Origin of the sequence: Enterovibrio baiacu, assembly GCF_004120195.1 — a bacterium.
GTDB classification, from domain to species: domain Bacteria; phylum Pseudomonadota; class Gammaproteobacteria; order Enterobacterales; family Vibrionaceae; genus Enterovibrio; species Enterovibrio baiacui.
In genome coordinates, this window is the sequence record NZ_SCHN01000016.1 from 57,672 (window position 1) to 115,342 (window position 57,671).

51 protein-coding genes (2 of these 51 cut by a window edge) are annotated in these 57,671 nt (G+C 48.7%); 35 read left to right on the plus strand and 16 right to left on the minus strand.

All coding sequences use genetic code 11. The features are described 5' to 3' along the window. The 8 genes from EQP46_RS17555 to EQP46_RS17590 form a co-directional block, all read left to right on the plus strand. Positions 1–1,567, plus strand: the 3' portion of a protein-coding gene (locus EQP46_RS17555; RefSeq protein ID WP_129494886.1) for a (Fe-S)-binding protein. It extends 329 nt beyond the left edge of the window; only the last 1,567 of its 1,896 coding nucleotides appear in the window; its start codon lies off the left edge, out of view; its stop codon occupies positions 1,565–1,567. A 5-nt stretch (positions 1,568–1,572) separates the two neighbouring features. After that, positions 1,573–2,835, plus strand: coding sequence for an electron transfer flavoprotein subunit alpha/FixB family protein (locus EQP46_RS17560; protein WP_129494887.1), 1,263 nt, complete (start codon positions 1,573–1,575; stop codon positions 2,833–2,835). Continuing rightward, positions 2,825–3,598: an adenine nucleotide alpha hydrolase family protein gene (locus EQP46_RS17565; RefSeq protein WP_129494888.1), complete on the plus strand. Its 774-nt coding sequence runs from the start codon at positions 2,825–2,827 to the stop codon at positions 3,596–3,598. The genes EQP46_RS17560 and EQP46_RS17565 overlap by 11 nt, the downstream gene beginning before the upstream one ends. 108 nt (positions 3,599–3,706) lie before the next feature. Further along, complete coding sequence (locus tag EQP46_RS17570) at positions 3,707–3,934, plus strand: glutaredoxin family protein (RefSeq protein ID WP_420841384.1); 228 nt, start codon at positions 3,707–3,709, stop codon at positions 3,932–3,934. A gap of 103 nt (positions 3,935–4,037) precedes the next feature. Continuing rightward, complete coding sequence (locus EQP46_RS17575; protein ID WP_129494889.1) at positions 4,038–4,382, plus strand: metalloregulator ArsR/SmtB family transcription factor; 345 nt, start codon at positions 4,038–4,040, stop codon at positions 4,380–4,382. 70 nt (positions 4,383–4,452) lie between these two features. Next, positions 4,453–5,466 (plus strand): ACR3 family arsenite efflux transporter, encoded by a 1,014-nt coding sequence (arsB, locus tag EQP46_RS17580; RefSeq protein ID WP_129494890.1) that lies wholly within the window; start codon positions 4,453–4,455, stop codon positions 5,464–5,466. Positions 5,467–5,779: 313 nt separating this feature from the next. Then, positions 5,780–6,700 (plus strand): arginase family protein, encoded by a 921-nt coding sequence (locus EQP46_RS17585; RefSeq protein ID WP_129494891.1) that lies wholly within the window; start codon positions 5,780–5,782, stop codon positions 6,698–6,700. Between the two features lie 169 nt (positions 6,701–6,869). Next, complete coding sequence (locus EQP46_RS17590; RefSeq protein WP_129494892.1) at positions 6,870–8,486, plus strand: diguanylate cyclase domain-containing protein; 1,617 nt, start codon at positions 6,870–6,872, stop codon at positions 8,484–8,486. Positions 8,487–8,592: 106 nt separating this feature from the next. Here the strand turns inward: EQP46_RS17590 and EQP46_RS17595 are convergent, their stop codons facing one another. The 5 genes from EQP46_RS17595 to EQP46_RS17615 all read right to left on the minus strand — a co-directional run bounded on the left by EQP46_RS17595 (position 8,593) and on the right by EQP46_RS17615 (position 14,009). Further along, positions 8,593–9,459 carry a Sir2 family NAD-dependent protein deacetylase gene (locus tag EQP46_RS17595; protein ID WP_129494893.1) on the minus strand — a complete coding sequence of 289 codons (867 nt, stop codon included), beginning with the start codon at positions 9,457–9,459 and terminating at the stop codon, positions 8,593–8,595. Beyond that, positions 9,447–10,370: a protein-ADP-ribose hydrolase gene (locus EQP46_RS17600; protein WP_129494894.1), complete on the minus strand. Its 924-nt coding sequence runs from the start codon at positions 10,368–10,370 to the stop codon at positions 9,447–9,449. The genes EQP46_RS17595 and EQP46_RS17600 overlap by 13 nt, the downstream gene beginning before the upstream one ends. 133 nt (positions 10,371–10,503) lie before the next feature. Further along, on the minus strand, positions 10,504–11,367 hold the full coding sequence (locus tag EQP46_RS17605; RefSeq protein WP_129494895.1) for a nuclear transport factor 2 family protein: 864 nt from the start codon (positions 11,365–11,367) through the stop codon (positions 10,504–10,506). 297 nt (positions 11,368–11,664) lie between these two features. After that, complete coding sequence (locus tag EQP46_RS17610; RefSeq protein WP_129494896.1) at positions 11,665–12,543, minus strand: AraC family transcriptional regulator; 879 nt, start codon at positions 12,541–12,543, stop codon at positions 11,665–11,667. A gap of 233 nt (positions 12,544–12,776) precedes the next feature. Then, complete coding sequence (locus EQP46_RS17615) at positions 12,777–14,009, minus strand: DEAD/DEAH box helicase (protein ID WP_129494897.1); 1,233 nt, start codon at positions 14,007–14,009, stop codon at positions 12,777–12,779. A gap of 219 nt (positions 14,010–14,228) precedes the next feature. Here EQP46_RS17615 and EQP46_RS17620 point away from each other — a divergent pair, with 219 nt between their 5' ends. From EQP46_RS17620 to EQP46_RS17645, 6 genes are all read left to right on the plus strand, one after another. Continuing rightward, positions 14,229–15,698, plus strand: a complete 1,470-nt coding sequence (locus EQP46_RS17620) for a glutamate-cysteine ligase family protein (RefSeq protein ID WP_129494898.1) — start codon at positions 14,229–14,231, stop codon at positions 15,696–15,698. A gap of 51 nt (positions 15,699–15,749) precedes the next feature. After that, positions 15,750–16,760, plus strand: a complete 1,011-nt coding sequence (locus tag EQP46_RS17625) for a M14 family metallopeptidase (RefSeq protein ID WP_129494899.1) — start codon at positions 15,750–15,752, stop codon at positions 16,758–16,760. A gap of 38 nt (positions 16,761–16,798) precedes the next feature. Then, positions 16,799–17,119, plus strand: coding sequence for a hypothetical protein (locus EQP46_RS17630; RefSeq protein WP_129494900.1), 321 nt, complete (start codon positions 16,799–16,801; stop codon positions 17,117–17,119). A gap of 205 nt (positions 17,120–17,324) precedes the next feature. After that, positions 17,325–17,936: a sugar O-acetyltransferase gene (locus tag EQP46_RS17635; RefSeq protein WP_129494901.1), complete on the plus strand. Its 612-nt coding sequence runs from the start codon at positions 17,325–17,327 to the stop codon at positions 17,934–17,936. Positions 17,937–18,122: 186 nt separating this feature from the next. Continuing rightward, complete coding sequence (locus EQP46_RS17640) at positions 18,123–18,677, plus strand: TFIIB-type zinc ribbon-containing protein (protein WP_129494902.1); 555 nt, start codon at positions 18,123–18,125, stop codon at positions 18,675–18,677. Between the two features lie 691 nt (positions 18,678–19,368). Further along, positions 19,369–20,310, plus strand: a complete 942-nt coding sequence (locus EQP46_RS17645) for a class I SAM-dependent methyltransferase (protein ID WP_129494903.1) — start codon at positions 19,369–19,371, stop codon at positions 20,308–20,310. Between the two features lie 267 nt (positions 20,311–20,577). On the opposite strand, the gene EQP46_RS17650 is transcribed toward EQP46_RS17645, so the two are convergent. Together EQP46_RS17650 and EQP46_RS17655 are read right to left on the minus strand one after the other, a co-directional pair. Beyond that, positions 20,578–21,195, minus strand: a complete 618-nt coding sequence (locus EQP46_RS17650; RefSeq protein ID WP_129494904.1) for a histidine phosphatase family protein — start codon at positions 21,193–21,195, stop codon at positions 20,578–20,580. Positions 21,196–21,245: 50 nt separating this feature from the next. Next, entirely contained in the window at positions 21,246–22,946 is a 1,701-nt protein-coding gene (locus EQP46_RS17655; protein ID WP_129494905.1) for a Na/Pi cotransporter family protein, read from the minus strand. 275 nt (positions 22,947–23,221) lie between these two features. Between EQP46_RS17655 and EQP46_RS17660 the strand changes: the two genes are divergently transcribed. The 6 genes from EQP46_RS17660 to EQP46_RS17685 all read left to right on the plus strand — a co-directional run bounded on the left by EQP46_RS17660 (position 23,222) and on the right by EQP46_RS17685 (position 29,018). Further along, positions 23,222–24,001: a DeoR/GlpR family DNA-binding transcription regulator gene (locus tag EQP46_RS17660; protein WP_240671762.1), complete on the plus strand. Its 780-nt coding sequence runs from the start codon at positions 23,222–23,224 to the stop codon at positions 23,999–24,001. Then, positions 23,998–25,017, plus strand: coding sequence for an ABC transporter ATP-binding protein (locus EQP46_RS17665; protein ID WP_129494907.1), 1,020 nt, complete (start codon positions 23,998–24,000; stop codon positions 25,015–25,017). The genes EQP46_RS17660 and EQP46_RS17665 overlap by 4 nt, the downstream gene beginning before the upstream one ends. Positions 25,018–25,113: 96 nt before the next feature. Then, entirely contained in the window at positions 25,114–26,379 is a 1,266-nt protein-coding gene (locus EQP46_RS17670) for an ABC transporter substrate-binding protein (RefSeq protein WP_129494908.1), read from the plus strand. A 126-nt stretch (positions 26,380–26,505) separates the two neighbouring features. Then, a complete protein-coding gene (locus EQP46_RS17675) occupies positions 26,506–27,399 on the plus strand; it encodes a carbohydrate ABC transporter permease (RefSeq protein WP_129494909.1) in 894 nt (297 codons plus the stop codon). Further along, positions 27,396–28,205 (plus strand): carbohydrate ABC transporter permease, encoded by an 810-nt coding sequence (locus tag EQP46_RS17680; RefSeq protein ID WP_017010368.1) that lies wholly within the window; start codon positions 27,396–27,398, stop codon positions 28,203–28,205. The genes EQP46_RS17675 and EQP46_RS17680 overlap by 4 nt, the downstream gene beginning before the upstream one ends. A gap of 12 nt (positions 28,206–28,217) precedes the next feature. Next, entirely contained in the window at positions 28,218–29,018 is an 801-nt protein-coding gene (locus tag EQP46_RS17685; protein ID WP_129494910.1) for a phosphodiesterase, read from the plus strand. Between the two features lie 94 nt (positions 29,019–29,112). Here EQP46_RS17685 and EQP46_RS17690 read toward each other — a convergent pair whose 3' ends face one another. Beyond that, a complete protein-coding gene (locus EQP46_RS17690) occupies positions 29,113–29,835 on the minus strand; it encodes a GntR family transcriptional regulator (protein WP_192545526.1) in 723 nt (240 codons plus the stop codon). Positions 29,836–30,084: 249 nt separating this feature from the next. Here EQP46_RS17690 and mngA point away from each other — a divergent pair, with 249 nt between their 5' ends. The 6 genes from mngA (at position 30,085) to EQP46_RS17720 (ending at position 39,515) form a co-directional block, all read left to right on the plus strand. Then, positions 30,085–32,019, plus strand: a complete 1,935-nt coding sequence (gene mngA / locus EQP46_RS17695) for a PTS 2-O-a-mannosyl-D-glycerate transporter subunit IIABC (protein WP_129494911.1) — start codon at positions 30,085–30,087, stop codon at positions 32,017–32,019. Between the two features lie 214 nt (positions 32,020–32,233). Then, positions 32,234–34,873 carry a mannosylglycerate hydrolase gene (gene mngB / locus EQP46_RS17700; protein WP_129494912.1) on the plus strand — a complete coding sequence of 880 codons (2,640 nt, stop codon included), beginning with the start codon at positions 32,234–32,236 and terminating at the stop codon, positions 34,871–34,873. A 202-nt stretch (positions 34,874–35,075) separates the two neighbouring features. Then, positions 35,076–35,501, plus strand: a complete 426-nt coding sequence (locus tag EQP46_RS17705; protein WP_129494913.1) for a GFA family protein — start codon at positions 35,076–35,078, stop codon at positions 35,499–35,501. Between the two features lie 355 nt (positions 35,502–35,856). Beyond that, positions 35,857–36,987, plus strand: a complete 1,131-nt coding sequence (locus EQP46_RS17710) for an S-(hydroxymethyl)glutathione dehydrogenase/class III alcohol dehydrogenase (protein WP_017017002.1) — start codon at positions 35,857–35,859, stop codon at positions 36,985–36,987. 138 nt (positions 36,988–37,125) lie between these two features. Then, positions 37,126–38,382, plus strand: coding sequence for a dicarboxylate/amino acid:cation symporter (locus EQP46_RS17715; protein ID WP_129494914.1), 1,257 nt, complete (start codon positions 37,126–37,128; stop codon positions 38,380–38,382). A 602-nt stretch (positions 38,383–38,984) separates the two neighbouring features. Continuing rightward, positions 38,985–39,515, plus strand: coding sequence for a hypothetical protein (locus tag EQP46_RS17720; RefSeq protein WP_129494915.1), 531 nt, complete (start codon positions 38,985–38,987; stop codon positions 39,513–39,515). A gap of 50 nt (positions 39,516–39,565) precedes the next feature. On the opposite strand, the gene EQP46_RS17725 is transcribed toward EQP46_RS17720, so the two are convergent. Both EQP46_RS17725 and malI read right to left on the minus strand, forming a co-directional pair. Then, a complete protein-coding gene (locus EQP46_RS17725; RefSeq protein WP_129494916.1) occupies positions 39,566–40,648 on the minus strand; it encodes a site-2 protease family protein in 1,083 nt (360 codons plus the stop codon). Positions 40,649–40,718: 70 nt separating this feature from the next. Beyond that, complete coding sequence (gene malI, locus EQP46_RS17730) at positions 40,719–41,765, minus strand: Mal regulon transcriptional regulator MalI (RefSeq protein ID WP_129494917.1); 1,047 nt, start codon at positions 41,763–41,765, stop codon at positions 40,719–40,721. Positions 41,766–41,964: 199 nt separating this feature from the next. Here malI and malX point away from each other — a divergent pair, with 199 nt between their 5' ends. The 4 genes from malX (at position 41,965) to EQP46_RS17750 (ending at position 47,099) form a co-directional block, all read left to right on the plus strand. Continuing rightward, complete coding sequence (gene malX / locus EQP46_RS17735) at positions 41,965–43,548, plus strand: maltose/glucose-specific PTS transporter subunit IIBC (RefSeq protein WP_129494918.1); 1,584 nt, start codon at positions 41,965–41,967, stop codon at positions 43,546–43,548. Between the two features lie 121 nt (positions 43,549–43,669). After that, positions 43,670–44,851: a MalY/PatB family protein gene (locus EQP46_RS17740; protein WP_129494919.1), complete on the plus strand. Its 1,182-nt coding sequence runs from the start codon at positions 43,670–43,672 to the stop codon at positions 44,849–44,851. Positions 44,852–45,030: 179 nt separating this feature from the next. After that, positions 45,031–45,762: a glycosyltransferase family 2 protein gene (locus EQP46_RS17745; RefSeq protein ID WP_129494920.1), complete on the plus strand. Its 732-nt coding sequence runs from the start codon at positions 45,031–45,033 to the stop codon at positions 45,760–45,762. A gap of 59 nt (positions 45,763–45,821) precedes the next feature. After that, positions 45,822–47,099 (plus strand): LssY C-terminal domain-containing protein, encoded by a 1,278-nt coding sequence (locus EQP46_RS17750; RefSeq protein ID WP_129494921.1) that lies wholly within the window; start codon positions 45,822–45,824, stop codon positions 47,097–47,099. 102 nt (positions 47,100–47,201) lie between these two features. On the opposite strand, the gene EQP46_RS17755 is transcribed toward EQP46_RS17750, so the two are convergent. Together EQP46_RS17755 and EQP46_RS17760 are read right to left on the minus strand one after the other, a co-directional pair. Next, on the minus strand, positions 47,202–48,545 hold the full coding sequence (locus tag EQP46_RS17755) for an ATP-binding protein (RefSeq protein WP_129494922.1): 1,344 nt from the start codon (positions 48,543–48,545) through the stop codon (positions 47,202–47,204). Further along, positions 48,535–49,194 (minus strand): response regulator transcription factor, encoded by a 660-nt coding sequence (locus tag EQP46_RS17760; RefSeq protein WP_129494923.1) that lies wholly within the window; start codon positions 49,192–49,194, stop codon positions 48,535–48,537. The genes EQP46_RS17755 and EQP46_RS17760 overlap by 11 nt, the downstream gene beginning before the upstream one ends. A gap of 294 nt (positions 49,195–49,488) precedes the next feature. Here EQP46_RS17760 and EQP46_RS17765 point away from each other — a divergent pair, with 294 nt between their 5' ends. Continuing rightward, entirely contained in the window at positions 49,489–49,956 is a 468-nt protein-coding gene (locus EQP46_RS17765) for an Sbal_3080 family lipoprotein (protein ID WP_129494924.1), read from the plus strand. A 58-nt stretch (positions 49,957–50,014) separates the two neighbouring features. Here EQP46_RS17765 and EQP46_RS17770 read toward each other — a convergent pair whose 3' ends face one another. The 3 genes from EQP46_RS17770 to EQP46_RS24560 all read right to left on the minus strand — a co-directional run bounded on the left by EQP46_RS17770 (position 50,015) and on the right by EQP46_RS24560 (position 52,541). Further along, positions 50,015–50,482, minus strand: coding sequence for a DUF2846 domain-containing protein (locus tag EQP46_RS17770; protein ID WP_129494925.1), 468 nt, complete (start codon positions 50,480–50,482; stop codon positions 50,015–50,017). 242 nt (positions 50,483–50,724) lie between these two features. Next, positions 50,725–52,125, minus strand: coding sequence for a tryptophanase (locus tag EQP46_RS17775; RefSeq protein WP_129494926.1), 1,401 nt, complete (start codon positions 52,123–52,125; stop codon positions 50,725–50,727). A 293-nt stretch (positions 52,126–52,418) separates the two neighbouring features. Continuing rightward, positions 52,419–52,541, minus strand: a complete 123-nt coding sequence (locus tag EQP46_RS24560) for a hypothetical protein (RefSeq protein ID WP_276320906.1) — start codon at positions 52,539–52,541, stop codon at positions 52,419–52,421. A 179-nt stretch (positions 52,542–52,720) separates the two neighbouring features. On the opposite strand from EQP46_RS24560, the gene EQP46_RS17780 reads away from it, so the two are divergent. Beyond that, complete coding sequence (locus tag EQP46_RS17780) at positions 52,721–53,779, plus strand: hypothetical protein (protein ID WP_129494927.1); 1,059 nt, start codon at positions 52,721–52,723, stop codon at positions 53,777–53,779. Between the two features lie 62 nt (positions 53,780–53,841). Next, the gene (locus EQP46_RS17785) at positions 53,842–54,801 is read left to right on the plus strand and encodes a GTPase (protein ID WP_129494928.1); all 960 of its coding nucleotides are present in this window, start codon (positions 53,842–53,844) and stop codon (positions 54,799–54,801) included. Positions 54,802–55,020: 219 nt separating this feature from the next. On the opposite strand, the gene EQP46_RS17790 is transcribed toward EQP46_RS17785, so the two are convergent. Next, on the minus strand, positions 55,021–56,046 hold the full coding sequence (locus EQP46_RS17790) for an ion channel (protein WP_129494929.1): 1,026 nt from the start codon (positions 56,044–56,046) through the stop codon (positions 55,021–55,023). 257 nt (positions 56,047–56,303) lie between these two features. Here EQP46_RS17790 and EQP46_RS17795 point away from each other — a divergent pair, with 257 nt between their 5' ends. Both EQP46_RS17795 and rlmF read left to right on the plus strand, forming a co-directional pair. Then, positions 56,304–56,672, plus strand: coding sequence for a YkvA family protein (locus EQP46_RS17795; RefSeq protein WP_129494930.1), 369 nt, complete (start codon positions 56,304–56,306; stop codon positions 56,670–56,672). 189 nt (positions 56,673–56,861) lie between these two features. Continuing rightward, positions 56,862–57,671, plus strand: the 5' portion of a protein-coding gene (rlmF, locus tag EQP46_RS17800) for a 23S rRNA (adenine(1618)-N(6))-methyltransferase RlmF (RefSeq protein WP_129494931.1). The gene runs 225 nt beyond the window's last position; the window shows 810 of its 1,035 coding nt (coding positions 1–810); it begins with the start codon at positions 56,862–56,864; the stop codon falls past the right edge of the window.

Sequence of the window (57,671 nt, forward strand, 5' to 3'; positions counted from 1 at the left end):
TCAGGTGAAAAGGCGCCGCGATAATCCGCCCGCGAATTTATCGAAAGGCCCTTGGCAGCGCCTACCCTATAGCCTGCTGGTGTTTTCGATCTCAGGCCTTTGTATTTCCCTCATTCAGCTTCTTGGCATCGTCAATATTTCTATCGTCGTTACCTTCTTTTTAATCGGCGGGGTGTTGCTTGGGTTAACCGAACTGATCGTGGGCATGGGATGGGGTGGCCCAATGAAGCATGCCTTCGCAGGTGCATTGCACCTTGGTTTTCATCGCCGACAAGATCGTTTTTCAGGTGGACGCTCTACGGGGCTGAAACCCATCGATTTGAATGAAAGCAAACTCGGTGTCGAAATGGCGACGGATTTTCACTGGAATCAGTTGCTCGGGTTTGATGCTTGTGTCCAATGTGGGCGCTGTGAAAAAGTCTGCCCTGCGTTTGCAGCAGGTCAGCCGCTTAATCCGAAAAAGCTGATCCAAGATCTCGTGGTGGGCATGGCGGGTGGCGATACTTCTCACTATGCCGGTAGCCCTTATCCAGGAAAGGAGGCGAGCAAAGAAAGCGCGAAATGTGGCGCACCGGATACGCCGTTGTTTGAAAGCTTGTTGGACACAGACACCGTGTGGTCTTGCACCACATGTCGCGCCTGCGTAGAAGAGTGCCCAATGATGATTGAGCATGTGGATGCCATCGTGGACATGCGCCGTCATTTGACGTTGGCGAAAGGTGAAACCGCAGGGAAAGGGTCGGACTCGCTTGATAACTTGATCGCGACGGACAACCCCAATGGTTTTTCTCCTGCGAATCGCGCTAACTGGTCGATTGATTTGAAACTCGATGCAATGTCGGATGTTGGTCGCGCTGATGTGCTTCTGTGGGCGGGTGACGGCGCGTTTGATTTGGCTTATCAACGCACACTTCGCGCCGTGGTGGCACTGCTTCGCCAAGCCAAAGTGAACTTTGCCATTTTAGGCAATGAAGAACTCGACAGCGGCGATCTTGCGCGTCGATTAGGTGACGAAGCAACGTTCCAACGTCTCGCCAGTGCCAATGTGAAAACCCTCAACAAATACAACTTCGATACCATAGTGACGCCTGACCCTCATGCCTTTCATGTGCTGAAAAATGAATATGGCGACTTCGGCGGTGACTATCAGGTGATGCACCACACGGAGTTCCTTGCTGAGTTGGTAAAAACCAACAAACTCACCGTATCCGAAACCAAAACACAAGACGTGACCTATCACGACCCGTGTTATCTCGGGCGGTACAACGGCGGCTATGATGCACCGAGATATTTGCTGCAAGCCATGGGCTTTACGCTCAATGAAATGGAACGTTCAGGCTTTCGTTCGCGCTGTTGTGGCGGCGGTGGCGGCGCGCCCATCACGGATATTCCCGGTGAGCACCGCATTGCCGACATGCGTATGGATGATGCGCGAGAAACGGGCGCGGATTTGGTAGCGGTCGCGTGTCCGCAGTGTGCGGTGATGTTGGAAGGTGTGGTGATGCCGCGCCCAGATGTCAAAGATGTGGCCGTGATGCTGTTAGATCGCATTGAGAAAGCGGGGTAGCTGTGATGAGCGATGATACCAAACAAAGCGTACCGCTGAGGCGGAATCGACGGCTCGAATACATAGCGCGTAATCGCCTGCACCCTGAACACGCGGCGTTAGTGGCATCTCAAAACATCATGCTGGGCGGTACAAACCGAAAAGACCCTCACCGTGTTGGTTTCTTCACTCCCGATGGCATTAAGCGGGTCGATCGATCCGGAGAAACCTCTGCGGCAGCAGGGATCGCGGCAAAAGCCGTTGAACAAAGCTTGCCAAGAAAACACATCGCATCGCCATCGGATTATGTGGTGGTAGTCTCGGATGGCGACAGCGAAAAACTATCAACGCTCGATAAAGACATGCTTGGCTTGGCACAGCAATTGTCTGCGAGAGCGGGTGAAAGCACCGCCGTGCTTTTGGTCACTGTGTTCACGCGCCAAGATGATTTTGCGGCAGCAGGCGCTGATCGTGTGCTGGCGCTCAATGCGTCAATGTCTTATGCCCCTGAGCAATGGCTCTCTGCATTACTTTCACTTGAATCATCCCTTTCGCCCGTTCATTGGGTGTTCCCCGATTCGGGCTTGGTGGGCGGTGATTTGGCACGCAAACTCAGTGTGGAACTCAATGAGAGACCCGCAACGCGAGTAAGAGGCGTGATCGATGCACCAGCAGAAGATGTGCGGATCGAATGCGCGAGCGGTGATGCGGGGAAAACCGTGACGCGGCAACTCGCGCGCGTTTTGCTGGTGGAAGAACAAGTGGCAGACCCGATTTCGGGCTATCTCACTGACGCGTCGCCTTTGGAAGAATCACCCCTTGATGTTACCCACGCTTTCAGCGACGTGTGTGCCATTCAAGATGCTGGCAGCGTGGCAGTTGACCCGAAAAACATCCCATTGCCGGAAACGGGCTTTATTTTGTCTGGCGGAAACGGCGTGCGAAATTGGGCGTTGTTCCATCAATGTGCAGACGCATTGGGCGCGACAGAAGGGGCAAGCCGTGTGGCGGTGGATAATGGGCACATGCCCAGAACGACACAAGTGGGAGCATCAGGCACTTATGTTAACGCCAAAGTGTATATCGCCGTGGGGATTTCAGGGGCGATCCAGCATCTGCAAGGAATGACGCACTGTGACACAGTGATCGCGATAAACGCAGACCCTGCTTGCGACATGGTGAAACGTGCTGACCTCAGCATCATCGCCGACAGTTCAGAAGTGATGCAAGCCCTCGTGGATGCAGCACAGGGTGCGACAACCAACAAGGAGATCAGTGATGCAAGTTAATGACGACATCATGGTGCTGGCCTCTTGCGGGCATCATCCACTTTCAGGCCGAGAGCGTCGCGCTGATCGTGATGCGCAAGCACTCGAAATTGCGCTGCAACATACGGCTTCGCCCCACGTGGTGTTTGCCGGTGATCCTGAATGCTCGGCATTGCGTGAATATTTGGGAATGGGCGTGCCTGAAGTCAACGTACTCATCCAAACCGCCGAATCCGATGTCAGCGCGGCGCTTGCCAGTTACGCCCATCAAAAATCGCCCCGTGTCGTCTTGTGCGGCCACCGCGCAGAACAAGGCGAATCGTCAGGCATGGTGCCGTATTTGGTGGGAAAACGCTTGAACGCGGCTGTGGTGCCAGACGTGGTGGATATTCTTGCGCAAGATGCAGAGTCCGTTGAAGTGCTTCAAGCGCTCGCGGGCGGGCAACGTCGTCGGTTACACGTTCGACTTCCCGCAGTGTTAATCGCCAGCGCATCTGCCCCTGTTGCTCGGCAAAGTGCCTTTACCAAAGCGAGAGACGGAGTGATTCATTCACTGAGCGTGGCAGACGTTGAAGATACCGAGTTGATCACATGGCACTGGCAGGCAGCGAAAAAGCGCGCGAAACGCGTTAAAACCGTCGCAGCATCGTCCTCAAGCCGAGATCGTTTCCGTGCGGCAACCGCAGCGTCCGCCTCAACAGGGGGTAAAGTTCTACAAAATCCCAGCCCTGAAGAGGCGGCTGACGCTATTATGCAGTTGCTCAAAGAGAAGGGCGTCTATTAAAGAAACGGTCGAGTTCTCCGCGGTAATTCATTAGACTTCCGTTTATCCCAATCAGCTTTTGTGAAAGCCATTGGGGGCAATCTGAATACGATGAACTCTGGAGGCCGCGTGAAGCGCATTACCATCTATACCAGCCGACAATGTGCGCACTGCAACGCGGCAAAGCAATTTTTTGATAGCAAGAAAATCACCTACAGAGAGTGCGATGTAGGCACGCCGCGCGGGAAAAAAGAACACGCTGCCTTGGGCGCACGCGGCGTTCCCGTGATCAAAATCGGCGATAAAGTGCTGCATGGATTTTCCCCGAAAGCGGTCGAACAAGCCCTCAAATCGTAACCCTCTTCTGAACGCAATCACCTGCTGCCATGCAATCGTCACTTTACATATGGAAAAACATATATAAAGTGGCGGTATTCAATGTAAAAATACCGAAGGCCTCATGTCACCTGTCAATTTCTATAAATGCCTCGCTGATGAAACGCGCTTGAAAACCCTGTTGTTGTTGGAGCGAGAAGAAGAGTTGTGTGTCTGTGAATTGATGGCGGCGTTAAATGAAAGTCAGCCAAAAGTGTCTCGTCACCTAGCCCAACTGCGAAAGTGTGGCCTTCTGACAGACCGACGCCAAGGCCAATGGGTGTTTTATCGCATCAATGCAGATTTGCCGGCGTGGGCGAAAGACGTGTTAACCACCACGATGAAAGCGAATGCTGTGTTTTTAGAAGAAGACATGGCGCGTTTATGCCGTATGGGCGATCGCCCAGCGCGCGCTTCTGCATGCTGCTAAAAAAATTTAAATTGATATATATGGAAAACCATATGTATCGGGTTGGTTTGATAAAAAAGAGGGCGACTTAATGGGAATGTTTGAACGCTACTTGTCCGTTTGGGTAGCGACATGTATTACTGCTGGGGTGATATTGGGAAACCTTGTTCCATCTGTGTTTGCATCCATTGCAGGCTGGGAGTTTGCACACGTTAATCTTGTTGTCGCTGTGCTGATTTGGGTCATGATTTTCCCCATGATGGTTCAGGTGGATTTCAGTGCGGTAAAAGATGTCGGCAAAAAGCCAAAGGGGATTGCGCTGACGTTAATCATTAACTGGTTAGTGAAACCTTTTACCATGGCTGCGCTGGGTTGGCTGTTCTTTAAAGGGATATTTGCTGACTGGGTTGACCCGCAAACGGCCAGCGAATACATCGCTGGGATGATCTTGCTTGGCGTCGCGCCGTGTACCGCCATGGTCTTCGTATGGAGTCAGCTGACCAAAGGTGATGCGAACTACACCTTGGTGCAAGTGTCGGTGAATGACATCATTATGGTGTTTGCGTTCGCACCCATCACGGCATTGCTACTCGGTGTCAGCGATATCTCTGTGCCTTGGCAAACCCTGGCCAGTTCCGTGCTTCTCTATGTTGTGCTGCCGCTTGTGGCAGGCGCGGTTGTTCGCAAAAAATTGCTTGATAAGGGCGAGGACAAACTCAATACTTTCCTCGCCGCGACAAAGCCATGGTCGATTGTCGGTTTGCTCGGCACGGTTGTACTGCTCTTCGGCTTTCAGGCGGAAACCATCGTTAGCCAACCGCAATCTATCCTCTTGATTGCCATTCCACTGCTGATTCAAACCTACGGCATATTTGCCATTACCTATGGTGTCGCAAAGTGGATGAAATTACCGCATAACGTGGCGGCGCCAGCAGGCATGATTGGCACATCAAACTTCTTTGAATTGGCCGTCGCTGTTGCGATTTCACTCTTTGGCTTACATTCCGGTGCTGCGCTTGCAACTGTTGTGGGTGTGCTGGTGGAAGTACCTGTGATGCTGTCATTGGTGTGGTTTGCGAATCGCACGCGTCATTGGTTTGCTTAACACCTGCTTAAAACCTTGATGAAGCCCTGAATTTTCAGGGCTTTTTTGTCTCTATGAATACGTCCATGGCGAGGTACTCAGGGGGTATTTGCGTTTCACTTCACGATTGTTGGATGTCATTACTAATAACGCTATCAATGTGTTTTCAATCGGCGATAATTCTGACGATTCGGCCTCATATCAGTAAGTTACGCTTTGCGTTGTCTTGCAAAACCACAATGTAACGCCGTTGGGTTTGCGAACTGATTTTCATACTGTCGAACACGCCAGACCCTCGACCCCAACTTCAAAAAGACATGTAAAGGAATTCACCATGAAACGATCCTTCGATCTCATCGGCGCACCGTTCAATCAGTTTGGCTCTGTAAAAACAGAGAAAAACACATTGGAAGAGCTGCGACGACTGGATGAGGAGCGTTGGTTGGGCTTGACTGAGTGGTTGGAAATGCGCAATTTGCGCTGGAACACGGATATTCAAGATAAAGGCGATGTGTTGCCCGACAACGAAGCCAAATTTCTCGTCAACCATGGGGAAGATATCGCGGCGTTGACGCGTTATGCCGAGCAGTTAAAACAGACGGTGATGCAGAGCTACCGAGAAGGACGCGTACCTGTTGTGGTAGGTGGCGATCATGCGATCACGGTCGGCACGGTGCAAGCGACATTGGAATACTTTCAAAAAGAGAAAGGCGAAAAGGTGGCCGTTGTGTGGGTGGATGCCCATGCCGATTGCAATACGGGACGCGGAAATTTACATGGCAAACCCCTTGCGTTACTGATGGACAAATACCCTCACGACAATTGGACCGTGCCTGCTGATATTCGTTTATCACCGCAAGACATTTACTACGTGGCGGTGCGTGACTTGATGTTGCCAGAAGCCGAGTTGATCAAAGAAGAAGGCATCGACTTATATAGCCCTGAGGTGATCGATGCGATTGGTTTTCGAACAATGCTGGATAGGCTGATTGCTGAGCTCGAAGGCAGCTATGATCGCTTTTTCGTTTCGTTTGATTATGACGCGCTTGATGGTGCAATTTTCCGTGCCTGTGCTACGCCTAATGTGGGTGGCTTATCGGCGCGCGAAGCGCTCACGCTCGTTCATGAACTCGCGGCGCACCCTAAATTCGTCGGCATTGATTTTCTTGAGTATTTGCCTGAGAAAGACCCTGAAGGCATATCGAAAGAAATGATGATCAAATTGATAGATGCTGCATGGGGGTATCGTACTTAAACGCATGATCGCCTTTGCTCGCCCACCTTCTTTGCCTTGCGCCTCGGTCGTCGACCGGGGCGTTTTTGTCTTCGTAGCTAATAATCCTGTAGTTGCACATGGTTACGCATTTGTCTCATAAATGAACTAAACATAAATGTATTGAATTCTTTATGTTTAGGGAGGGAGCATGGCTAGGCTAAAGCGACGTTATATTCGAACGTTCGCCGTCATCATCGGAATCGTATTTTCCACCAGTCTCTCAGCCCTTTTTAGCGCCTCTGAACATGAAAATATTGTGTCTGACTTTGAATTTGAGGTAGAGCGAAAAGCGGCTGCACTTTCTCAAACTCTCGACATGAATTTCGAGGCACTTCAATCGATTAGCACTCTGTTCAGAAGTTATCCCGACACGGGATTTTTGATGTTTCAGCAAGAAGCACAACGCATCTTGCAACGGCACTCAGGCATTCAGGGCCTTGAGTGGGCACCGCGTATTAAACAAGATGAGCGCACAGATGCTGAACGCGTGATGCAGCTGTATTTTCCTGAGTTTTCCTTCACCCATATTTCGCCTCATGGCAACATGGCCATTGCCAAAGAGAGCCCTGAATATTATCCCGTGTATTACATAGAACCGTATTTCGGGAATGAACGGGTACTGGGTTTTGATATTGCCTCCAACCCTCGTCGCATGGCGACCTTGATAGAGGCTCGAGATTCGGGCCAGGCGAAAGCGACGGCCAGTATTCGTTTGATTCAAGAAACCGAAAACCAGCGGGGGTTTCTTACCATGGTACCTATCTACCAAGGAGCTGTATCCACCCTCGCAAACAGGCAAAAGAATATCATCGGCATCGTGCTCGCCTCGTATCGTATTGGCGATATTTTTGTGATGTCCCAACACGGGGAGTTGCCGACGGATTTATCTATCCGACTGATCGATATCACTAACCCCAAGCAGACAGAAGTGCTGTTTGATAAAACCCCAAGAGACAGTGTCTTGTCTAACGACCTGCGTTACACCACGTTATTGCCGCCCGTTCTTGGCCGTCAGTGGCAGATGGAAGTGACCGCTACGGACGCCTACCTCTTAGGGAAAAAGAGCATGACGCCGGCCATTGTATTTATCTCGGGCATCTTGTTGACCGCCTTTTTCACCGCCTATTTAAGCCTGTTGTTTCGCCATTCTGGTTTGGTTGAAAAAGAGGTGATTGAACGAACAAAAGATCTCGATTTTGCCAACAACGAACTGAAGAAGCTTTCTCAGAACGATGCACTCACGGGGCTATACAATCGGCGCTATTTTGACGAGTACGCGAGCCGCGAATGGTTAAGGGCTCAGCGTACTCAATCCCCGTTGTCGTTACTCTTAATTGATGTCGACCATTTTAAGAAATACAACGACAGTTACGGGCACCTTGCTGGAGACGGTTGTTTAAAGAAAATTGCCTCAGCACTTCAACATGCGTTAATGCGCTCGCAGGACATTGTGTGTCGATATGGCGGTGAAGAGTTTGTGATGGTGCTGCCAGACACAACAACCCCCGGTAATGTGGCAGAACGCTGTCGCGCAAAGATAAAAGCACTCGGCATTGAACACAGCAACAATGAAGACAAAGGCAAAGTCACCATCAGTATTGGGGCGGCAACGGCCACACCGAGTGGGAAGAATCAGTTTCAAGATCTCTTTAACGCCGCTGATGAAGCCTTGTATGAGGCAAAATCTAGCGGTCGAGATTGTATTGTGATTCGAACCGACGATACGAAAAGTGATCCTTTGCCCAATGAAGATTTACGTGCGTAGAATGAAAATGCCCCTAAGTAGGGGCATTTTTAGGTGAACAAGGCTGAGGCTAACTCGCGCTATCAAATCAAATAATCAAGGCAACCACTCAATGCATGTCACGCACTCAAGCGGTGCTCACTGGCTGTGAAATACCTTCAACAAAGGCACGAATATCGCCTTGAACAGCAATCGCCTTGTCACCCAAGCTTGGCGGCACGTTTGCATGATCTAAGTTCACGCGCACCAAGGTTGTATCAGGGAAAGACGCGGTGATTTGCTCCATCGGCTTTCTGATCACTGTGGGTGTGTTAAAACCCGAACCGAGATCTAACACCACGACCTTTTTATCCATGTTTGCGTTGAGCCATTCGATCAAGCGCTGGCGTTCTTCTTCGTGCACGGTATCGATGAAAGAACCATCAATACGTGCATGAATGAACATATCCTCGCCGCAGTTCGGACACTTAGGTACGGCCTCGTCAGAGGTCAGCACCTGCGCCATTGAATCAAAACTCTCATCCATCTTGTCGAGGAAGGGTTTGATGTCCCACACTTCTTGGCTGCAAGGCACAGTGCATTGGATCTTGCCATAGTCACCTTGTGGGGTGTAAACCTGATGCCTATCAAAACCACTTTTGTAGAACAGGCCATCGACGTTGGAGGTCATCACAAAGTGGGTTTTGTCTTTCACACGTTCATAAAGCGCACGGTACAACGGGTTTTCTTTCTGTGAAAAATACACATATTCCAAATGTACTTTGTAGTAGCCCCATTGCTCACGCTGTGTCCAAGCGGAATAGCCCATGAGGTCATACTGTGTACGGAATCCTTTCTTTACCCATCCCGGATACACTTGCGCGAATTTTTCGCGATCCAAGTAGTTAATGCCAGCGGCAGCAGAAAGCCCCGCACCAGCGCCGATGAGGATTGCATCTGCGTCATCCAATAACCTTGCGACTTGCTGCAATGTTTGGTGGTTTAGTGTTGACATACAAACTCCTCCATAACGGATTGATAGATGTGGTGGTCATGATCGCTAAAGACATTAAATATCACGATGTCGAGCGCGTTCGAATTGTCCTTTAACCATTGCGTAACGGTGTAGAGTGCAATGGGTGTTGCCTGTTCGACGGGGTAACCAAACACGCCCGTTGAAATGGCACAAAATGCCACGCTACGAATGTCTGATAGCTGTGTACAGGCATCCAGTGTGCGCCGGTAACACGAGGCCAATTGTTGTTTGTGTTGCTCGGTAACACGCCCTTGTGCAATAGGGCCAACGGTATGAATGACGTAACGTGATGGCAAATTGTATGCCCGCGTTACCTTCGCCTCTCCCGTGGGTTCAGCGCTGCCTTGCTGTTGCATGATGGCATCGCAATCTGCCCGCAATTGAACGCCTGCGCGGCTATGGATCACGTTGTCGATGCACTTGTGCTGTGGTTGGAAGCAGCCAAGTAAGCGGTTGTTCGCCGCGTTCACGATGGCATCGATTTCAAGTGTCGTGATGTCCCCTTGCCAAAGCAGCACCTTAGTGTTGCCGACATTAAAAAACGGCATTTTCGCAAGCTCTGTGGCTTGAACGGTTTCTCGTTGCGATTCTTCAATGTGAAGTAAGGTGTTGAGCTTTACTTCCGCCTCTTTCGACAAACTGTTGGGTGGCAGCACTGTGATGAGTGAGTCCAGCAAGGTGCGCTGCATTTTCTCGTCATACTGATTGGGATCATCAATGCCAAACTGTGCCAGTGAATCCCCCAACATCTGCAGTAAATCCTTCACCAATTCAGAAGGTTTTCCTGCTTTTTCCAGCGTTGCGATATAGCGTTCGTGTAAGTGAACGCGTTCTGCATAGGCTGAAAGCGGTAACGCTTTATTGTGAGGTGTGAGCGTTTTCAGCGTCATGTCGCCTCCTGATAAGTGGTGAAGTTCGGTGTGTTGAACGCGATGTAAAAACGCGAAACGTCTTTCGGTGACGCTAAAAAGAGAGGCACTGTTTATTCAGTGCCTCGGTGCTTCATTGGAACAACGTGAGGGCTTATTGGAAGCCAAATTTACCGTTGTCGTTTTTCCATGTATCACGGGCTGGGATGGTTTCAATGGCGTCCCAGTGCTCAACAATTTTGTCGTTTTCAACGCGGAACAAGTCATAAAACGACACGTGATTGTTTAAAAATTCACCTTCGCTGATCGCCAGTACGAAGTTACCCTGACCCAAAATCTTGTGTGTTTTGGAGTAAGACATGCTCATGCCTTGTTCTGCCATGGCTTTCAGTGCGGCACCTAACCCACTCAGACCGTCAGCAACATCTGGGTTATGTTGTAGGTATGCGCTGTCCTCGTTATCAATAAAGTCGTTGATGCGCGCCATGTTGCCGTCATGCAAAATGGTTTGAACAAAGTCCGCCACCAAGGCTTTGTTTTGTTCGGTTTTCGCAATGTCTTTAATCTCGGTTGCTCCATCTAGCTGAGTGCGGCCACTGGCATTTGCAGGCGCGAGGTCTTGCAAGTTATCCCAGTGTTCTACAATCAGGCCGTTTTCAAAACGGAACACATCAAACCCTACTTTTGGACCAAAGAAGTCATATTCTGTGTGGGTGACAACATAGTCTCCATCGGTAAAGGCGCGCTTCACATCGGCTTTCGCGCTGCCTTCTGGCAACATTTGCATGATCTCACCGAACCCAGCAAGCCCATCACCGACTGCGAGATTGTGTTGTGTGTATTCATTCGGATTTATGTAAGCAACGGGTGCTGCATCGCCTGTTTCAATGCTTTCAAGTAACGCAACGGCTTTTTCTTGATTCGTCGGCACATCGTGCGTTGGCAGAGTACACGCAGTAACACCTAACACGCTGGCAGCGACAAGTGTTTTGGTAAGCACGTTAGTAAGCGTTTTCATTCAATCTTCCTTATTCGATGTTGAGAGCGACTTATGATTGTTGTTCCCAGTGAGGCGTTTTTTTTGTCTTGGGTTCAGCCAGGAACGTTTTGCTTGGGAATCATAATAGGGAGGAAAGGGCAGGCTGTGCAGAGTGGATATGTGCTTAAAACTGGTGAATCTCGAACCTTATTAGCGAAAGCTTATGAGATTTGTTTATCAATCAGTTAGAGATGAAAAGAGCAATGTATGGGCGAAAATGGCGGCCTGAAACCGCTGTTTTTAGATGGGTTGTTAAAAGAAAAAGATGCCTAAAAACTAAAGTGCAGGAGTGATATATAACTTCTGAAATTGGCTCGGTGTGAGCTGCGTTTCTTTCTTAAAATACTTCACAAAATTGCTCGCATCTTCAAAGCCAAAATCAAAGGCGATTTGTTGTGAGGTGATGTTGCTGACCACTAAGCGGCGTTTGATTTCCAAGATGGTGAAGTTGTCGATCACTTGCTTTGCGGTTAGCCCCGCGGCCAATTTGCACACGTGATTGAGGGTTTTGTAGGTGGTGCCAATTTGGCTGGCGTACCAGTTTGCATCTCTCACACGCTGGAAGTTGGATTGCAGCAAAGTAAAGAAACGCGAAAAGGTGGCGCTTTGCGATTGGGACAGCGACTCGCAGTGTTCATCAGGCTGTTGGCGTTTAAGTATGAGCGCCAGTGCAGAAAAGAGGTACATCACGATCAATGGGTCACGATCGTTGAGGTCGAGTTCTTGCGTTATTTGGATAATCAGGTTGTGGGTGCGTTCGCGGCTTTCGCCTTCTAACTGCAAGAACGGGGAATGCTGCTGATTGAGATGCGTAGGGGTGTAGTTAGGCAAACGCATGTTGGTGTGCAGGTTATCGAGAAAGGCTTGCGTGAAGATCAGAATCTTCCCTTTTGGTTGGGAAGTGTTATCAAAGGCATGGACTTGGTCGCGTTGAACGAACAGCATGGTGCCGGGTTTAAACGGGTATTCTTTGAAATCCACCATGTGAACGCCTTCGCCTTCCTCAATGAATATCATCATGAAAAAGGAAACACGGTGAGGGGCGGCCGGATCGTGATCATAGCCTTTACTGCGGTAGATTTTAGCCATGTCGATGATTTCGAACTCGGCTTGCTCTGTGCTCTCGTAACTAAAGCCAACGTTCGGTATTTGCATGACGGTATCCATTCTTAATCTGTGTTAAGTGTATACCTTCATACGCGCTATCTCGTGGTTAAGTAACGAGAAATCGGCAAATGCCACGTGTTATTTTCAGACTTGGCGCAGATTTTCAGCACTGCTAATGACGTTGCCGCTGTTACAACCAAGTCCGATATCCATGCTTTCATTGCCGATCAATAGCCATGCTTCACACGATGCGTAGCTGTAGCTGTAGCTGTAGCTGTAGCTTAGCGGCTGGCTTTCCCTGATTTTTTGAGTAGCTGACGCTTCAGGCGTCGCTTCTCACCACCACGACCACCGCGCTTTTCGTGATGTTCTTTGTCTGCATTCAAATCAGGCTCGTAACCTTGAAGCCACTCCTGCGGCAGACGTTGATCGATCAAGGTCTCGATCGCCACGAGCATGCCTTCTTCTTCACGGCTGACCAAAGAAATGGCTTTGCCGCTTTTACCCGCGCGGCCCGTGCGGCCAATACGGTGAATGTAATCTTCGGGTTGATGCGGTAATTCGTAATTGAACACGTAATCCAAAGAAGGAATGTCCAGCCCACGGGCTGCCACGTCGGTTGCAACCAAGACGCGGATTGTGCCTTCTTTAAAGCCTTCTAACGCACGGTTTCGCGCGCCTTGCGTTTTTTCGCCATGAATCGCTTCTGCGGCTAACCCATCAAGCTTGAGTTCGTTCGCTAAGGCTTCAGTACTTTGGCGGGTTTTCGCAAACACCAAGACTTGTTGTAGGTTCTTGCTGCCAATCAGGTAAGAAAGCAATTCACGCTTACGTTTCTTATCAACAGGGTGAACCAGCTGCTCTACGGTGTCTGCGGTGCTGTTGCTGGTGGAGATTTCAATGCGTACTGGGTTGTTCAACAAGCGATAGGCTAAATCCATCACTTGTTTTGGGTAGGTGGCAGAGAAGAACAAGGTTTGGCGTTCTTTCGGCATCTTCTTCATCAGGCGTTTAATGTCTGAAATGAAGCCCATGTCCAACATGCGATCGGCTTCGTCGAGGACCAGGGTATCTAACGCACTGAGGTTCAAGGTGCCGATGTGCAAGTGATCAAGCAAACGCCCCGGTGTGCCCACCACAATTTCCGCGCCTTTTGCCAAGGCACTTTTTTGTGGGTTGATGTTCGCACCGCCATAAAGCGCCACGCATTTCAACGTGGTGTTTTGACTGTATTCCACCACCTTATCCAACACTTGCTGTGCAAGCTCGCGCGTTGGAGTAACAACCAGCACGCGGGTTGAGCCTTTCACGCCTTTATCGAGCAGTTGATGCAGCAATGGCAAGGTGAAGGCGGCGGTTTTACCTGTTCCCGTTTGGGCTGCGCCCATCACATCATTTCCCGCCAATACTTTCGGGATCGCCTGTTGCTGAATGTCAGTCGGTTGGGTGTAACCAAGTGCACTTAGCGTCGATTGAAGCGTCGCATTGAGAAGAGTGAAAGCGTTGTCAGACATGATGTTTCCGGAACAGACCAAATTAAAGGAGCGCGAGTTTACCAGATTCCGCCCAAATGTGCAGAGCAGTCACGAAACCAGATGCGTAAAAAGCGAAGAAGAAAAACTCATTGTTAAGACGATGAAATCATCGCTTGCCACGCCGTTTATTCCCCCGCTGAAATCGCTGCAAAATTGATCTATGTTAAAAATTCAATCACGCGAGGAGAGGGCTGAGCAGTGGGCCAAAATATAATTAAAACCTCGTTTAGTGCAAGTGACCACACGCGGTTTGCTTTGCAGCTAAAATCGGAACTTGAACAACTGGAAGCGTTACTTGAAACACCGGGATGGGGTGTCGGGGAATGTACGTTAGGAGCGGAGCTTGAACTGTACCTCACAGACAAAAACCATCGACCCGCCCATTACAACTTGGACTTACTTGAAAAAGCTGCGGACCCTTTGATGACCGCAGAAATTAATCGCTTTAACCTTGAATACAATTGTCCCTACACCACGTTTAAAGGTGCGCCGTTTTCCTTCTTGAAACAACACATGGATGACAGGTTACTGTCTCTCCAATCCCTTGCGAACGAAACAGGCGTGAATGTCACCCCCATCGGTATTCTTCCCACTCTGCAACACGGTGACTTTGGCTTAGCCTCCATGACTGACTCTCCGCGGTATCACGCGCTAACAGAAATTCTGTGCGAGTCTCGGGGCGGCCCATTCCACATACGCATTCATGGAGCGGAAAGCTTAGAAATTGATGCGGACGATCTGACGCTAGAAGGGGCGAATACCTCATTCCAAGTGCACTATCGCGTCAAACCCGACGAGTTTGCGACGTGGTATAACGGCATTCAACTTGCCACCATCTTTACGCTGGCAATGGGCGCGAATTCCCCCGTCTTCCTAGAAAGAAAGCTGTGGCATGAAACGCGCATTCCCCTGTTTAAGCAATCCATTGATAGCCGAAACTTGTGTGGTATGAACTGGCACACCCCCGCACGTGTATCGTTTGGTAAAGGCTACGTGCGCAAGAGTGCGCTTGAGCTGTTCCGCCAAGGGGTGAGCTTGCAACCCGTGCTATTGCCAGACATGTGCGACACCCAAGCCAAAGAAGGCTGTGGGCCGCCGCTTGAAGCGTTACGTCTACACCAAAGCACCATCTGGAGTTGGAACCGAGCAGTGTATGACGACGCTGATAATGGGCATCTGCGCGTTGAGTTGCGAAGCCTTCCTGCAGGACCCACCACGATCGACATGGTGGCCAATGCGGCTTTGTGCATTGGTTTGGCGCATGCGCTAAGAAACGACCTTGATCGATTGATGGATCTGCTGCCGTTTGAGTTTGCCAAATACAATTTTTATCGCGCGGCGCAATTTGGTGTTGATGCCAACATTTTGTGGGAATCGGAAAACGGCGCGTTAGCTGAGTTTGCACTGACAGATGTGTTGGCGAAATTGTTGCCGAGGGTTGCGGATTCACTCATTCAACTCGGTGTTTCTCGACAAGAGGCAGACATGTTGATGATGGTGATCGAACATCGTCTCGCCAAGCGTCAAAACGGGGCGAGTTGGCAGCTTGCGACCTTAACGGCGTTGGAGAAAAAATACTCTGCATCAGAAGCGCTTGGCAGGATGTTCGGTTTGTATCAAAAGCAATTTTTATCAGGAGAGCCGGTTTCGCATTGGCCCGTTTTGTGATGGAGTATACGAATACACATTGCAACAAAACGGATTGAAGAGAGGAAATGGATGAAGTTACACGATGTCAGTTGGCCAAGCGAAGCAGAGTTTCAAGGTGGTCTGCTTCCATGGCTAGAAATGCTCCCGGGCGCAAGCTGGCTAACATTGCCGGGGCGCGATCCGAACAGACATCGTGTGATTGTCACTCTGCTGCATGGCAACGAGCCTTCAGGCACGAATGCGTTCTGGCACTTTGTTGAAAACACACCTGAGTGCGCGGTCACGACGCATTTTTGCTTGGCTAACGTCAATGCAGCCAAGGCAAATACGCCCTTTACGACGCGGCATGTAGACGGCAAGCCGGACATGAACCGTTGCTTTGGACGACAAGGTGAGGACGACAGCTACGAGATCGCCGATGAGATCTTGGCGCGGATCTCCTCCCTCGCACCGGAAGCAGTCGTGGATTTACACAACACGTCGGGCACCAGCCCAGCGTTTGCAGTGTCGATTCACGATGATGATGTGCACAAGCAAATTGCGTCTCTGTTCACAGAGCACATGCTTTGTTCGAATGTGCGTCTTGGTGCGTTAATGGAGATGACGAGCAGCACGTCTCCCATTGTTACCATCGAATGTGGTGGTGCAAGTGATCGTGCCGCGCATGAAGTGGCAAAGAACGGTTTGCATCACTTCATGACGGCTGAAAACATCTTCCAAGACAACCTCGGATTTTGGCCGATAGAAATGCTGTATCGCCCTGTGCGAATTCAAATGCAGCCAGATTCTGAACTGTGTTATCACGACCGAAAGGTCGAACAAGCAGATTTAACACTCGCGCCAGATATCGACCGACATAACTTTGGTTGGATGGCGGCAGATTCTCACATTGGCTGGCTCGGCGATCGAGGGTTGGATGCGTTAAAAACGGATGATGGTAAAGGCGGACATCCGATTGCCTCGCTTTTTTACGAAAAAGACGGTGAACTCAAACTCAAAGCCGCAAGTAAGCTGTTTATGATCACAACGCGACATGATATCGCTTTGTCCGATTGTTTGTTTTACATGGTGGTGGACTAGGGAAAGTCTTCCACAAACTGTGTCTATGGAGTACAGAAATGCATGATTTCACTGGCAAATGGCGTATAAAGTGGATGTCTAACTGGTCGCAAGAATATGTCGATATTCTTGAACCGGGTTACATGGAGTTTTCGCGAGACACGCTAGGAAATTTTGCATTCGGTGCTGTGAAAGGACAACTTGATGTTCGCATTTCATCGAAAGAGCCTAGCCTTGAGTTTTCATGGCGGGGTATCTGTGAAGGCAAGGAAATGTCTGGTCGAGGAAAAGTGGATTTCTTGAATGCGCGATTGGGAGAAGGCGAGCTATTTATCCATAACAGCGATGAAACCGATTTTATCATTGAGCGTCTTCATTAACAGCGCTGAGTTCGTGGCCTGGCACAAGATTGACACCGTGATTCCGTGCACTGCCCCCGTATTTTGACAAGCGAATTCATGTGCGAATTTGCGTCTGATCTCCATCCGTTAATTGATTGATAAGGCAAGTTTGAAAAGGCTTGCCTTTGTCTTTTCTGTGCCTTAAATATTATCGCATTCATGTATTTGTCTATAAGGTGATGGTATGAATTCGACGGAAAAAATGCGCAGTCAAAAAGTGTATTTTAGTAATGATGAAACGCTGCTCGCTGAGCAAATGCAGTGTCTTGAAACACTCTACGATTTTAATCATTCACGTCCCTCGGAGGTAGAGAAACGCCAGGCGCTCATGAAGCAGATTTTCGCATCTGTCGGCGAAGGGTGTTACATCGAGCCTCCACTGCATGCCAATTGGGGAAGACATACCCATTTGGGCAAACATGTCTATGCCAACTTCAATCTTACCTTGGTCGATGATACGGATATCACGATTGGCGACGCTGTCATGATTGGTCCTAACGTTACCATCGCGACGGCAGGACACCCGATAGAGCCGGAATTACGTCGCAGGGTTGGGCAGTTTAATATTCCCGTCACGATTGGAAACAACGTCTGGATAGGGGCGAACTCTGTCGTACTTCCCGGCGTCACCATTGGAGAGAACACCGTGATTGGTGCAGGTAGCGTGGTGACCAAAGATATTCCTGCCAATGTGGTCGCGGTGGGTTCGCCCTGCAAGGTGCTAAGAGCGATAGGTGAGCACGACAGAACCTATTATTTTCAAGATCGACCTTTAGCGGGCAATGTCCTTGAGTGACATCATTCGCGAGGCAGGCAGCGATGTCGTCCGACAAAAGGTTTGGCCTGAATCATCGCTAATCTCATGGTTTTTATCGGATCTCTCAGATTAATTCAGGCGTGACCTCAATGTTTTGCATCCAGCTTGAGCCGTGATTTGTGAGCGTGTAGAGTGAGAAAACACGGACAATACAAGAGAGTTCACATGGAATGTACAAGCTGCAAACGCGGCGTACTGAAGCCGAGTTATATAGAAGGCCAGTTTCGCGCGCACACCTGTTCGCACTGCAAAGGCGATTGGATTCTGATTGAAGATTTTATCGCTTGGCGCGAACGAAACCCGGGCTATGAATTCGCAGAAAATGCGACGTTAACCCTGGATGCGTCAGAAACAAAAAAAGCTATGCTGTGTCCGCAATCGGGCGTCATTATGCGTAAATTCAGAATTTCAGCTGCGCATGATCATAGGGTTGATTACAGTGCGGCGGTTGGCGGCATCTGGCTCGATCATGGTGAATGGGAATTGCTGAAAGCCGAAGGTTTGGCAACATCTGTCGGTGGCGTAGTGACAGAGCAGTGGCAGCACAAAGTGCGTGAACAGAGCGCCAAGCAAAGCTTCACTGATTTATATGTGTCTAAGTTCGGCGAAGAAGACTACCAAAAAGTGAAAGCGCTGAGAGAATGGATGCTTTCACACCCACAAAAAGCCGATCTACGTGCATTTTTATTGGCTGAAGATCCCTATTCTGCAGAAAAATAATCATACAGCGCGGCAGTTCGCTGTCGCGCTCGTACTTCTACCGAGGCTACCTTTTTAGTATTAATACGCGACTGCGCTTAAATTCCCCCTGTAAACATAATGTTAACGTGCTGTTCAAACGCATTTCTCTGAATCTGTAAATTTCCCCGCTGTTCATCTGCTACTTAGTTCATACTTCGGCTTAGATAAAATCACTATTTGTTCGTGAAATATCATTAGGTAAGTGTTGGTCATGTAAGGCACTTATATATAGATTTACATACAAAAATAACTAGAAAAAGCTCAATAAAAGTCTACGGGGTGACTTAACAGAATGACGATTAGTAATGACTGATTAGTAAATGAGAATAAAAAGTGTCAATATGTGCAGCGCTGTAAAATGACTTGAATAATAGACATAAAGAATGTGGTTTATTTGCATATTGTGCATATCTTGGGCGTTATCTGGAAACTTTCTATTTTGGAAAATTTGAATCACCTGATTTAGAAGATGCTTATATATCTTTGTTATTAGTGAAAATATAGAAAACTCAGACACTCTCAAAATAATGTACAGAAAAATAATCTAAGCCATAAATTAATGTGTATTAAAAATGGAAATGTTAGCGTTTACTATTTTTACAGCTGTTAATTGATTTACTATGTGTGTTTTTCTGGCTATTAGGAATGTGGCCAAAGAGCAGGAGTTAAGATGCTATTAGGGCAGGAAGCCGTTTTAGAATTGTTGCGTTGCCCTGTGTCTGGGGTAAGTCTTGAATCATTAGACACTAATGTATTAGTTGCATATTCGACGGATGGTACTCACGAATATGATGTGGTTGATAGCTACCCTGTGTTAATCCGATTTGAGAACAGCATTCTCGATAAATCGGATATTCAACGTCTTTCATCAACAGTACACCGCCAGTCTTACGGTGGTGTGTTCAGTGTTGCTAAGCGTCTCGCGTGCCCTCCAAGCCATGTTACCAAAGGCAATGTCGAGCTCCTTTTAGACACCCTTCTTTCCCAGCACAACTCAGCGCGTGTATTGATCATCGGTGGTGGCACCGTGGGTTGTGGTATGGAGCCTTTCTACACAGACCCTCGTATCGAGCTTGTTTCTTTTGATATTTATGCGTCTCCCTCTGTGCAATTTTTGGCAGATGCACACAACATTCCGTTGGTCAGCGAAAGCTTTGATGCTGTGATTATTCAAGCGGTGTTAGAGCATGTGTTAAGGCCAGAAGAGGTAGTGGCAGAAGCATACCGCGTCCTGAAACCTGATGGGATGGTTTACGCTGAAACACCGTTTTTGCAGCATGTTCATGAAGGCGCTTACGATTTCACGCGATACACAGAAAGTGGTCACCGTTATTTATTTAGGCGTTTTTCGTTGATTAAATCCGGTGCATCAGCAGGAGCGGGCACACAATTGTTATGGGCGCTTGATAGCTTTTTCTGCGGACTGTTTCGCTCAAAATTAATGGGGAAGATCATTAAGCTAGGATTGTTTTGGTTACAGGCTTTCGATCGTCTAATTCCTGAAACCTACAATGTTGATGCGGCGAGTGGTGTGTATTTCATGGGCCGTAAAGACCGATATGCAATGCAAGATGCCAGCATTGTTGAATATTACAAAGGCGCTCAGCGGTAACTGACGTTACCCCTTTGAAAAAACATTACATTGATGCTTTAACGCAAAAAATCTGTCTTATCGGGTGTTTCAAAACGTGATAACAGTGACTATCCAACATCTCCTATAAAACGTTTTCCCGCCTCATCTTTATTATCACGACACATATTTTCGCTTACGGTTTTATTGTGGTTCGTCGATCTTATTCATTTATGTGTGAGGGAAAACGCCAGCGATTTGCTGGCGTTGTTTCGACAGAGACTGGAAACGCGCAGTTTCAACAACCCGTTATGCCACTCCCGCCGCAGAGAATGCACTCGGTAGAGCTTCTCCTTTCGCCGCAAGTGGTTTGATGTCACCCGTCTCATGGTGCGGCAATGTGCGGTGCTGGCCCGCTGGGATGTCGCTAAACGCCGTCGTGAGAATTTGCAAAGCATCGCCATGAGAAACCAAGAGAATCACTTGATCACTAAATTGGTTTTCAAGGGCGAGAATGGCATCCATCGTTCGCTTTCTTACTTGCTCTGTGCTCTCTACGCCATTATCAGTTTGAGATGATGACACTGCGTCTTTTGCCCAAACTTGCTCGTATGCATCGGAAGATTTACCTTCCCATGTGCCAAAAAAGCGCTCTCTCAATCGAATATCTTGGATAGGTGTGTCAATGGATAGCGTTTTAGCTACCAGTGCTGCGGTTTCACGTGTACGGGTGAAATCGGAACACACAATCACGGAAATACCCGCGTCTTTAACGGCCAGAGCAGAAGCGACAGCTTGCTCCTCGCCCAATGGAGACAAACCATATTGATGGCAACCAATGTTCGGATCGCTTACCACTTTATCTGCTACGTTGGCTTTACTTTGTCCATGACGCATCAGGAAATAGCTGTTTTTAAACACGGTCATTCTGTGTCCTCGTTGATAATCGATATAACGCAAATGGCATCGCTCGTGCCTCAACGTGGCGAGCTATCAGCGTTGACTGAAAGTGTAGGTTCATTGGTGTCTACAGGCATAGCTTTTAAGCGATTAGATCGCAGTTCGCCCGCTTGCTCTAATAACGGATAGGCGATAGAAGAAAAGTGTGAATTGATACGGTTTAAATCGCGCAAGAGATCGAGGTACAGACTGCTTCCTTCAGCTGGGAGCCCTGTTTGATCTCGCAACCCTTCTTGATGTGCCAAGGCCGCACGTCTTTCGATGTCCTTCACGACGCTCTTCTGTTCTAACAATGCTCGTGCGTTCTTGATGTCGCCAGTAAGCAGCACGCTGCACGCCAATTCCATATTGCTATTGATGTATTTTCGCAATGCATCAATGGCTTTCAATTCGTAATCTGGCAGTACTACGTTGTTGGTAATGATCTTTGACACCACGTCGGTAAGGCTACATTCAAGAATATCTCCTGCATGCTCTAGATTCGTGGTGTAGGCATAAATGCGATAGCAGCGACGTCGATATTTCTTGGGGATATCTTGTCGGCTTAGCTCGGTAAGGTACAAACTGATTTTGTCATGAAACTCATCCACCAGATCGTCTGAACGCTTCACACTTTGCAATTGTGCGCCATTGCGCGTGTTTAACGCATCAAAGGTGGTATCCAGCATGGTTCGAAGTAAGTCCCCCATTCTGAGCACTTCACGCACACTGTTGGATAGGGCAACAGACGGTGTTTTGAATGCATTACGGTCGAGATAGCGTGGCTTGTTGTCTACATCGGGGCTTTCTTTATTTGGAAGCCAACGTTCTATCATTTTTCCTGACGTTCTCACCCAAGGAAGAAACAGCAATGCTAAGCCAATGTTGAATAACAGGTGAAAATTGACCAATTGACGGGCGACGTCGGTGGAAGAGAAAAAGGCATGATCAGCTAATTGATTGATCATAGGAAGGCAAATCAAGACCCCCATTAATCGGAACAGCAAATTTCCCATAGGCGCGCGCCTCACGGAAGGCTCTGCGCGTGATGTGTTGACGACCGCGGGCAATGCAGCCCCCAGGTTTGCACCCAAGATCAAGCCAAATCCCACGTCCAATGTAATGACCCCAGAGCTAGAGAGCGCAGCGATCAAGAGCACGGTTGCAAGACTAGAGTGCGCCAAAAAGGCGATGGAAACGCCAACCAATATGGCAAGAACGGGTTCCCCGCTCAGCGAGCCAAGCAGTGACTGGATCAGAGGAGACTCTCGCATGGGTTGCGAGGCTTGCAGAATCAAACTTAGGGCGAGGAGCATCAAACCTAAACCAATTGCTATGCTCGCTGCGTGCTTGGTTTTTTCTTTTTTTGCGCGTGTAAACACACCAACGCCAGCAAGCATAACAATGGGTTGAAGCCAAGAAAGGTCAAGGGTCAGCACTTGCGCGACGAGGGTGGTGCCAACGTCTGCACCCAGTAACAAGGCAAGTCCCGATGCTGTTGCAACACCGTGTGTCGCGAAAGAGCTCGCGAGGAGTGCTGTGGCTGTGCTGCTTTGCAGAAGACAGGTGACACCCATACCCACGAAAAAGGCATTGAACCGATTGGATAGACTTCGACCGAGAAGGCGGCGCATTTTCCCGCCGTACGCTTTGATGACGCCTTGCTTTACAAGGTGTAACCCGAAAAGAAGCAGCGCAACTCCTCCGAGTAATTGAATGAGAACTGACGTTCCGCTCATGTGACATCTCTTTTTAATATTTGTTTGTTATCACTCTCTCATGCAAGTGAAGGGTGGGCATGTGCTCATTTTGTCGCTGAATTGAGTCATATGAGGCGACAAATGAACATTTTAATTGAGCACATGAACATAAAAGTAATCGAAAGTGAGCATTTGATCAACAAACGAACATAATAATTAATCATTCGCTCAATAAATGTTGGCAAATTGTTAACTGTGTGCCTAAAGTGAATAAAAAATAGTCGATATCAACAATTATGAGTCTCGATTCGAAAATGAAATCTAAAACGAAAGCACGCAGAGACCAGATCATCGAATTGACACAAGAGCGCGGCAACGTGTCTGTCGAAGTGCTAACAGAAACATTGGGTGTGTCGGCGCAAACCATTCGTCGAGACATTAATCAACTGTGCAGCGATAACTTGCTTCGACGTCGTCACGGTGGTGTTGAGCGTTTTGAGCGTCAGTTGAATACGCCCTATGAATTGCGCGCGGTGATGAACTCTGAAGAGAAGCATGCGATTGCGAAAGCGGTGGCTGAAATGGTGCCAGACGGGTCAACGGTGTTTATTTCCATCGGTTCAACACCTGCGATTGTCGCTGAAGCGTTAAGTGAGAAAACCGGATTAACGGTGATGACGAATAACCTGAACGCGGCGATGGTGCTGAGCAACGAGCCAACCAATCGCATCATCATTCCAGGCGGCGAAGTGCGCATGCCAGATCGCGATGTGTTGGGTGATGAGGTGTTGGCTTTTTTCAATAGCTACCGAGCTGAGTTTGGCATTTTTGGGGTGGCGGGTGTTGATGAAGACGGCGGTATGCTGGATTTTCACGCGTCCGAAGTGCGCGTCCGTGAAGCGATTCGTACGCACTGTAAAACCTCAATTCTTGTCATGGACAGTACCAAGTTGACGCGCACTGCACCGGCAGTGGGCGGCAGTATTTTTGATGTGGACCAAATCATCATGGATCGACATCCAGGGGATGATTTCTCGGCGCTCAGTGAGCGTGTGGGAGATCGTTTGAAGTTAGTTGGAGGCGAGGCTTCATGAACGTAGAACCTTTTGTGACGTTTAACAAAATTGGCAAACGATGGAACGGTCAGTTGGGTGTGGAAGACATCACAATTCAGATCCCTGAAGGCGCATTTGTCGCATTACTTGGCCCGTCGGGGTGCGGTAAATCCACCACATTGCGTTTGCTTGCTGGTCTTGAAACGCCAGATGAAGGGGAAATCATCATCGACAGCGTCGATGTGACAGAAATGGCGCCTTCTGCGCGTAACCTTTCTATGGTGTTCCAGTCTTATGCCTTGTTTCCTCATCTCTCTGTGGCGGAAAACGTCATGTTTGGGATGAAGGTAAGAAAAGTGCCAAAAGATGAGTGCATGGAAAAGCTTCACAATGCACTCGATATCACGGGGCTGCTCGGCTATGAGGAGCGCAAACCCGGCGAATTGTCTGGCGGTCAACGCCAACGCGTCGCATTGGCCCGAGCCATTGTGGCAGGGCAGCCTTTGTGTTTGATGGACGAACCGTTATCAAACCTGGATGCCAAGCTGCGTAACTCTGTGCGTCGAGACATCAAGAAACTGCAGCGCAAACTCGGCATGACCGTGGTTTACGTGACACATGATCAGACGGAAGCCATGAGCATGGCAGACATGATCATCTTGATGAAAGACGGCCGCATCATGCAAATCGGCTCGCCACAAGAGTTATATAGCGAGCCGCAAAATACTTTTGCTGCTGAATTTGTGGGCGCACCGCCGATGGCATTGATTTCAGGCGCTGCCATCAAAGGGGCAGAGCATGCGAACAAAGTCGGTGTAAGAACCGAAGATGTCACTGTGGTTGAGGCGGGTAAAGGCCGTCTGACGTGCACTGTGTCAGAAAGCGAATATTTGGGTGTGGAAACGCACGTTCAGTTAGAGCACCCAGAAGGGAAAGGCCTAGTGGTGAAGCTTCATGGCTATGCCTCGCTGGTTGAAGGCAGTTCGGTGGATATCGATTTTGATGACGCGGCGCTGCATTACTTTGATGAAAACGGTAACCGCATGGCTTCGTGAAGCATGCTGACGATGCTGAGGATATGTGTGCATTAGCATATATCTCCACAGCCAACTAACTTGAGATTAATGTTCAACTAAAACAATGGTGAAACTATGAAGTTCTCTACGTTATTCAGTTGTGCCTTTGCAGGTGCATTTGCGATGTCTGCACACACGGCTTCTGCACAAACCGAACTCAACATGTATTACCCGATTGCGGTGGGTGGCTCACTCACGAAAGTGGTTGATGGCATGGTGACTGAGTTTGAAAAACAAAACCCAGATATCAAAGTAAATGCTATCTACTCAGGCAACTATGATGACACCCGTGTTCGCGCGCTGTCTGCACTGAGTTCCGGTGAGCCGGCGCAATTAGCGGTGATGTTTTCTATCGATGTTTATGACCTGATTGAGCAAGACTTGATTACCCCTTTTGATGACGTCATGAACAGCAAAGAAGACCAAGCATGGTTGAACGATTTCTATCCAGCATTGATGGAAAACGGCCAAGCGGAAGGCAAAACATGGGGCATTCCATTCCAACGTTCCACCATTGTTGCTTACTACAACAAAGAGATGTTTAAGGCCGCTGGGTTAGATCCTGAAAAGCCACCTAAAACGTGGGACGAATTGGTAACAATGGGCAAAAAGCTCACCAATGATGATACCTATGGCTTGATGATTCCATCGACGGGTTACCCTTACTGGATGTTCCAAGCGCTGGCGATTCAAAACGGCCAAAAGCTCATGTCTGATGATGGTCTAGAAACCTACTTTGATGATCCAAAGGTGTTAGAAACCCTCAAATACTGGAAATCACTGTCTGCGGAACACGGCATTATGCCAACAGGTACGGTTGAGTGGGGCACCCTGCGCCAAGCGTTCTTAGAAGGCAAAACCGCGATGATGTGGCACTCCACGGGTAACCTTTCATCGGTGAAAAAAGGCGCGAAATTTGATTTCGGTGTTGCCATGCTCCCAGGAAATGAACGTCTTGGTTCACCAACAGGTGGCGGTAATTTCTACTTGTTTAAAGACACCTCTCAAAAAGAAAAAGAGGCATCGCTCAAGCTGGTTAAGTTCATGACATCACCTGAGCAAGCGGCTAACTGGTCGATTGCAACGGGTTACATGGGCGTGTCGAAGAGTGCTTATGAAACGGAAGCACTCAAGAACTACACCGTTGAGTTCCCACCGGCACTGGTTGCACGCAATCAACTTGAACATGCAGTGGCTGAATTCTCTACTTATGAAACAGCACGTGTGCGTGAAGGGTTGAACAACGCGATTCAATCGGCGCTAACAGACAGCAAAACGCCAGAAGAGGCGTTGGGCGAAGCGCAAAAATCTGCAAAACGTCTGCTGCGAGATTACCAGTAACTGCACCTTGCTCCGCTTGTTTGCAAGCGGAGCCATTTCTAACGCAACGGACAGCAATAAGGTGTTCGGTTGCGCTGCAAACATGCAGCAGTGCGAGACACAGCAGTACCAACAACGAGTAATACTATGAATCGATACGCAGAAATGGAGCGTCGTCGGCAGCACCTTTATGGGTGGTTTCTCCTTACGCCAGCGGCAATTCTGTTAACCCTCTTTGCTTTCTATCCATCGATAGCGACGTTCTGGGAGAGTCTGTTTTCGCGCGGCACGCGCAGACGACCTTCAGAATTCACCGGTTTAGAAAACTACGCGGACCTTTTTAACGATCCGACGTTTTGGATAGTGGTGAAAAACAACCTGTTTTATGCCGGTGTGACGATCCCAGCATCCATTGCGATAGCGCTTGCGATGGCGCTTTGGGCGAATTCAAAAATCCCAGCAACGGGGTTTGTGCGCACGGCGTACTTCACGCCAACCGTGCTGCCGATGATTGCTGCCGCCAACCTGTGGTTGTTCTTTTATACCCCAGACCTCGGCGTGCTTGATCAGATTGGTGCATTGTTTGGTTTGCCATCCATGAACTGGTTGGGGCGTCCTGATACGGCACTTTGGGCCATTATCATTGTGACGATATGGAAAGAAGCAGGCTTTTTCATGATCTTCTATCTGGCCGCTTTGCAGACCATCCCCGTGGACTACAAAGAAGCGGCTGACATTGAAGGTACAAGCCGTTGGACTTATACGCGCCGCATCGTGCTGCCGTTATTGATGCCAACCACCATGTTCATTGTGGTGAACGCGATGATCAACTCGGTCAAACTCATTGACCATCTGTTTATTTTGACCAAAGGCGGGCCGTCAGACGCCTCCAAACTCATTCTTTACTATATCTGGGAGATGGCGTTTGCCTTCTTTGATGCCCCACATGCCGCCGCGATGACCGTATTGGTATTGCTGGTGTTGGGTATCGCAGCTGCCATTCAGTTTTTGTACCTTGATAGAAGGACGCATTACCAATGAAATCGTTTAATAAGTTTATTGATTCCTTTGGTGCACACCTTCTTGCCGTTATCTGGATTTCCCCGCTGGTGTTTGCGTTTTGGGCGGCTTTCCATACCACGTCTGACGCAGTTAATTTCAACCTTCTGTCAGGTTGGACGCTGGATAACTTCCGTGAAGTGTGGAACGGCGCACCGTGGCTTCGCTACTTCTGGAATACCTTTTGCCTCGTGACGATAGTCCTCATTGGACAGTTCATCATCACCACCTTGGCGGGGTTTGCGTTTGCACAAGTGAAGTTTCCGGGTAAGGACTTTGTGTTCATTCTGGTATTGCTTCAACTGTTTATCTTGCCGGAAGTGTTGATCGTCGAAAACTACGCGATCACCTCAAAATTGGGGCTGTTTGATACCATTCTCGGTGTCGGTATGCCCTATATGGCGAGTGCCTTCGGGATATTCTTGATGCGACAATCCTTCAAGTCTGTGCCTTATGAACTGCATGAAGCGGCGAGTGTAGAAGGTTGTTCCATGTTTGGCATTTTGATGAAAGTCTATGTGCCGCTCGCGAAGCCAACCTACCTAGCGTATGCCTTGGTGTCAGTGTCTACACACTGGAATAACTTTCTTTGGCCGCTCATCGTCACTAACTCTGATGACACGCGTCCATTGACCGTCGGGCTATCTATTTTCGGCGCACCAGAAAATGGTGTAGATATTTCGGTGATTTCGGCGGCAACCATGATGTCGATAGCACCACTGTTGATAGCATTCTTAATTTTCCAACGTCAGTTTGTTCAGGCATTCTTGCGTGCGGGTATTAAGTAACAGGGTAGAAATATGGGTTCTCGTGTTATCCAGTTAACTGACATTCATCTTGTGCCGCGCCAACAGCGGGTTTCTAAGGTGCTCGATACATATACCTTGTTTGAGCAGGCTATCGAAAAGATTGCAGATGATCTGCCAAGGCTTGGTCAGGTGGATGCTATCGTGGTGACTGGGGATGTCTCGGACCACGGCGATGAGGAAAGTTATCGCGATTTTCATGCGATCATTTCTCGGCTTAATCTGCCTTATGTGGTGATACCCGGCAATCATGATAAGCGTGAAGCCATGGTATCAGCCATTGATGGTCTGTCAGTGTGTGGGGAGACAGGGGAGTTAAACAGTGTTTACCCCCTTGGTGCATTTGACATTATTGCGTTGGACACGGTCATACCTGGGAGTGGTGCAGGTGCGTTGAGCGACAATACACTCGCGTTTCTTGAATCTGCTTTAGCGACAGATTTAGAGAAGCCGGCGTTGATTGCGATGCATCATCCACCGTTTGATTCGGGTATCCAGTTTATGGATAACATCGGGTTAAAAGGCCGAGATGACATGGCGCGTATTTTGGCGCGGTCGCCGCGAGAGAAGCGGGTGATTTGTGGGCATTTACATAACAGTATTGTGTGTAACATTGGCAATGCAACCGTACTTTCTGCACCCGGTGTCGCGAGTTCATTTCTGACGGACTATCGCGATGATGCCCCCGTCGGCTTCACGCAAGATCCCGGCGGTTATATGGTGCATGACTGGTATCACGGCTTCAGAAGTACGTATATTTCTCTCTCGCGTCATGGGGGGCTGTTCGCGTTTTGATTTACGCTAGCCCGGTAGACTTAAAAGGCCACACAGGAAACTGTGTGGCCTTTTGGTATTCGGAGCTTGAACTTATTGCTGGTGTTCGGGCAAGTTAATGCTGACGCCCACGTTTGGCCACGAGCGTGAACTTATAGTCGCTCGATTTAAAGTAGTTTCGGCTGTATTCGAACACAGTGTCGTCTTCAAGGTAGCCGCGCGTGCGCTTCTCGATGATAGGGTCGGCAGGGTCAACGCCCAATAACTCTGCAATCTCTTTCGGGGGTAGCACAGGAATGATTTCCTGCTCGCTGCGATCGATGATCAAGCCTTTTTGTTTCTCAATGAACTGATACTTAGAGCCTTGCATCACCTGATAGGTGAGATCTGGGAACATGACCGTTGGTAGCCATGTTTCTTCTACCGTGATGGGGTTGTTGTCGAGATAGCGAACGCGGCGAACATAAAATATCTGCGCACCTTCTTCTACGTTCAACAAATCCGCCATTTTGATAGACGCATTCTTCACTTCAAACGCCAACACATCACTGTGTGTGACGCCGCCAGAATGTTCCCACTTTTCAGCAAAACTGCTCTGCTGATAAATGTCATAGTTAACTTTGTTGTTTTTGACGTAGGTGCCGCTGCCGCGAATGCTTTCCAGCTCACCGTTCTCAATCAATAGCTTGAGGGCTTGTCTTACCGTCACGCGGCTGACAGCAAAGGCTTCGCGAAGTTGTGCTTCTGTTGGCAACGCTTCGCCCACCTTGTATTCGCCGTTACGTATATTCTCGCGAATAGCATCTGCAATTTGGCGATACATTGGGAGTCTTGCCATTTTCACCTCAATACTCGTTGATAATGTCATCAGTGAGTGCTGATTAACCTGTTGTTCTTATTCACCTATGATACAAACTTCGCCCTCCAAGACAAGGAAATGTTTGCTGCTAGTATTGAATTAGGCAATACAACTATAATACATTTAATTGAGTTATTGAGATCTGACTCAAGGTTTGTTGTATTGTTTATGTATTATCCTCGTGCTCGTTGAAACAACACCGCTGAACGTGACAATGGAATAAAAGTTATGAAATTGACATCTCTTACCAACGCGTCGCTCATTAACCTTAAAACGACGTTTGCAACACGTGATGATGCTATTCGTGCACTTGCTGAACAATTACAACAACAAGGCAAACTGCATGATAAAAACGAGTACCTTAAGGCAGTATTTGCCCGTGAAGAAGAAGGACCTACCGCGCTTGGCGAGGGTTTGGCCGTTCCTCATGGCAAATCGGATGCCGTCAAAGAGGCGGCGTTTGCAGTCGCGACACTGACGGACGATTTGAAGTGGGAAGGCATTGATGGCGACGAAGACGTTAACCTGATTTTCCTGCTAGCCATTCCCAATGCTGAGGCTGGCTCTACCCACATGCAAGTGCTTACGCAATTGACCACAGCCTTGGTTGATGACGATGTGCGTGACGCTGTTTTGAATGCAACAACTGTAGAACAACTTTTTGCTTTGCTTGACGGTGACAACGCGCCAGAAAAAGAAGCAGACATTTTAGATACAACTCTACCTACGATTGTTTGTGTCACCGCGTGCCCAGCCGGGATCGCACATACTTACATGGCAGCAGAGTACTTAGAAAAGGCAGGCAAGAAGCTTGGCTTTAATGTTCATGTTGAAAAACAAGGCGCGAACGGCATTGAAGATCGCCTCACCGCTGAACAACTGAACAATGCTGTGGCCTGTGTGTTTGCCGCAGAAGTCGCCATCAAAGACGTCGAGCGCTTCAAGGGTATTCCTCGTGTGGAAACACCTGTGGCGGAACCTATCAAATACGCAGAGCGCATTTTGAACGACGCCGTTGAGGCAAGCAAAAACAGCTCAGGTGCCGACCGTGCTGTGATCACCGAAGACAAACCGAAGAAATTGCCACTGAAAACAGAGCTGAAACAAGCCCTGTTGAGCGGTATTTCATTCTCGGTTCCGTTGATCGTTGCGGGTGGTACGGTGCTGGCGGTTGCGGTACTGATTGCTCAAATTTTCGATCTGCAAGATCTCTATGGCACTGACGGTTCATGGCTGTGGATGTATCGCAAACTCGGTGGTGGCTTGCTGGGTACCTTGATGGTTCCTGTGCTTGCAGCATACACCGCATACTCTTTGGCGGATAAACCCGCGTTAGGCCCTGGTTTCGCTGCGGGTCTTGCTGCAAACCTGATTGGCTCTGGCTTCCTCGGCGGTGTCGTCGGTGGTTTGATTGCTGGTTACTTCATGCGTTGGGTGAAAGAAAACATTCGCCTGTCGCCCGCATTCAATGGCTTTTTGACCTTCTACCTGTACCCAGTGCTGGGTACCTTGGTTGTTGGTTCGTTGATGCTGTTTGTCATCGGTAAACCTGTTGCTTGGCTAAACCAAGGGCTAACAGATTGGCTAAACGGCTTATCTGGCACCAACGCGCTTCTTTTAGGTGCGGTGATTGGCTTGTTTGTTTCGTTCGACCTTGGTGGTCCGGTGAACAAAGCGGCGTACGCATTCTGTTTGGGTGCGATGGCGAATGGTGTGTATGGCCCTTATGCCATCTTTGGCTCGGTGAAAATGGTCTCTGCTTTCACGGTGACCGCAGCCACCATGATTGCACCTCGATTGTTTAAAGAGTTTGAAATTGAAGTGGGCAAGTCCACGTGGTTACTCGGTCTTGCCGGGATAACGGAAGGCGCAATCCCAATGGCGATTGAAGATCCTATCCGCGTTATCGGCTCGTTCCTGCTTGGCTCTGTGGTGACAGGTGCCATGGTAGGTGCTGCGGGCATCGGTCTTTCCACGCCAGGTGCAGGTATTTTCTCACTGTTCTTGCTTCATGATGCGGGTATTGGTGCTTACATGGCCGCCGCAATTTGGTTCGGTGCAGCGCTTATCGGTGCCGCAATTTCAACCGCAACACTCATTGCATGGCGTGCCCACGCAGTGAAGAAAGGAAAGTATCAAGTGGCTGACGCTGTAAACGGCTAAGCACACACAAGGATGGGCAGCAGCGCAACGTTTTAGGGGCTGCTCATCCTGCTCTACTTATTAAAAGCGCAAAGCGCATAACACTATTTCGGTGGCTGGTTCCACCTTTTACAAGCAGCGTCGGCGCATAAATTACATGCAGCAAATACACGTTAGCTTGAAGACAATTTCCCAAGATAACTTACGGCGATACGCCAAAGACGGTAATAAGACGATGACTACATCCCGCGTACACATTACACCTCACATGCACTGGGACCGTGAATGGTATTTCACGACAGAAGAATCTCGCATCCTACTCGTCAATAACATGGAAGAAATCATGACGCGTCTGGAGCAAGATCCAGACTACAAATACTATGTTCTTGATGGGCAAACCGCCGTTCTTGAAGATTACTTTGCCATTAAGCCTGAGCACAAAGAACGTGTGAAAGCGCTGGTGGAAGCAGGAAAATTGATTGTCGGCCCGTGGTACAGCCAAACCGATACCATGCAGGTTTCAGGCGAATCCATTGTTCGTAACATGCTTTATGGATTGCGCGATTGCTTGGCGCTGGGCGAGCCAATGAAGATCGGCTACTTGCCAGATTCATTCTCGATGAGTTCTCAGCTTCCGATGATATACAACGGATTTGGTATTGACCGCGCGATGTTCTGGCGTGGCTGTTCAGAGCGTCATGGCACCAACAAAACCGAATTCATTTGGCAATCTAACGATGGCAGTGAAGTGACGGCACAAGTGCTGCCGCTGGGCTATGCAATCGGTAAATACTTACCGCAAGACGAAGCAGGCCTGCGCGACCGCTTAGACAAGTATTTCCCGGTGCTTGAGAAGCCGTCTGTCACGAAAGACATTCTACTGCCAAATGGTCACGATCAGATGCCACTGCAAAGCGACATCTTTGAAGTGATGGATAAACTGCGTGAAATATACCCTGATCGTGAATTCAAGATGAGCCGCTTTGAAGAGGTATTCGAGCGTATTGAAGCATCACGCGATCAACTTGATACCATCAAGGGTGAATTCAACGACGGTAAATACATGCGTGTTCACCGCACGATTTCTTCAACCCGTATGGACATCAAACTGATGCATGCGGAAGTCGAAAACAAGATCGTCAACATTCTTGAGCCGCTGGCGTCTATCGCTTGGACGCTGGGCTTTGAATATCACCACGGCTTGATTGAGAAAATGTGGAAAGAGAGCATGAAAAATCATGCCCATGATTCCATTGGTTGTTGCTGTTCAGACAAAGTGCACGCTGAAATCTTGTATCGCTATATTCTGGCGGACGACATGGCGACCAACCTGATCAATTTCTACAAGCGTAAGATTGTTGACCACATGCCAGCACGCGAAGACTGCGACAAACTGGCGCTGTTTAACCTGTCTCCTTACATGCGTGATGATGTGGTGAACACCACCATCACGATCCGCGCGCAATCCTTTAATCTGTTCGACGAGCATGGCAATGCGGTTGAGTACTTCATTCAAGACCAGCGTGAAATCGACCCGGGTAAAATTGACCGTCAGATCGTTCACTACGGTAACTACGACCCGTTCGTTGAATACGACATTCAACTGAAGGTCGCCGTTCCTGCCATGGGCTTTACCACCCTGCACATTCAAGGCAATGAAGCCGGCACGCAAAAGGCGGTGGAACAAGGTGATGATGTGCTTGAGAACGCCTTCTACCGCATCACAGTGAATGCTAACGGCACGTTAGACATCTTTGATAAAGAGACCAACACACGCTTCGAGCAAGCGCTACGCATTGAAGATGGCTCAGATGATGGTGACGAGTACGACTACTCTCCATCGCGTAAAGAGTGGCTCATCTACTCTGATGAGTTTGAGGCAAAAACCGCGATCAAACATGAAGGGTTCCAATCGGTCGCGACCATCGCGCTTCGCATGGCCGTGCCTGAAAACCTGCAAGAGCGTGAAGAACGCGCAGGGCAAAATGGCTTTGTGGATGTGAACTGCCAAGTCGTGTTGAAGCAAGGCTCACGCCGCATTGAAGTGCGCATGGAGATCAACAACCAAGCCGATGATCATCGCCTTCGCGTATTGGTTCCTGTGCCGTTTGCGTGTGACACCGTGGTGGCAGATAACCAATTTGGTCTTATCACTCGCCCAACCAATGATGCAGAAATGGCGAACTGGGAAGCGGATGGCTGGAAAGAAGCGCCAGTGCCGGTTTATCAGATGATGAATTTTGCGGCGCTGGAAGACGATCAAGCGGGCATTGCGGTGATGAGCAATGGTCTGCGTGAGTTTGAAGTGATTTCCAGCCAAGGTAATGACGTTCGCGATACTTTCGCACTGACCTTGCTTCGTGGTGTGGGTGTGCTGGGTAAAGAAAACTTGTTGCTTCGCCCTGGGCGTCCATCAGGCATTAAGATCCCAACGCCTGATTCACAAGTACGCGGCAAATTGGTGTGTGAATTTAGCCTGTTCGGTTATGTCGGCAACCATATCGATGCCAACATCATGGCCGAGGCACGTGACAACGTGACGCGCATTCAGTGTTACAACAAGATCCCTTATAACGCGATGAAATTGAACGTGGGCGAGCAAAACCTGCCGTTGACCTTTAGCTTACTGAGTAAAGATCAAAAAGGTGCGGTGCTGAGCGTGCTGAAAAAAGCAGAAGATGACAATGCGCTGATTTTACGTGTTTATAACCCAGCTGAGCAGGGAGACGTTGTAGATAGCGTGGCCTTCTCGCGCGAAGTCGCGTCTTGGGTTGAAACCAGCATGGATGAACATCCATTAAAAACGACCGTTCAGCATGCCGAATTTGGCACGTTGAAACCGTGTCAGGCAAAATCCTTCAAAGTGACGTTTTAAGTCCCTGTATTCAGCAAGCCGGCGCCCTCTCCGGCTTGCTGATTGACTTGAAGGTAGGTAAACGCCAGCGATATCGCTGGCGTTTTTTTGTCTGTTCGTCTTGCATACGCGTCACGTTGCTGTGTTTTTTGTGTTGCTATTTTACTGTTCATATATACAGTTATTGATGCTGTGATAAGCAGAAACTAACGAGGTAGTGGCGATGCCAGAATCTAAAAGACACACAACGCAGTGTTTGTGCGGAAGCGTAAAACTCCATGTGGCCGAAATAAACCCTAAATTTACGGTGTGTCACTGCAGTACGTGCAGAACGTGGACAGGTGGGCCGTTATTTGCCGTGCAATGTGGCACCGATGTGGTTTTAGAAGGAGAAGAAAACATCACGATTTTCGATTCTTCGCCTTGGGCTGAGCGCGCATTTTGCGCCAAATGCGGCACCAATTTGTTTTATCGCGTGAAAAGCACGCAAAGCTACAACCTGTCTCTGGGGCTATTCCCATCACTGCCAAACCTAGAAATGGACATGCAGTATTTCAGTGATTTAAAGCCTGACTATTATTGTTTCTCCAACGAAACCAAAGCGATGACTGAAGCCGAGATCATGGCGTACTTTGCGAGCCAAATGTAGCCACCATCCTTCTTTGTGCTGCGTTGTTCTCTGGATATAGGACTAACGCAGCTTACATCGTCTATTTTGCCAAGAAAACGTCCGCCCTTTGCTGTGTTCTTCGCATTTCACGCCTTCCTATTATTACCCACAGGTAAAAGTTCTTTTCAATTTTGATGGATTATCAAATCTCAGTAAAAGCCTAGAATGCGTCCCATCGAAACGCGAAACGGTGTTGATTCGTTTTGGCGGTTTCTTCCTATTTAAGTCCAAATGAATTGAATACTGCATTTTCAGGCTGTTTGGATATATCGATGCAGACGTATTTAACGCGATGTGTTTTTAGTTCTGCTGCACGAATCATTGAGAGATAAAAATGACTGACCAATTTATTAAATCTAAAGCGGCCATTGCTTGGGCACCAAACCAACCACTGTCTATTGAAGAAGTTGATGTGATGCTGCCACGTGCAGGTGAAGTGCTCGTGCGTATCGTGGCAACCGGTGTTTGTCACACAGATGCTTTTACCATGTCAGGCGATGATCCAGAAGGTATCTTTCCTGTCATTTTAGGTCACGAGGGTGGCGGCATCGTTGAAATGGTTGGCGAGGGTGTGACCAGCGTTGAAGTGGGTGATCATGTTATTCCACTCTACACACCTGAATGTGGTGAGTGTAAGTTCTGTAAGTCTGGCAAAACCAACCTTTGTCAGAAAATTCGTGAAACTCAAGGCCAAGGCTTGATGCCTGATGGCACAACACGTTTCTACAAAGATGGCCAGCCTATCTTCCATTACATGGGCTGCTCGACATTTTCTGAGTACACCGTATTGCCTGAGATTTCTCTGGCAAAAGTCAACAAAGAAGCGCCACTAGAAGAAGTGTGTCTGTTGGGCTGTGGTGTGACAACGGGCATGGGCGCGGTATTGAACACCGCCAAAGTGCAAGAAGGCGACACGGTGGCTGTGTTTGGTCTCGGTGGTATTGGCCTTTCTGCCATTATTGGCGCGCAAATGGCGAAAGCGAGCCGCATCATTGCTATCGACATTAACGAAAGCAAGTTCGAGTTAGCGCGTCAGCTAGGTGCGACAGACTGCATCAATCCGACACAATTCGACAAGCCTATTCAAGATGTGATTGTTGAATTGACAGACGGCGGGGTTGATTACTCCTTCGAATGTATCGGCAATGTGAATGTCATGCGTTCAGCGCTTGAGTGCTGTCACAAAGGCTGGGGTGAGTCTGTGGTTATTGGTGTTGCCGGTGCTGGCCAAGAAATCTCTACGCGTCCGTTCCAGCTTGTGACTGGTCGCGTGTGGCGTGGTTCTGCATTTGGTGGTGTGAAAGGGCGTTCTGAATTACCAGAAATTGTTGAGCGCTATATGGCTGGTGAGTTCAAACTGAATGATTTTATCACCCATACAATGGGCCTGGACGACATTAATCATTCGTTCGATCTTATGCATAAGGGCGAAAGCATTCGCACAGTGATCCACTTCGACAAGTAATTCTCGTTCCAATACTCGAAAAACGGCCTTTATTCGAAGGCCGTTTTTTTGTTGTCGACCTTACACGGTCAAGCGGTGTTCAGCATCGCTTTGTACACCAAGATCAACCATCAGATCTACGCTTAACGGATATTCGTTATGAACCGCAAATTACTCTCATCTCTTCCTGTTCAGTTGCTTCTTGCCGGGATTGCGGCTTGGTGCTTTACGGCACTTTTACCTTCTGATAATGCGTTTACTGACAGCGCGTTTTATTGCCTGATCGTATTGGCAAAAACCACCTATATCGGCCTGCTAAAAATGGTGGTTGGTTTGGTGGTAATGCTATCTCTGCTACAGGGTATTACCAGCATTGGTTCGACGGTGAAGCTAAAAGCGCTCGGCCTGAAAACGGTCGTGTTTTACTCCGTGACGTCGTTACTGGCGATTTCTCTTGCGCTTGGCGTGTCTCTTTCATTGCCTGAATGGCCAGCACTCATCGAGCCGTCATCCGTGGTTGTTCAACCTGGCGTTGAATTGATCAGTGAAGCATCCAGCAGCGCGGGTTCGATTGCGACCAAGTTGTTTTCTATGGCGTTGGTCAACCCCGTTGATGCGCTTACCAATACCAACTTACTGGCGATCGTCTTCTTCTCATTGATATTGGGCATTGCATTGTTGGCAACCTTGCCACGGGAGCATGCCGTGTTTGAGGTGATTTCAGGCCTCAACACCGCAGTGAATTATGTGGTGTCTGGCATCATTCGACTCGCGCCACTGGCGGTGTTTGCGATTGTTGTTGAGTTTACGCTGAATAGCGGGGATGCCTTGTTTGGTCAACTTGCCTTATTTGCTTTGCTCGTCTTTGTGCTTACCGCGATACATGGTGGCCTTGTATTGCCATTGATCGCGAAGCTTATGACGGGCATTCGATTGGGTCAGCTCTTCAAGGCTCTGTCTGCACCGATGGCAATGGCATTCGCCACGTCCTCAAGCTCTGCAACATTGCCATTGTCGATGCAGGTTGCAGAAGAGGAGCTGGGCGTTTCTCAATCTACGAGCAGTATGGTGTTGCCGCTGGGCGCGATCATGAACATGGATGGCACTGCGTTGTTTGAAGGGGTTGCAGCCATCTTTCTCGCTCAGTTGTATGGCATCGATTTAGGCACGAGTGGTTTGGTCATGATTTTTATCATGGCGATGGTGTCTTCCATCGGCGCGCCAGGTATGCCTTCGGGCTCCATGTCAGGAATGCAATTGGTGCTACTTGCGGCGGGCATTCCCTTAGAAGCCATTGCGATATTGCTGATCATTGAGCGCCCGCTTGATACTTTCCGCACTGCGGTGAATGTAGAGGGTGACTTGATTGCAGCCTTGGTCGTGGATAAATGGCAAGAAGGCAAGGCGACTATTTAGATGCATTATCTCACGCGTTGTTGGTGTGCATCCCGATAATGCGTGATGTTTTTAGGTCTGTCATTGAAAGTGTTTTAATTACTGTTTTATTTACAAAGAGTTAGTTTGGATTTTATATATTCGCGTCAAAAAATAACTTTCTCGTATATCCAGTGCAGTTACATACACATATGCACTTTGTTTTGTTTTAAAAGTGCTTGCGCTTTCAGGTTTTAATACGTTAAATCAGGAAATTAGGAGCATAACTTAAATAATGAAGGGTTTGAAAATTGAAAGTGAGTTGCTTTTATTAACGTAATAATAACAAGGTGTTGGAGTGTGTATTGTATACTTAACACCTTGTCTGATTCTTAATGTATCTCGCTCTTTGTGCCTGTTTTTCTCAAAATGTGCAGTTGTAAATATATATGTGCCAATCTGACGTGTTTTCTATGCAAGTACGGCTCGAATGTCTCTAATATAAAACAGATCTCATTAGATATTTATTTTTATAAATAAAGATGGTTGTATTTTCAAACTCTGATAGCTAGCCTCTCACTAACTCGAGTTGTTTCATCAATTCGCTAGAGCTTAATTGCAATAAAGTGAGTAAGGATCTGGTTATGAATATTGATTTCTTTTCGCTGAGCCAGGACGCTAGAACTTCATTACTTAATGCTGTCCACGCATTGAGTGCAATAGGGACATATTCGGAAGATCAAAATAGAACAGCAGCAACACCTTTTTTAGATACGATCAACGTGTCGCTTCTTTCCATTCAGGTGGAAACCGCTAACTGGAACAACAAACTCTATGAAATCATTCATTCAGAGATCCCATCCGGTTACTTTGATGAGGAAAGCGCGCACACCTTAGTTGATGCGGATGCTTTCTCGCGCAGTGCAGAAGAAATGCTGCGTATACAGTCAGATGCGACGTTCAATTCAAAAGACATTAAATTGGCTGCGGACGTGTTATCCGTTATCGGTCAGTTAAAAGTGGCTGTGTTCAAACTGCGCAAATCAATCGAGAACGTCATTAAACTCGAAATGCGCATGCAAGGCGCCGAATCTGTCGATGAAGCCAGTTTTGATGCCATGGCAGAAGCACTGACTTCTGTCAGAAAAAGCAAAACACCGACGGTTCTTCATTAAAAAAACGCCAGCAAATGCTGGCGTTTTTTGTTTGTGCGTTTCGGTAATGTTTAGCTTTGTAAGATCATCAATGGCAATGCCAGCATGTCATCACCTTTTGTTGCAAAGTAAATGATCACGCCAATCAAAGAGGCCACCGTTGCCAAATACCACGCAGTGCTGAACAGTTGACCATAGCGGGTGAGCGGCAGAAGATGAGAATGGTGACGATACTTCCACTCAAACACGATCTCCGCACTACCAATCAGCAGCAAGAAACCGAGTAAGGCCAGTCCGAAGGTGTAGCTGACGAATACACCAATGGCCGCGCCTGCGATACAGGCAATCAAACCCGCAATGCTGTTCATCGAGAAGCTGATGCTTTTCAGTATGTGTCCGCCATCTAGCGGTAGAATCGGCAGTAGGTTGAACAGGTTGAGGAGCGCGTTAAACGTGGCGAGACCTGCGAAGAATATATTTCCCGTTACCCAATACGCCACCATAGCAACCAGCGACATCAACAAGCCAAAGGTCGGCCCCATGATGGAAATCACCACGTCCTGCCAGCGCGTATTGATTTTCTCGTCTGATAGCGCGAGACCGCCCATGAAGGGGATCAAATAGATGCCCTTCGTTTTCATGCCGAAGTATTTCATGGCGCGAATATGCCCATATTCATGCACCACCAAACACGCAATCAACGCGACGGCAAATTGCCATGAAAAGAGCCATGAATAGGCCGCCACACTCGCACCAGCAAGCACGACTTTAATGACCTTGGCACTTTTGAATAGCTTCATGCCGAGAGACGCTAAGCCAATCAGGCTAAATTTCGTCTTGGCTTGTGGTTCGACAACCGGCGTTTGACGCTCGATGTCTCTTTCATCGCGAGAGCCGGATTCCACCACTTCGTCGTTAACGGTCACGCGATAGTCGATCGTAAACGGCTGCCACGTCACCGTGGAAGCAACGTTCACCGTTAAGATCAGTTCGTCTCTTGCGAGTTGAAACGAGTGTGTTTTTTCTTCTTCGCTGTCCGCACTAGCGGCCAATTGAGAGACCAGTTGGTTATCCCAGTAAAGCGCTTGCCAACCTGCGAGCGACCCTTCTAAGCGAAGCGGCTTGCCCAGGCAAGAAATGTTGAATAATTCCAAAATGATGCAAAGAGTAGTGAGTGATGGCCGCTAATGTACCAGTTTTTGCTTTCACCTTACATCGGGCTGACTACGCATTGGTGAGTGTTGGGGCAACAATGACTTTGCGCGGAATCGTGTCACTCTCCTCAAACTGCTCAATCAGGCGTTTCGCGGCTTGTCGGCCGATTTCCTTTGCATCGGAATTTACAAAAGTAATCGGGGGTTCGGTGAGTTCAGCATCTTGTACCGCATCAAAGCCAACAATGCTGAGTTGCTTGCCGATAAATATGTCTTCCCCGACAGAGCGGCCTACGCGCGCGATACCTTGAACCGCGCCCACTGCCGTTGACGAGTAATGACACAACACTGCGGTGATTTGTGGGTGTGTGGCTAACAAGGCTTGAACGGCATCGGCAGCAGGGGCTTGGCCTGCATCGCACTCAATCACCCATTCTGGTTTTAACGGCAAGCCAAATTGCATCAAGGTGCTGCAATAGCCGCCAACACGCTCCGCACGGCAAAGTGAGCTGCTTTTCCCGCCGACATACGCAATGCGTCGATGACCTTGATTGATCAGGTGTTCGGTCGCCATTTTGGCGGCGCTGGCATTATCAGGGCCGACATAGTCGATCTGTTGATTCAAGGAGGCGCGAGAAATACACACCATCGGCAACTTGTGCGCCTTTAATGTATCGGCGTTTACGTGTTGGTTTTCGTTGTTCGGGCAAAAAGCGATACCGCCGACGCCTTGGCGCGCCATGGTCAGCATGCACTGTTCGAACTTTTCATCGCTCTCGCCACTTTGCGCGAGGAACACCATATAGCCTTGTTTTTCCGTTTCTTCGCAAAGCCCTGCAGCAACTTGTGCGTAATACGGATCACTGATGTCTTTTAAGATGAGGCCAATGATTTCGCTGCTGTTGGAGCGAAGGTTGGCGGCGGAGCGGTTCTTCACGTACCCAAGCGCGGCCACAGCGTTGTTTACCTTTTCTATGGTGTCGGGCGAAATGCGCCCTTTGTTGCCGAGCACCATAGAAACAGTGGTGACAGAGACGCCAGCATGTTCAGCCACTTCCGTGATGGTCACTTTCTTCAACAGATTCCCTTTTTTAGCTCTGGTAAAACGTTTTATCACTCAAGCATACGTTTATTTTCCCGTTTTTCAATGCCGATCAAATTTGTTGATTATGCAAACATGCACAGATCACAAATGTTTTGATAAAACGTTTTATCAAAATTTTTCCTTCCCTATTATCCACCTCGAACACACATCGTCCTAGCGATAGGGCTGTTACTAGCACAACTGTCATGTTCTCAATTTTCGGAGAGTGGTTATGACGAACAAAGCAGCGACAAAATCCACCATGTGGGAATTCCTACAAAGCCTTGGCAAAACATTCATGCTGCCAGTGGCACTTCTTGCATTCTCAGGCATCTTATTGGGTGTGGGCAGTTCACTGTCGAGCTCTGCAATTCGCGAAGCGATCCCATTTTTAGATAACACCTTGCTTCAATACCTGTTTATGTGGATGACCAAGATTGGCTTGGTGGCATTCATTTATCTGCCAGTGATGTTCGCGATTGCGATTCCTCTGGGTCTGGCACGCGAAGAAAAAGGCGTGGCAGCATTCGCAGGTTTTGTGGGTTACGCAGCGTTCAACTTGGCGATTAACTTCTACCTGACTGTGGCAAATGTGCTGGGCGACCCTGCGGCGAGCAAAGCTTATGGCGTGAAGAGCATCATCGGTATTGAATCTATCGACACAGGCATTTTGGGTGCGGTGTTGGTGGGTATTATCGTTGCCAAACTACACATCCGTTTCTACACCTTCAAAATGCCTGACGCATTGGCATTCTTTGGCGGTGCGCGCTTTGTTCCTATCATTTCTGCCATCACGCTGGGCGTGGTTGGTGTGCTTATTCCTTTCGTTTGGCCTTACTTTGCAGCAGGCATTAACGGTATCGGTAACTTGATTGCAAGTGCGGGTGCGTTTGGTCCAATGCTGTTTGGTACGGGTGAGCGTTTGCTTCTACCTATCGGTTTGCACCACATTCTTGTTGCGCTGGTTCGCTTTACTGAAGCGGGCGGCACCATGGCGGTGTGTGGTGAAACGGTGTCTGGTGCGCTGAATATCTTCTACTCAGAGCTTGCGTGTGCAGAAACCAACGGCTTCACGCCAGAAGTTACGGCGTTCCTCTCTCAAGGTAAGATGCCAGCTTTCCTTGGCGGTCTACCTGGTGCGGCGCTGGCAATGTACCACTGTGCAAAACCTGAAAACCGCTCAAAAATTAAAGCGCTGCTTATCTCGGGTGTGGTTGCATGTGTTGTGGGTGGTATTACTGAGCCGCTTGAATTCCTGTTCCTATTCGTTGCACCAGCGTTGTACTTCATTCACGCTATCTTGACTGGTCTTGGCTTCATGGTGATGGGCCTGCTTGACGTGACCATCGGTAATACCGACGGCAATATCATCGACTTCTTGGTGTTCGGCGTGCTTCAAGGCACCGCAACGAAATGGTACTTGGTGCCTGTGGTTGCAGCGGCTTGGTTCGCGGTTTACTACGGTGTGTTCAAGTTCGCGATTTTGAAGTTCAACCTAAAAACGCCGGGCCGTGAAGTGGATACCGCAGAAGTGGATAGCGAGCTAGAAGCTGCATTCATTAACGAATCAGGCAAAGGTGCGGCCATCCTGAAAGCACTAGGCGGCAAAGACAACATCACGTCACTCGACAACTGTATTACTCGCCTTCGTCTGACGGTTGATAGCATGGATTTGGTCGATGCAGACAAGCTAAAAGCATACGGCGCGCTAGGTGTGGTGAAGCTCGATGCGCACAGTCTGCAAGTGGTTATCGGTACGCAAGTGCATTTGGTGAAGAATGAAATGCAAGCCCTGATGACAGCAACAGCGAGCTAAGTTAACGATTCCCCCGCATGAAATCCCCGGTCTGATAGGTCTCTAACAGGCTGGGGTTTTTCAGTTTTATTCGTACAAAACACACTGTATTCAGACGGTGTGAGTTCGGAAGATACAAAGCATGACCAAGACCTTTGATTTTGACACCACGATTGACCGCATGGGCACGTACTGCACGCAGTGGGATTACGTGCAAGACCGCTTTGGGAAAGCTGGCTTGTTGCCTTTTACCATTTCAGACATGGATTTCGGTGCTCCAGAGGCTGTGGTTGAGGCGTTGAAAGCGCGCCTAGAGCACCCCGTGTTGGGTTACAGCCGTTGGAATCATGATGATTTTAAAGGCGCGATCGTGCGCTGGTATGCCGCTCGATTTAATGCCGAAGTGAATGCTGAACAAATTGTTTACGGCCCCTCGGTGATTTATATCATCGCTAAATTGATTGAGAAATGGAGTCATGCCGGTGATGGTGTGGTATTCCAAACGCCAGCTTATGACGCGTTCGACAAGTTGGTGGAAGGGTCTGGTCGTCGCTGTATTCGTAACCCGCTGATCAAAACCGATTCAGGGTGGGACGTGGATTGGGCGCGTCTTGAAGAACAGCTTGCCCTGCCAGACACGACGATTTTCCTATTGTGCAGTCCTCATAACCCAACGGGGCGAGTGTGGCGTAAAGAGGAGCTTACCCGCATTGCAGCGCTGTGCGACAAACACGCGGTGGCAGTCATATCCGATGAAATCCACATGGATGTCGCGTTTGAAGCCCACACGCCTTGGCAAGGCTTTGGCATGCAGACCCGTTGGGCGCTCGTCACGTCGGCCTCAAAGTCTTTCAACATTCCAGCCTTGAATGGAGCGTATGCGTTTATTCCTGATACCCAGTGTCGAGAGAATTACTTGTTCAAGTTGAAAGAGGTGGATGGTTTGTCGTCGCCTTCAATCATGGGCGTGTTGGGCATGATGGCGGCATACGAGCAAGGCGAGCCTTGGTTGAATGCCCTGAACGACTATGTGCAAGAAAATCACACGTATGTCGCGTCGCGCCTGAATGCGGCGTTTCCTTCAGTCAATTACTGCACGCCAGATGCAACGTACTTGGCGTGGATTGACCTGTCATCGTTGAACTTAGACATGGACAGATTGCAGCGCGACCTTATTGATTCGTTCAGCGTTGCCATCATGAATGGCAGTGTGTACGGCGACGCAGGGAAGGGCTATGTGCGCCTGAACTTGGGCTGCGCTCACACCAAAGTCGAAGCCGGCGTTGACGCTTTGATTGGTGCGATCAGGCTTCAACAACAATAACATCAGCACCCAATTGAAAGATAACGCCATGCTTGAAGCATGGCGTTTTTCGTTGCAGTGGATGTGAATTCGAACCTGAACTGAATATGAACAAGCTCCTCACGCTGGGTTAAGTGTGCCCCCGTTAAGCTTCTTACCAACTTAAGCAAAAACATCTATTGCAAGGTAAGGAGAAACACATGGAACCCATTAGCGTTGTCATCATTACCCTCAACGAAGAAAAACGCATCGGCCGTCTGCTGGACGACTTGTGCCAGCAAACCCACCGTGATTTTGAAGTTATCTTGGTGGACTCGAACAGCGACGATGCCACCCGCGAGGTTGCCCGTTCATACGCCGAAAGTTTGCCATCTTTAACTGTTCATCGCATGGAAACCCGTGGTGTCAGCCTTGGTCGAAATACCGGCGCGTCACTGGCCAACAACGAACGTCTACTGTTCTTGGATGCCGATGTGCGTTTGTCTGCAGACTTCCTAACAAAAGCTGTCAATCAACTGAACGATAAAGATCTTGAGGTGGCTGGCGTTTACATGGGTGCAAGCAACCTCCCAATGGTGCAAAAGCTGTGTTATGCAGCGTTTAACGGCGGCATGTTTGCCACCCAGTTTTTCTTTCCAACGGCTGTCGGTGCCTGCATTTTCTCAACACGCAGCGCGCACGAAAAACTGAACGGCTTTGATGAAAGGATCACCTTGTGTGAAGACTGCGACTATGTGCGTCGCGCTAGCAAAAATGCGCGTTTTCGGTTCATCAACACCACGTTCGATTTCGACCCTCGCCGATTAGATCAAGACGGTATGATGGCAACAGGCATGACATACGTGAAAGCCAATGTGCGTCGATTCTTCTTTGGGGAAATGCGCAATAACGAAATGGAATACAAGTTCGGCCACTATCACGAGCAAAAGTAACGTGAACGGATTTGTTAGCGAAACACACACAAACATAAACACGGTAATTCGAGGCAATCATGTTTGAGTCTTTCGGTCTGTTTCTGGGGGCATTTTTCGATGCGCTGATTGGACCTAACCTGTTTGTGCCAGCAGAGCCGTTTCTGCTGGCCGCAGGATACCAGCTTTACGATGGCATCTTATCGGGTGTGTTCATGGTGTTGCTTGGCGGCTTTCTTGGAGACCAAATAAGCTATTTCGCGGGCAGGAAGTTTGGTAAGCCAGCACAACAAAAACTGATGCACTGGCAACCGAAAACGCGCCGTGCATTCGCGCGTTGCCGTCACCTTATGGCAACCAAAGGCACGGCTGCGCTGATGTTCTCTCGCTTGCTCGGCCCTGTTGCGTGGGTTGTTCCGTTTATGGCGGGCTCACAAAAAATCTCTTGGGCACGATTTACGATCTTCTCAAGCATTGGCTTATTACTGGGTGCTGGGCAGTTTATCTTCTGGGGTTTTTTACTCGCCGCGGGTGTCGAGCAATACCCGTATATTGAAGCATTCATCACGATGTTGGCCGAACACAAATACAGTCTGATTGCCGTGGCAGCAACGCTCGTTCTGGCTTGGGTAGGGTATGTGTATCGCTGGAAAAAATGGCTGCCTAAGGTGAGTGTGTTTTTCCTCGCCGCTATGCTGACGGTGAATTACAGCCACTATTTTTGGTTCGCAGATAACTTTGTTGATGCGACTCCAACATCCAGTGTTACGCCTTTGTCGTTGAACTACAAAGCATACCCAGGGAAATCACCGATCTTTGATGCACAAGGCATTAACGTGTTGTTTGTTGGTGAAACACCAAGAACCATGATGACGTCATTAGGATGGATAGAGAATCAGACCTTTTCTCGCAACGACATTGATTGGAATGACTATGTGGATTTGCTGAAAGGGCAAACACCGCCTGTGTCTGATCTGTTCTGGAATGGTCGTCCTCAAGACATGGCATTCCAACTGCCGGGTGATTTGCTAAAGCGAGCGCATATTCGTTGGTGGCAAGCTGGAATCGATGAAAGGTTGAATCAACCGATGTGGGTGGGCGCAATCAGTTATGACGATGGACTAACGCTCACCATGTATTCGGGGATCATTACCGTATTACATAGCATTGACCCTAACATAGATGCAGAGCGAGACAAGCTCGCGTCCTTGATTAACACCGAGCTACCGGACATGACGACAGATTACTACCAAGCCATGTCTGCATTAGCAGTTGATGAAGACCATGATTATTACAGCGATGGACGTGTGCTGGTGGTGAACGATCCTCAACTCGTGCTCACGCATCAAGCCAATTGATTTTTCAGGCGTTAACGGGGTGACACTCAGAACGATAAAACGTTGAGTGTCACCCCGCATAGCGTGAGTAGGCGTGAAGATAGTAACGGTATAGAGAGAAAACTAGCGTGCTCGCTTCACGGTTAACACCACTTTCAATCCGCCCATGCGCCCGTTACACAGGTCGAGTTTACCGCGATAACTGTGGGCGATTTCCTTCACAATGTTTAACCCCAACCCTGTGCCAGGAACGGATTCATCCAAGCGCACACTGCGCTCGAGCACATGCGCCATTTCTTCTGTAGGAATGCCGTCGCCATCGTCTTCAATACACAACTGGACGGTGTCTTTTTCTGCATCAACCGCGTATACACGCACGAGCGATTTGGCCCATTTGTAGCCATTTTCCAGCAGGTTTCCGAGTATTTCGTCAAGATCCGCCGGGTCTACCGCTACATCCAATGCATCGTCGAGCTCGTTAACCACGATGATTTCCCGCGAAGCATACACTTTATCAAATGCCATGGTGATGGCCTCGACCCGCTCACTGGGGTTTGATTTCACCGCCAAAATGTTCATTGATCCCGCAACCCGAGCGCGCCCCAAGTGATAATCAATTTGGGTTTGGATTTGCGCCACAGACGGCAACAGCTTTTTCTGTGTTTCTTCGTCGAGGGACAAGATGTCATTTTTCAGCACTGATAAGGGCGTTTTCAGCGCATGGGATAAATTCCCCGCGTGGTGTCGCGCCCGTGAAAGCAGTTCATGATAATGAAAAAGCAAGGCGTTCAAATCCGACACTAAAGGCGACACTTCCTGCGGATAATTGGTGCTCAGCGCATCCTGTTTTCCTTCTTTGAGCGCAACCAATTCTCGTTGCATGTCGTTTAAAGGCAACAGCGACCACGCGACTTGTAAGCCGATAAGGACCAACACGCCAATAAACAGCATCGACAAAATAACCCATAACTTACTGGTAAGGCTTTTAAGCACATCTTCGGTTGGATCTTCATCAATGCCGATCATAACCTGAACGGGATGTTGGCTGCCGTCAGGTAGCCATGAATCCGAAATCGTAATCAGGGTTTCTTTGCGCGCGCCATGTATTTCTTTGAGGGGGCCTTTCACGTCCTCATAGAAATCTTTGCCCGCGAGAGAAGGGGAGCGAAGCTGTTGGCTGCCTGCACTGATAGACCAATACAAACCGCTAAAACGTTGTTGGAATCTTGGATCTGAAAGCGGTTGGGAGAGGCTTAGCGTGTGATCTTCAGCAACCTGTAAGTTGGTCGAAATCTCGGTCATCGAAAGCTGTAAGCGCTCTTTGGTGGCATCAACAAGATAGTCGTTCACCAACACAGGAATGCCCACGCCAGCGATGGACACCATCACGGTTAACCAAATGACAGTGGCTAATAATAAGCGACTTTTTAAGCTCAGTTTTCCAATGTAACTGACTCTACTGCGCATTAAATTGATACCCCAAGCCGCGAACTGTCTTGATGATGTCGGGCGATATTTTCTTTCTTATGCGGCCGATGAACACTTCAACCGTGTTCGAATCACGCTCAAAATCCTGCTTGTAGATGTGTTCGGTGAGCTCGGTTTTGGAGATCATTTTTTCGGGGTTGTGCATGAAATGCGCGATAACTTTGTATTCCAATGCCGTCAGGCTAACGGCTTCGCCATGCCAAAGAACGGTAGAGGTACGGGTATCTAAACTTAGATTGCCCAGTTGCAACGTCGGGGAGGCGCTGCCTGAAGCGCGTCTAAGGTGTGCTCGCAAACGTGCGGTGAGTTCGAGCATTTCGAAAGGCTTGGTGAGGTAATCATCTGCGCCAGCGTTTAGCCCTTCAACGCGTTGTGACAAGGTATCGCGCGCACTGAGAATAATCACGGGCGTGTTGATGTTCTCGTCACGAATGCTTTTAAGCACGGTTAAACCGTCTATTTTGGGCAAGCCGAGATCGAGCACGATGGCATCCCACGGCTCAGACGTTGCGCGATAGAGGGCATCAATGCCGTCTTGAGAAAGCTCAGGCATCCAATCATTTTTTTCTAGCGTTTCGAGTATTTGTTCACCCAAACGTGGCTCGTCTTCTACCACTAAAATTTTCATTCTTTCACTCTCACGAATTCCTGTTTTCTATCCTGCCTGAACACGGGAGTAAAGTACGTCCCATTGCTGAAAAGCGACTTAAATCAATACGTACTGGATATTGCTCATAACAAAAGTATGGTCGAGAGAATGTGAAAAGAAGGTCGAAAGTCGAAGAAAAATCCAACGATCTGAGTGGTATATAACACTGATTTCTCCACGAACAACTTTTGATGCACCTGCTTCTTTGAACATACGACCATAATTCAATGCGCGTTAAACATCGGAATGTGTTGAGACCAACAAGGACGAACAATGAAGAAATGGTTAGTTATCTTATTCGCATGTTTTGTTTTGGCGGGCTGTTCAGCGCCTAAATTCACCGTAATGCCTATTGCGACGGACATACCGCAAGACAAGGTGACGATTGTGGAACACAAGCGCACACGCGCCGTTTTTCTCGATAACATGCTGGATTGGTGCAGAGATTCAGGAAAAGACTGCAAGGTTGTGCGTCAAGCAATTGGCCAAGATGATGCGCCTTTAACCTTGAATTACATCTCTCGCTGGAGCTGGGATTTACGGACTTATATCGCAGACGCAAAAATCACAGCTTTCAAGCAGAACGAAAAAGTGGGAGAGGTGACCTTTGTTGCGCCTTATAGCGCGAACCTTGATAAGTTTGGCAATGACAACAAGCGCATTCAAACCATGATGGCGTTGCTCTTTGGCGAAATGACGGAAAAAGAAGCACACCGCAAAATTTCCGACGGTGAAATGTAGTGAGATTAAACGCAGAAAAAAGCCCGCGAAGGCGGGCTTTATAATAGAAATTAGGAGGTTACTTCGCTGCGCAAAAACCTTTAACTGCCATGTTCAGCTTTAATACTTCAGCCTTTCCGGTTTCTTCATCCGCTAACTCTACGCCAGCACCACCGACAAATGCCCCCATTTTTATATATTGCTCAACGAAGTACAGTTTCCCTTGTTCTGTATCGATCAGAAGATCATTAGGAGAGAATTCTGATTCCGTGGAAATTTTCGTTCCTTGGCCTGCAAGTACCTCGTGGTAGAAGAACACGCCCGGCGCAGTCTCACCAACACATTCGTCATTGATAAAGACATCTTTTTTCAGTGCGCCGCCGACTGGAGAATCGATGCGATAAACATAAATACCCGCATTATCAGAAGAGGCGGGCGCTCTGAATTCTTTTGCTGCGTTGGTATCAGCATCAGACACCATGGGGACTGATGCACAGCCAGAAAGACCAAGTGTTGCTATCAAAGCCAAACCGAGTAATTTTTTCATTGTTATTCCTTTAACGAAAAGAGTTGGACGTAGTAACGGCATTGAGTGTCTGTGGAACGCGATACCCCACTCTTGCCTTTAACCATTGCATCACAAACAACAAACAAGTTAACAGGGTGTAGCAACGAGTATTGGAGGTGGGTTTTTATGAGGTTTAAAAAATGCGACCTAATCCTTATAAGTATCTCATTAAAAAGTCCTCTTCCTCTTTGTGAGAGGAAGAGGAAACATAGCGATAACGATTATTCGTGTTCTTTAAACTTCGCCGTGAAATGCCTCAATACTGCTGGCTCATAGGTGAAGGTCAATCCTTTCAGCGATGACGCTTTGTCTTTCAACGCAATCAGGGCGTCGGCGATGTAATCCATGTGGTCGTTGGTGTACACCCGTCGTGGAATGGTGAGTCGCATTAATTCCATCGGTGAGTTTTTTTGTTCACCTGTGGCGGGGTCTCTACCCAGCAGTAAAGAACCAATCTCGACGGCGCGAATGCCCGCTTCCACATAAAGCGCATTCGCAAGCACATGGCCGGGGAATTGATCGCCAGGAAGGTGGGGAAGCATTTTCCCGGCATCGACAAACACCGCGTGTCCGCCCGTAGGGTACTGAATGGGAATGCCGCCTTCTCGCAAACGCTCGCCCAAGTACTCCACCTGACGGATACGGTAGTTGAGGTAGTCTTCATCTGCGCCCTCATACAGACCGCGGGCGAGGGCTTCCATGTCTCTGCCTGCCATGCCGCCATAGGTGACGAACCCTTCCATCGGCACACAGCGAGTTTGTACCGCTTGGAACAACTCCTCGTGATCACGCACACAGCATAAGCCGCCGATGTTCACGAGAGGGTCTTTCTTTGCGGACATGGTGAGCATGTCGCCGTACGAATACATTTCGCGAATGATCTCGGTGATCGTGGCGTTTTCATAGCCCGCTTCACGCTGTTTGATGAACCATGCGTTCTCGCAATAGCGCGCGGAATCAATCACCACGGGGATGTCGGCTTCCTTGGCTATCTCATATACCGCGCGCATGTTTGCCATGGATACCGGCTGACCACCTGAACTGTTACACGTCACTGTCGTGATGATCGCCGCGATGTTTTCTGCTCCATAGTGCGTAATGTTTTCGCGCAGTTTGTCGAGGTCGAAGTTGCCTTTCCAATCGTCATACGTGTTGGTGTCGAAGGCTTTCTCGGTTAACACGTTAACGGGAATGCCGCCGTTCAGTTCAACGTGACCTGCCGTGGTGTCAAAGTGGTAATTCGAGATGAACACCGGATCGGTGCCGCCGCGTACTTGGCGCATGCGCTCGATTAAGCAGGGAAACAAAATCTGCTCAGCACCGCGACCTTGGTGTGTTGGTACAGTGAGCTTGTAACCAAAGAAATGCTCAACCGCATCGCAGAGGTGGTAATAGTTTCGGCTACCGGCGTAAGACTCATCCCCCATCATCATGCCCGCCCATTGATTGTCGCTCATGGCACCTGTACCTGAATCGGTCAGCAAATCAATGTAGACATCTTCGCTGCGCAGCAAGAAAGGGTTCAATCCCGCCTCTCGCAGCGCGTTTGCACGGTATTCCGGCGTGGTCATTTTGATGGGTTCAACCATCTTGATGCGGAAAGGTTCTGGTAATCGTTTCATGGTTTTGATCCTATTTTTCGCGCAATGCCACGTCCTTGGCTGCTCCTCGTTTCGTGTAGAGCAGATCTGAGCGCGTGTGGCATTGGGCGTGTCGATCACAAGAGAAGGCTTTTACGGCGACTCGTTTGTTTCAACAGAAAACGAAAAGATCGCGAAAGAAAGCGCTGAATGCCCTGTGAACGAGAAAATTAAAAATGTGAAGGTGACGCGAAGGCGTCAAACAGGATCAAACGCGAGGGAAATCGTAGGCGAGTTGGATGTCATTGTTGTACCAGTGTGACAGCAAAGCGCTGTCAGAATGATCGCTGCACAGGTTGCAGTAATACATCAGCACTATCCTCCTTGTCGTTGGTAAACATGTACTTAGGTACACAAATTTGCGCAGGCACATTGGTTTTAACCCATGTGGTCTGCATAAATTACGGCTCCATACCATTTAACCTAGTTGAATTTTCTTTTTTATGAAACAGGGAGTGTTAAAACGAAAGTATGAGTTTCTCTCTGGTTTCAATTCCGAGACACGTTGCTACGTGCTTTCGTGCATATATTGATCGTGGGTTCAGTTGTGATTCTAGCCAAGAGGAGAACCTGCCTTATGTTACCAGACCAATTTGAGATGAAGGTGGATAATCAAGTGTTTAAAACGATGTGCGTAGTCGATGCATCAAATGCTTCATGGAAAAGCCAGAAACAACCTCTTTCATTCTTTGAAGATGTTCGCACGCGAATTTCTAGCAACGCACACATGGATGATGCGTTCAAATCTTCGTTGACTGATCGCCTTACCGCTTTATCTCAATCTTCGTTAAATATACTCGTCGTTGGGTCGAAAGGCGTGGGGAAAACGTCTACGTTAACGCAGCTATTTGGTCAACACGATTGGGATCATGAGGCGATTCAGTCGTCATCTCAGCTTGTTCGTCATGAATTGAATCAATTGACCTGCTGGGAAGGTTTACTGCCGAGTGAGAGTGATAAGCCAGAGCAAACGGATTGTGAAATCAGTGCACTCCTTTCTGAAACCACGGCAAAAGGGTTGCCGTTGGTCGATTTAGTCCTGGTGGTATTGGACGCAAGCAGCGCCAATATTGATAACGCCTATTTGGATATTCAAAGAACCTTAATCGCTAAGTTGGGCGAACATGCCGAGCAGCGTTTGGTTGTGCTGATGAATAAAGCGGATAAGGTCGCGCAAACTATCCGCGGTGAGGACGTTGAAGAGATGATGCCGCTCGATGCGGAAGTGTGGCTAGACTGCACGTCAGCGGCGATTCGGTTTCACCTGCATGAGAACGCGGGCATCCACATTACGCCTGTACCTTATAGCGCAGTGGCGGTGCAAAAAGGCGAAGCGGTACGTTCTTATAACCTGATTAAATTGATGACGCGATTGATGGTCGCGCTTCCGCAAGAAAAACGCTTGATGCTGTTGAATCAGCCGTTGTCACAAGGTGATGAAACATGGCGTTACCACGATGAAAGAAAGATTTACATGCAATCAATCGAAAACCTGTGTTTCGACGCGTTGCATAAAGGGGCGCGAGATGGCGATCGTTTTGGTGGCCAACTCGGTGCATTTTTAGGTCGACATGGTCGCGCGCTTGGTGACATTGTGAGTGATGGATTGAGAAAACAATTCGGCACGAGTGTGTAACTGATCCTGAATGAAGGCGAGCAGACCGTTGCTCGCACTTCCTAGCCATAGAGGATAATCCTATGGAAAATAACAGCGCTTTTTCACGCCAACTTTCTCGCTATATCAGCCAATCTCCCATTCTTGATGAGTGGAAGAAATCGAGCCTTCAACTACGCCTTCATCAACTCAATGACCAACCGTTAAACATCCTGTTTGCTGGACCATCGGGTGTGGGCAAAAGTGCCACCATCAAAGCGCTTTTTGCGACCGAAGAGTTTGAAACATCAGGGACGGAGGATGAAGATGCGATCGTGCGTTTCTCATCTGGTGAGTTAGTGCTTTGGGATTTCCCCGGTTACCGAACAGAAGACACCCAGTCGGCCATGCAACTTGCGGCGACGTTGAGTGAATACGATGAAGCGGGAAAACCTCTCATTGATTTAGTGGTCGTGGTGTTGGATGCCGCGCAGCAAAACCTGAATGATGGGTATCAGTTGATCAATAAAGTGATTGCCCCCGCGCTTGGCGAATCGGCAGAACAGCGCATGCTGGTGATGCTGAATAAAGTGGATTCTGCACACCACAGCTTTGAGTGGGCTTACGTGGATGAATCTCGTTCGCATGAGGTCGAAATTTGGCCAGAGAGCACAGCGTCGTTGCTGCGCCATTGCTTGTTGCGAGATGCAGAGCTTGAGATCACGCCAGTCTCTTATGCGGCAGAATTCTCACGCAAAGGCGATACCATGCGCCCTTATAACTTGCTCAAAGTGATGAATGAGGTTGTGGGGCGACTGCCTGACGAGAAACGTTTAACGCTGTTTAATGTGCCGCTGAACCAGCGTGCCTTGAATTGGTGTGACAGCGATAATCGACGTAATTACCTCGCCCAGCTTGAAAACAATTTGTTTGATCTGGTGTATCAAGATGCAAAAGACGGTGCGCGATTTGGCGGTTTACTTGGCGCGCATAAAGGCAAGCAAGGTCGTGAACTTGGATATTTGCTCAGACGGCAGCTTCATGCGTCATTGAAGATTGGCTAATTCTATTCGTGATGAGATAGAAGCGAGATACGAGATACGAGATACGAGACACGAGAAAAGAGATACGAGAAAAGAGATACGAGAAAAGAGAAAAGAGATACAAGAAAAGAGAATAAAGCTAAGTGACGCGATAGATCGTATCTGTGTACTCAAGGGTAAAAGAAAACAAAAGGGGCTGTTTAGCCCCTTTTTCATTCGTGTTTGGTCAGTGCGTGAACGCTAGTCCCATTTGAAATCGTCAATACGTTCATCGGCGATATAGAACAACAAATCATTCGGCTTGATGTCTGAATCAAGCGCCGGATTTAGCATCACTTCGCTGTCGCGACGTAACCCGATCAAGGTGGCGTCATAGTCCGTTTTCATGCGAAGGAACAGTGCATTTACCGTCGTGTGCTGTGCATTGGCAGGGTACTCAACCGCGTATTGCGTCATGCCTTTGCGCGTGTTCAAAAGCTCATGGTGAAGCTCTGAAGAACCCGGATCGACGGCCGCTTTCGCCATCATTTCTACCGACACAGAAGGCACACATTCGGCATTTGGGCAGTGAGATTTCAGCAAATTACTCAACACTTCATCTTGGAAGTAAGCAAGAATGTGCACATCAGGGTTCTTGCTGGCGCAAAAGAGTGCCGCAGAGAACGTAATGTCATCTTCTGGGTTATCGATGATGATGCAATCGGCATCTTTCACACCCGCGCGCGCCATGCTGGCTTCGTCTGTAAAACTTGTGGTGCGCACAAACTCTATTTCTTTTGGCAGCGGGTTTTCCATTTCAGGGCGCACACAAAGTACGATAGGGCGGCCGTCTTTTTCTTCATGAAGCAACATGTCAATGAGATGCAGCGTACGATGCTCATTCCAACCCAAAATCAAAATGTGTCCTGACACGTCAACACTCCTTTTACCTAATAAACCGCGACGCCAATAATTGATTGCAACCCCTGCTAATCGACCCACTGCGATAGCAAAAATACCGAGACCAATAGGGATCACAAACAGTGCGACCACCCATTTTCCCGCTACCGTGGTAGGGGACATATCGCCATACCCGACCGTTGAGGCGGTGACGAACAAATAATAAATAAAATCCACGAAAGGTGTGGTGAGTGCTTTTTCGCCCGCAAGCGTCAGCATTACCCAACTCAGTACCGCATAGGCGAGTACCGCCATGGCAACATGTTTGCCACTCAATCGCTGAAACTGCGAGGTTATCCACCTGCGCACCATGTACCACTTTAACATTGACGCACTCCACTTCCTTTTGCGGAGACGGTAGTTCGATTTCTCTTGTCGTGAGGGATATAGCTCCACTTCGATGTCTCGATGCCTGTCACGAAAGCTCCGTTTTGCGATGGTTGAATGGGACAACTATACCAGTTGCGGACTCGGCCAATTTTCTCAAAGTTGCTGAATGTGAATAAGTTCTCATCCTCTTTCATGGCGAATTATAGCATTTGCCAGTACAGTCATTGACAGCACGAGGCATGGAGGTAAAGCGCATGAGTGACAATAAATACCTAGACGAATATTCTGACGCGGGCTTCTGGAGCAAGGTGAAAGGCTTTGCACAAAAGGCTGGGTACGACGTGCTTGAAAAGGCGTTGAAGCTTTATTATTCAGCGACGGATGACGACACGCCAAAGTGGGCGAAAACTACCATCTTTGCTTCTTTGGGTTATTTCATCACGCCGATTGATGCGATCCCTGATCTCACGCCTGTCGTTGGGTTTTCTGATGATTTAGGCGTGCTGGTCGCCGCCGCTGCCGCCGTAGTGATGCATGTGAAATCTGAGCACACTGACAAGGCTAATGAAAAGCTGGTTCAGTGGTTTAATAAAGACAGCGATGTCGAAAAAACAGATGAATGATCATGTTTAAGGAGAGTCACCATGTCTCACGTTACGGGGGTATCCCTTAGCGATGCCTTTTCCAAGACCCTAGATGCGTGTTGGAGGAAATAGTCCGTCCTTGCGTGATTTATCGCTGTCACGCGGCTGCGTGAATGCGTAGAATGCCAGCCCTGCGTTTCCCAGACCAAGCTGCAACTGGATTTCAACATGGTAAAGCCAAGTAAAAATAGCCCTCAACAGAAGAAAGGTTTGCACCCACGTAACCCGCATCGTGCCCGTTATGATTTTCCTGCCCTAATGAAAAGCACCCCTGCGTTGGTGCCGTTTGTGAAGAAAAATCCATTCGGTGACTTGTCTGTTGATTTCTCCAACCCAGATGCAGTGAAAACGCTGAACAAAGCATTGCTGCATCATTTTTATCAGGTTGAGTTTTGGGACATTCCAAAAGGCTACTTGTGCCCACCGATCCCAGGGCGCGCGGATTACCTGCACTACCTTGCGGATCTGCTTGCAGACACTGCCGATGGTGAAATCCCTCGCGGCAAAAAGGTGAAAGGGCTGGATATCGGCATGGGCGCAAACTGCGTTTACCCTATGGTGGGACACCGTGTGTACGGCTGGCAATTTGTTGGCGCAGACATCGATCCGGTTTCGGTGAAAAGTGCGACCTTGCTGGTGGGGGCAAACCCATCCTTGAAAGGCGGTATTCAGTGCCGTTTACAAAAAGACGCGGACAACATTTTTGCTGGCATGATCAACGCCAATGAGCGTTTCGACTTCACCATGTGTAATCCGCCATTCCATGCCTCAATGGAAGACGCGACGAAAGGATCTGAGCGCAAAGTGCGCAACCTTGCTGCAAATGCGAAGAAAAAAGGGTCCGACAAATTCAACGTTCAATCGTTCGGAAAAAAAGCGGGTAACGCGCCACATCAGAAAGCCAAACCTGAACTGAATTTTGGCGGTCAAAACGCAGAGTTGTGGTGTCCAGGCGGAGAAGCGGCGTTTATCAAACGA

Bases quoted from the DNA above. Each gene is read 5' to 3' on its own strand.
- EQP46_RS17685 (WP_129494910.1), top strand. From the start codon at position 28,218: ATGGGTTCTCGTGTTATCCAGTTAACTGACATTCATCTTGTGCCGCGC.
- EQP46_RS17630 (WP_129494900.1), top strand. From the start codon at position 16,799: ATGCATGATTTCACTGGCAAATGGCGTATAAAGTGGATGTCTAACTGG.
- EQP46_RS17665 (WP_129494907.1), top strand. From the start codon at position 23,998: ATGAACGTAGAACCTTTTGTGACGTTTAACAAAATTGGCAAACGATGG.
- EQP46_RS17705 (WP_129494913.1), top strand. From the start codon at position 35,076: ATGCCAGAATCTAAAAGACACACAACGCAGTGTTTGTGCGGAAGCGTA.
- EQP46_RS17670 (WP_129494908.1), top strand. From the start codon at position 25,114: ATGAAGTTCTCTACGTTATTCAGTTGTGCCTTTGCAGGTGCATTTGCG.
- EQP46_RS17720 (WP_129494915.1), top strand. From the start codon at position 38,985: ATGAATATTGATTTCTTTTCGCTGAGCCAGGACGCTAGAACTTCATTA.
- EQP46_RS17635 (WP_129494901.1), top strand. From the start codon at position 17,325: ATGAATTCGACGGAAAAAATGCGCAGTCAAAAAGTGTATTTTAGTAAT.
- EQP46_RS17770 (WP_129494925.1), bottom strand. From the start codon at position 50,482: ATGAAAAAATTACTCGGTTTGGCTTTGATAGCAACACTTGGTCTTTCT.
- malX (WP_129494918.1), top strand. From the start codon at position 41,965: ATGACGAACAAAGCAGCGACAAAATCCACCATGTGGGAATTCCTACAA.
- EQP46_RS17575 (WP_129494889.1), top strand. From the start codon at position 4,038: ATGTCACCTGTCAATTTCTATAAATGCCTCGCTGATGAAACGCGCTTG.
- EQP46_RS17560 (WP_129494887.1), top strand. From the start codon at position 1,573: ATGAGCGATGATACCAAACAAAGCGTACCGCTGAGGCGGAATCGACGG.
- EQP46_RS17785 (WP_129494928.1), top strand. From the start codon at position 53,842: ATGGAAAATAACAGCGCTTTTTCACGCCAACTTTCTCGCTATATCAGC.
- EQP46_RS17640 (WP_129494902.1), top strand. From the start codon at position 18,123: ATGGAATGTACAAGCTGCAAACGCGGCGTACTGAAGCCGAGTTATATA.
- EQP46_RS17745 (WP_129494920.1), top strand. From the start codon at position 45,031: ATGGAACCCATTAGCGTTGTCATCATTACCCTCAACGAAGAAAAACGC.
- EQP46_RS17625 (WP_129494899.1), top strand. From the start codon at position 15,750: ATGAAGTTACACGATGTCAGTTGGCCAAGCGAAGCAGAGTTTCAAGGT.
- EQP46_RS17615 (WP_129494897.1), bottom strand. From the start codon at position 14,009: ATGTCTGACAACGCTTTCACTCTTCTCAATGCGACGCTTCAATCGACG.
- EQP46_RS17595 (WP_129494893.1), bottom strand. From the start codon at position 9,459: ATGTCAACACTAAACCACCAAACATTGCAGCAAGTCGCAAGGTTATTG.
- EQP46_RS17610 (WP_129494896.1), bottom strand. From the start codon at position 12,543: ATGCAAATACCGAACGTTGGCTTTAGTTACGAGAGCACAGAGCAAGCC.
- EQP46_RS17690 (WP_192545526.1), bottom strand. From the start codon at position 29,835: ATGGCAAGACTCCCAATGTATCGCCAAATTGCAGATGCTATTCGCGAG.
- EQP46_RS17765 (WP_129494924.1), top strand. From the start codon at position 49,489: ATGAAGAAATGGTTAGTTATCTTATTCGCATGTTTTGTTTTGGCGGGC.
- EQP46_RS17590 (WP_129494892.1), top strand. From the start codon at position 6,870: ATGGCTAGGCTAAAGCGACGTTATATTCGAACGTTCGCCGTCATCATC.
- EQP46_RS17795 (WP_129494930.1), top strand. From the start codon at position 56,304: ATGAGTGACAATAAATACCTAGACGAATATTCTGACGCGGGCTTCTGG.
- mngA (WP_129494911.1), top strand. From the start codon at position 30,085: ATGAAATTGACATCTCTTACCAACGCGTCGCTCATTAACCTTAAAACG.
- EQP46_RS17760 (WP_129494923.1), bottom strand. From the start codon at position 49,194: ATGAAAATTTTAGTGGTAGAAGACGAGCCACGTTTGGGTGAACAAATA.
- EQP46_RS17655 (WP_129494905.1), bottom strand. From the start codon at position 22,946: ATGAGCGGAACGTCAGTTCTCATTCAATTACTCGGAGGAGTTGCGCTG.
- EQP46_RS17605 (WP_129494895.1), bottom strand. From the start codon at position 11,367: ATGAAAACGCTTACTAACGTGCTTACCAAAACACTTGTCGCTGCCAGC.
- mngB (WP_129494912.1), top strand. From the start codon at position 32,234: ATGACTACATCCCGCGTACACATTACACCTCACATGCACTGGGACCGT.
- EQP46_RS17775 (WP_129494926.1), bottom strand. From the start codon at position 52,125: ATGAAACGATTACCAGAACCTTTCCGCATCAAGATGGTTGAACCCATC.
- EQP46_RS17680 (WP_017010368.1), top strand. From the start codon at position 27,396: ATGAAATCGTTTAATAAGTTTATTGATTCCTTTGGTGCACACCTTCTT.
- EQP46_RS17710 (WP_017017002.1), top strand. From the start codon at position 35,857: ATGACTGACCAATTTATTAAATCTAAAGCGGCCATTGCTTGGGCACCA.
- EQP46_RS17600 (WP_129494894.1), bottom strand. From the start codon at position 10,370: ATGACGCTGAAAACGCTCACACCTCACAATAAAGCGTTACCGCTTTCA.
- EQP46_RS17675 (WP_129494909.1), top strand. From the start codon at position 26,506: ATGAATCGATACGCAGAAATGGAGCGTCGTCGGCAGCACCTTTATGGG.
- EQP46_RS17650 (WP_129494904.1), bottom strand. From the start codon at position 21,195: ATGACCGTGTTTAAAAACAGCTATTTCCTGATGCGTCATGGACAAAGT.
- EQP46_RS17565 (WP_129494888.1), top strand. From the start codon at position 2,825: ATGCAAGTTAATGACGACATCATGGTGCTGGCCTCTTGCGGGCATCAT.
- EQP46_RS17715 (WP_129494914.1), top strand. From the start codon at position 37,126: ATGAACCGCAAATTACTCTCATCTCTTCCTGTTCAGTTGCTTCTTGCC.
- EQP46_RS17755 (WP_129494922.1), bottom strand. From the start codon at position 48,545: ATGCGCAGTAGAGTCAGTTACATTGGAAAACTGAGCTTAAAAAGTCGC.
- arsB (WP_129494890.1), top strand. From the start codon at position 4,453: ATGGGAATGTTTGAACGCTACTTGTCCGTTTGGGTAGCGACATGTATT.
- EQP46_RS17585 (WP_129494891.1), top strand. From the start codon at position 5,780: ATGAAACGATCCTTCGATCTCATCGGCGCACCGTTCAATCAGTTTGGC.
- EQP46_RS17645 (WP_129494903.1), top strand. From the start codon at position 19,369: ATGCTATTAGGGCAGGAAGCCGTTTTAGAATTGTTGCGTTGCCCTGTG.
- EQP46_RS17790 (WP_129494929.1), bottom strand. From the start codon at position 56,046: ATGTTAAAGTGGTACATGGTGCGCAGGTGGATAACCTCGCAGTTTCAG.
- EQP46_RS17740 (WP_129494919.1), top strand. From the start codon at position 43,670: ATGACCAAGACCTTTGATTTTGACACCACGATTGACCGCATGGGCACG.
- EQP46_RS17750 (WP_129494921.1), top strand. From the start codon at position 45,822: ATGTTTGAGTCTTTCGGTCTGTTTCTGGGGGCATTTTTCGATGCGCTG.
- EQP46_RS17660 (WP_240671762.1), top strand. From the start codon at position 23,222: ATGAAATCTAAAACGAAAGCACGCAGAGACCAGATCATCGAATTGACA.
- EQP46_RS17780 (WP_129494927.1), top strand. From the start codon at position 52,721: ATGTTACCAGACCAATTTGAGATGAAGGTGGATAATCAAGTGTTTAAA.
- EQP46_RS24560 (WP_276320906.1), bottom strand. From the start codon at position 52,541: ATGCAGACCACATGGGTTAAAACCAATGTGCCTGCGCAAATTTGTGTA.